The sequence below is a fragment of the Candidatus Allofournierella excrementavium genome (genome assembly GCF_048526665.1).
Classification (GTDB): Bacteria; Bacillota; Clostridia; order Oscillospirales; family Ruminococcaceae; genus Allofournierella_A; species Allofournierella_A excrementavium.
In genome coordinates this window covers 55,143-110,616 of record NZ_DBGFPE010000047.1, presented here as the reverse complement: position 1 = coordinate 110,616, position 55,474 = coordinate 55,143, and the positions used below count along the sequence as shown (strand labels likewise).

The window sequence follows — 55,474 nt, the reverse complement described above, 5'->3', positions numbered from 1 at the left end:
TTACACTCGTAAACCAGCAGAACAAATAGTAAGCCCATCCCTCCCGTTATCATGGCTGATAACAATTTGATAACAGCCCATCGTATAGGCTGGATAATATGGATATATCAAATAATCAAAAGAATAGGGTATCATATTTCTAAAGCAAAATCCGTTAGAATAGGATACCCAGCAACGAGGGGGAATGATTTCAGAATTCTGAAAAAGCCTGGTTTTACTATTTTTTGAGGGATCAAGGCCCGACCTGGCAACGCTTTGGCAGCATTTTGTCATAGCTTGCGGTAAATGAAAAAGCAGTTACAGGTCATCAAAGTATAAAACGTGCAGAGGGGACGCTTTTAGCAGCAAGCGGCTGCAAGCGTCCCCTCTCTTTTTATTTTTTCCAATGTTTCAACTGAGAAAGGTACAAATTAAACTGTCTGCGCCTTTCCCTATTTTGCAAACCGTCAGGGTTTGGCATATGTTCAACAAGATAATCCAGCAGCGCTTCTTTTGTCTGATACGCAAATCGACCGTCTGAATAGCACCACTTGCAATAATCCTCGTTCCATTCTCCATTTGGCTCTTTGCTCATCACAGAATCTTCAAGCGGCATTCCGCAGCATTGACAGACCAGTTTTCTCGGAGAACCCAGCAGGGTATTGATCGACACCGCAAACAAGCTTGACAACAATTTTAGGGTCTCCGTGCCGGGAAGGGTTTCACCGTTTTCCCAGCGGGAAACAGCTTGCCTGGTAACAAACACTTTTTCCGCCAGTTCATTTTGGGACAGTCCGCGTTTCATCCTTAACTCATAAATAACGTTTTTTGTTTCCATGCTCATCGCCTCCTGTTACAGACAGTATATCATCTCGAACGCCGCTGATAAAGCAACTGGCTGTTGCTGGCACCGGCAGGCCGGGGAAATCGTGCGGACCGAACTGCGCCGCCCGATGATGCTGCTGGTGCGGGCGCAGAAAAACTGACCGAAACACAAACGAGCCATCCCGGTTTTGGGATGGCTCGCTTTTTTGTTCTCAGTGCAGGGGCACGACCTCGCCCGAAACGGAGAGCGGCGTGAGCACGCCGTTTTCGATGATGTAGGACTCGCCGCAAATTTCTTCCCGGCCGGAGACAGTGTCCAGATAGATGTAGCTGCCGTCTATGATGGCATAGAACCTTCTGCCCATGCTGTCCGGGTAGGTGATGTCCTCCATCAGGCGCAGGCCGTCCACGATGTCGGTCTTCAAAATCTGATAGTGAGGGATGAGGATGGTCTTGGTCAGGCCCAGGCCGTTGTAGTACTTGGGATAATCGGGGTCCAGGGCCTCCCCTTTCAGCTCCGGCGGCGCATAGACCACCTCGGAGCAGTTCATGGACCCGGCGCTGACGCCCAAAATCACGCCGTCGAAGCCTTCCAGTGCATCCCGAAGATTGATTTGCTGGAAAAAGCGGTTCTGGGTGGGCACGTGGCCGCCGGCGAAAAACAGCAGGTCCGCCTTCTGCACCAGTGCCTTTGTGTCGTCCTGATTGCGGCGGTCCAGCACGGTGAAGCCGCTGAACGCAAAGCCCGCCGCCTCAAAGCTGGCCTTGGCCTGTTTTGCAAAGCGATCGGTGAGGGAGGGGCTGTTGGGCGCGGAGCAGACATAGACCGTCTCGCAGGGGTTGGGCAGGACCGCCCGCAGCCGCTCCACCAGACCGTTTTCGGGGTTCAGCTCGTTGGAGTTGGCCTTGTTGAAGTTGCCGGTGAGAAAGCATTTCATTCCGTTTTACCTCCCGGAAGGTATTTTATCTTTCCTTTTTATCGGCACGATGATTCCTTGCGCCGCGCGCCTTTGCGCGGTACACTGAAAGTGCGAAGCCGCTTTTTGAGAGAAAGGAGCCCGTTCATGGCTGCCGGTGTGTTCCGCTGTGGGCCCGCCGCCGGGGCACGGCCAAAAAAAGCCCCGGCCCCCGCGGGGCCGCGCCGGCTTTTGCACCGGCAGTATCGTGCCGGTTGACATGTCTCTATGATGCCGGCGCCCGCCTTTTCCGCTGCCGCTCTCCCCCCTCCTCCCGGTCCGCCCTGTACACACGCTGGACCATCGGGAGGGTCGTTATGGAAGTGAATCTGCGCAAGCTTTATCCCACGCTTTATTCCGCGGACGTGTTCGTGGAGGTATCCGACGAAGTGTTCGAGGCCATCCGGGCCTTCGAGCGGGCCGAGGCGGCCTGGCAGCGGCGGAAGTACCGCTATCGGGCCCAGTATTCCCTGGACTATGGGAACGGCATCGAAAACGACCTGCTTCTCTGGCCCGAGACGCCGGAAGAGGCCTTTGAGGCAAAGATGATGCGACGGGAGATTTTTGAGGCGCTGCACGCGCTGCCCGCCGCGCAGAAGCTGCGGGTCTACGCCCGGTATTTCCTGGAGGAAAAGCCCCGGCAGATCGCCCGTCGGGAGGGTGTGCATCCCAGCCGGGTCTACACAAGCCTGCAAAGCGGCCTGCGCACCCTGCGCAGAAAGCTGGCCCATCTGGCACGCCGCCCGCCTGTCAGTTCTACCCTACCATAACCGCGCCGCGGAAGCAATGCCTTTCGCCGGCGGCGGGATGGTATTTTCTTGCATCCGGCAAAAAAAGGAGCCGATGGGGGGCTTCCCATCGGCTCCTTTGTGTCATTCCATGCCGTACTCGTTCAGCACCAGAGCCAGCGCTTCGGGCGAGCCCGCCGCCAGCACGGTGCCGGGCTCGTTCAGAGGCAGCGGCGCGCCGTTCAGCGAGGCGATGGCTCCCCCCGCCTCCTGCAGAATGATGCGGGCGGCGTTGTGGTCCCAGGGGCAGGAGCGGGTGGCAACGCACAGGTCCGCCTCGCCGCAGGCGACGGCGCACAGTTCCAGCGCCACCGAGCCGATGCTGCGCACGGCGCGCACATCCTGCGCCAGCCGCAGCAGGTCCTGCCTGCCGGGGCCGGGCTGCAAAAAGGTGCGCAGCACGTCGGGGGTGAAGAGCAGCAGCTCCGAAATATTTTTCCGCCGTGAGGCCGCCAGCGGCGTTTTGCCGCACCATGCGCCCTGACCGGCGCGGGCATGGTAGAGCCGGTCCGCCTCCACGTCCAGCACAAGGCCGAACAGCGGTTCGTCCCCCTGCCAGCACCCCACCGACACCGCGTAGTTGCGGTGCTGGTTGATGAAGTTGGTGGTGCCGTCGATGGGGTCGATGTACCACACGGCTTCGGGCGCGGCGGTGCTCACTGTGGGGTATTCCTCGCCCACGATGGCGTCGGAGGGGAACTCGCTCAGGATGCCCTGGCGCAGAAACTGCTCCGTCCTGCGGTCCCAGACGGTGACCAGGTCCTGATGGCCGGTCTTGCAGCTCACCGCGTCCGCCTCCAGCCGGGCCTGCCGCAGCGCGGCGCCGGCCTTGCGCACCAGCGCCTCGGCCAGTTCAAACCGTTCCATATCTCACCGCCTTTTTCCAGTTTGCTTTTATATCATCAGACCACAGAGCCGGGCGGTTTGTCAAGCCCGGCTTCACCAGATCACCTGGAAACGGGCGTTTTCCAGAGGGCCAACCGGGCTGTGGTCCCGGATGTAGCGGGCCACCATGTCCGGCAGCTCCACGCTGCCCCGCCAGAGCACCGGGCAGTCCCGCAGCACTTCGTAGCCGCCGGTGCCGGTGGCACGATAGTTGCTGGTGCAAAGGCGCAGCGGCCCCGGCCCCAGCGGCGAGCCGTCCAGCCGGGCAAGGCGCACCACCCGCTGGCCCACCGGGCGGCGCAGGTCGAAGGCATAGTCCAGCCCGGCAAAGAAATCATAGTTATAGTGCTCCACCTTGGGCTGCAGGAACGCGGCGGACACCTTGGGCTTACCGTTTTCCAGCTCAAAATAGGCGGCGCACCGCTCCAGGCAGCGGCGGATGACCTCCTCGGTGACCTCCAGCGTTACCAGCGTGTTGGCAAAAAGGTAGGCCGCGGTCACGCCCCGCATGGTCACCGGCGAGGCAAGGCCCACCGGGTCGTTGCCCAGGCTGGTGCAGGAAACATCCGCGCCGGTGGCGTCCAGCTGCACCTGATTGAAGAGGGCGGCCACCCGGCTGCCGTGCAAAGCGGCGTCCAGCTTTTCTTCCGGCAGGATGGGGCTTTGCAGCGCGCCGATGGGCTCGTCCAGCCAGTTCTGTACCGCCTTTTCCAGCGTCAGCAGCGCCTCGCAGGGCTGGGCGGAATGGGTCTCGCCCGCCGGGATAAAGCGGGAGGCAAATCGGGTGTGCTCCCCTTCCCTGCGTCCTTCCACCAGCAGGCAGACCCCCGCGTTGGCGGGCGGCTGCACCGCCCAGGTGTTCGCCAGCCGCACCCCTTCCACCGCCATGTGCTGGTGGCCGGTGAGCAGCAGGTCGAAGCCCAGTTCCCGGGCGATGCGGCAGGCCACGTTCTCGCCGCTGTCGGAAAGCAGACGGCCGGTGGCCAGCTCTTCCTCGAAGCCGCCGTGGTAGATGCACACGCACACGTCGCACTCCGGGCGCAGCGCCTCCCGGGCGGCGCGGGCCGCCTCAAAGGCGTCGGTGATGCGCAGCTGCTCCAGGTTCTGGGGCTGCTCCCACACGTTCACATAGTCGGTGACGATGCCGGTGACGCCCACCCGCAGGCCGCTGGCCAGGGTGCGCACCGCCCAGGGCTTGAGGGGCAGACGGCCCCCCAGGTCCTGCACGTTGGCGCACAGGCACTGGCCGCGCATGGCGCCGAGGAACTCTTCCAGCGCCTCGTAGCCGAAGTTGAAGTCGTGGTTGCCCAGGGTGAAATAGTCCAGCCCCATGGCGTTGAAGGCCGCCGCCACCGGGTGGAGGGGCCAGTGGGCCCGGTGCTCCAGATAGTACTGCACCAGCGGGGTGCCCTGCAGCGAGTCGCCGCCGTCCAGCACCAGGGTGTCGCCGTCTTTTTCAATTTGCGCGGCCATATTCAGCAGGCCGGAGGCCTCGGGGCGGTTCGCGGCGTAGTTCACCGGGAAGATATGGCCGTGGGTGTCGGAGGTGAAGTAGATTTTGAAACGCTGTTCCATCTTTACCCCCTGGCCAGCTTGACGCGAATTTTGGTGGAGATCCACTCCACGATGAGCACCAGCACGATGAGGCCGGCCAGAATGGCACCGGCTTCCTCCCACCGGTAGGCGTTCATGGCGAAGATGAGCGGAGCGCCGATGCCGCCCGCGCCCACCAGGCCCAGCACGGTGGCGTCACGCAGGTTGATGTCGAAGCGGTAGATGGCGGTGGAGGCGAAGTTGGGCATCAGCTGGGGCAGGATGCCGTAGCGGATCTTCTGCCAGGTGGTGCAGCCCGCCGCGTCCAGCGATTCCAGCACACGCACGTCCAGGTCCTCGATGGCTTCGATGTACATCTTGCTCACCATGCCCACCGAGCACAGAGACATGGTGAGCAGGCCGGCGAAGGCGCCGGGGCCGGTGACGCGGATGAACATCAGGCCGTAGACGAAGGCGGGCACGGTGCGCACCGCCATGATGATGACCCGGCCCACAAAGGCCACCGGGCGCGGGGTGAGGTTGGAGGCCGACAGGAACGCCAGCGGGATGGAGATGATGGCGCCCACCACCGTGCCCAGAAAGGCGATGCAGATGGTCTCCAGCAGCAGGTAGGGCACGCCCTGGGTGGTGAGGTTGAAGAGCAGCCCGGTGTCCGGGTGGAAGATGCCGGAGAGGATGTTCAGGGCGATTTTCGCGCCGCTCTGGGTGGTGCCGGCGGTCTCCACGGCGGTGCCGCTCCAGACCAGCAGGGCCACCACCACCAGGGCGACGGCGGCCTCAAACAGCCAGCGCCGGGGGCGCTGCGCATAGGCTTCTTCGATTCGTTTTTCCATATGTGCGCGCCTCCTCTCACACCAGCCGCTTGCGGGCGGCGCGGCTGATGGTCTCAATGATGAACACGGTGACGAACAGCGCCAGCAGGATCATGCCCACACTGTCGTACTCGCGCCAGCCGATCTTCTCGTTGAGGATGAGGCCCAGGCCGCCGGCGCCCACGTAGCCCAGGATGGAGGCGTAGCGCACGTTGCCCTCGAAGCAGAACAGGCAGTTGGAGAGATAGGAGGGCAGCACCTGCGGCACGATGGCGCTGAGGAAGGCGCGGGTCTTGGTGGCGCCCATGGCCTCCATGGCCTCGAAGGGGCCCATGTCCACCGTCTCAATTTCCTCATAGAGAATTTTGCCGATGTAGGCGAAGGTGAAGACGGCAATAGCGGTGGTGCCCGCCAGGGTGCCCAGACCGAAGACGTAGGTGGCGATGAGGGCGCTCACCAGGGTGGGCAGGGTGCGGATGATGCTGAGCAGCAGGCGCATGGCCGCCACCACCGCCCGGTTGTGGATGATGTTGGTGGAGGCCAGCATGGCAAAGGGCACCACCAGCACAGAGCCGATGAAGGAGCCCAGCAGCGACATCTTGATGGTGTCGAACAGGGGGCCCCAGATCTGGGACATATACTCCCACTTGGGCGGTATCATCTGGCCCAGGATGACGAAGAACTCGCCGATGCGGCGCACCAGAACGCCCAGGTCAAAGCCGGTGACCTCCACCGACACCGCCGCCATGACCAGCAGCACCACCGCATAGAGCGGAGCCCGGGAACGGGGCTTTTTGATCTGCTTGCCGTTGGCCAGCGTGATGGTGCGGGGCGGGAACACCTTGTCAAACAGGTTCATTCCGCTTCCTCCTGTCCTCCCTGATAGATGGCGTCCAGCACGGCCTGGTCCACCTTGTCGGCGGGACCGTCGTAGACGATGGCGCCCTCGCGGATGCCGATCACACGGGTGGCGTACTGCAGCGCCAGCTCCACATGGTGGATGTTGATGAGCACGGTGATCTTCATGTCCCGGTTGATGCGCTGGAAGTCGTCCATCACCTGCTTGGCGGTGACCGGGTCAAGGGAGGCCACCGGCTCGTCCGCCAGGATGATCTGGGGGTTCTGAGCCAGGGTGCGGGCCAGGGCCACGCGCTGCTGCTGGCCGCCGGAGAGCTGGTCCGCCCGGACGAAGGCCTTTTCCAGGATGCCCACCTTGTCCAGCGCTTCCAGCGCCTGCATCTTCTCCTCCTTGGTGAAGATGCCGAAGGCCGCCCGCCACCAGGGCAGGTCGGGCACGAAGGCGGTGAGCACGTTCTTGATGACGGTGGTGCGGGTGATGAGGTTGAAGGACTGGAAGATCATGCCGATCTTCCGCCGGAAGCGTCGCAGGCTCTTGCCGTGCAGAGCCATCACGTCGGTGCCGTCCACGGTGAGGGTGCCGCCGGTGATGTCGTGCATGCGGTTGATGGTGCGGATGAGGGTGGACTTGCCCGCGCCGGACAGACCGATGATGGCCACGAACTCACCCTGGTCGATGGTCAGATTGATGTGCTTCAAAGCCTCGAAGCCGTTGGGGTAGCGCTTGTTTACGTCTTTGAATTCGATCATGTTTTCCTCTCCATTCCAAATGAGGGAGGAAAGCCCCAGGGCTTGCCTCCCTCATCCAGAAAACTATGTTTTTTCAGATCAGCCCGCGCTGTTGAGGGACTGGATCATCTCCTGGGCAGCCCGCTCGGAGTCGTAGTCGGAAGACTGGGCAGGCTGATAGCCGTTGTGGCTGTAGATGGCGATGACCTCTTTGCCTTCCTCGGTGTTGCCGATGTTGATGAAGGCCTCGGACAGGGCGGCCTTGAAGGCGTCGTCCATGATGGGAGAGGTCTTGCTGACGCTGATGGTGTCGTTGTAGATGGCGGGGGTCACGCCGATGACGGCGGTGTCGTCCCAGATGCTGTTGGTCATGCCGTACTCGCCGGTCCACTCGTCCTCATAGTCGCGGCGGGCGTCGGCGTAGGTGCACAGCACGTCCACCTGGCCGGAAGCCAGACGGGCGAAGGCGCTGCCGTAGGAGTCAGACTGCACGGCGTGGGGCAGCTCGGTGATGTTCTTGTCGAAGTTTTCCTGCAGCCACAGGGAGGGGTAGATGTAGCCGGCGGGAGAGGAGGAGTTGGCAACGCTCCAGTTCACACCGCTCACGTCTTCCCAGGTCAGAGCCTCGCCGGCGTTGACCTTTTCGGCCAGAGCCTTGCCCTTCTCAGAGGGGCCGGCGATCATCAGGGCACGGTAGCTGGTGACCTGCTCGGTGGTGGGCTCGGTGGGGGCGTTGTCGTTCCAGTCCTTGGCGTTGTCGGAGTCGATGGACAGGCCGTCGCGGGTGGCGGTGAGCAGCACGTCGCAGCCGTCGTCGTACAGCACGTAGGTGCCGCCGGGGATCAGGCCCACGTCGGCGGTGCCGGCGGACAGGGCTTCGCCCACAGCCTCGTAGCTGGTGCCGACGGTGATGTCCACTTCGCCCACGTCGTAGCCCAGCTTGGCCAGCTCATCGGTGAGCAGCTGCTTCAGGGGCTCGGTGGCGGTGATGATCTCGTCCGGCTCACGGGAGGGCACGAACGCGATGCGCAGGGTGTCGATGGTCTTGTTGGCCTCGGCGGCGCCGCTGGCGCCGGTGCCGGTGCTGGCGCCGGTGCTCGCGGTGCTGGAGGGAGCGGTCTGGCCGCAGCCGGCCAGCAGCCCGACGCTCAGAGCGCCTGCCAGCAGGAGAGAAAGAGCTTTTTTCATGTCGAATGCCTCCTAATTGTCTGCTTTGTGTTTTCTTCGACTTTTTTATATTGCAAAGAGGGGGTTCCCTCTCACAATCCTCACGTGGTGTCGCCGATCTTCAGGCGGGTGGGAACCATCACCGTGACCGCCTGGCTGCGCTTGCCGCTGATGCGCCCGAAAAGCAGTTCCAGGGCGTTCTCCCACACATAGTCGGGGTACATCTCCAGGCAGGTGCCGGTGGGCCATTTGCTCTCCAGGGTCTGCAGGTCCTGGTAGATGATGACCGCCACGTCCTTGGGGATGCGCACGCCCATCTCCCGGAAGGCGTCCATCGCGCCCTCGGCCACCTCGTCGCTGCCCAGCAGCATCGCCTCGGCCAGGGTGTGCTCTTTGATGGCCTTGCAGGCCAGTTCATAGCCGCTCTCGCGGCTTATCTCGCCGATGTGGAAGAGCCGTTCATCATAAAGGCCGCGCTTTTCCAGCAGGCGGCGCAGCGCCTGGGCGCGGGTCGCGCCGATGCGCCCGCCGGGGCCGTCGTAGATGCCGCCGATGTAGCCGATGCCGGTGTACTGCTTGCGGTCCAGCAGGTAGGAGACCATCTGTTCATAGCCCCGCTCAAAGTCCACCTGCACCTGGTCGAACTCATAGCTCTGCTGGCCGGAGTTCACGAACACGATGGCGAAGGAGAGCGAGCGGAGAAAATCCACCTCCGCCTCGGTGAACACGCCCAGGGCGATGACCCCGTCCACCTTCTGGGGCTGGCCGAAGGCGAGGCGCACAAAGCTCACCTCGTACTGGTCGGTCATCATCTGCACAAGGCAGGTCAGGCTGGAGAGGCGGACGTTGTGCCGGTCCGGGCGCAGGATGCGCCAGTCCGCCACGCCGATGGTCAGGTGGGTCTTGACCTCCGCCGCCTTGCGCTGCCGGGGCGAGACATACCCCAGGGCGTGGGCCGCCTGGAAGATGCGGGTGCGCACCTCGGGGCTGACGGAGATGTTCTCGTCCTTGTTCAGCACGCGGGACACCGCAGCCGCGGACACCTGCGCCGCCTGCGCCACATCCTTGATGGTGGCCATCGTCAGCCCCCCCTTTCGCCTTGTCTTTCTGTCTTCATTATACCGGGCAGGCGACACAAGTCAATGATTTTTACTAAAATTTTACTAAAAATTACCGGCTTTTCCGGGCAGAAATAAAAAAGCCGTCAGGGGTTGACAAATCCTCCCCGGGGTGGTATCGTGAACGTGTTCGGTAGGTAAGGCTACTGCAGGGATATGGGCTGTTGCCGCAAAACAGTGGAGACACTGTGCGCAGGTTTGAACAGGATGCGTCGAATGCAAGGCGCATCATAACACAGCTTCACCGCCCTGCAAAGTCAAAGCTCACACGGATGCGATCTGTTTTCACCGCTCCCGTATGTCCTGCCGGACATACGGGAGTTTTCTTTTCCCGGGAAAGGAGGCGGGCGCGCCATGGAACAAGGCCAATGTCACAGTAGACGCAATTTGCGGTGGTCTCAGGGCCGCTGCGGGCGCGCACGCCCGTAGCGCTGGTTTTCTGCGCCCTTTTTCCTGGAGCCGCCGCCTTTTCGGGGAGAGCTTTTCTCCCGAAGGCGGTATTTTTTTGCCCTTCGAGGGGCGGGCCGGGGACCACCGTTGCACAACAGCAAAGGGAGGTACGAAGCCATGAAAACTCTGTTCAACATGACCAAGGGGGCCGCTCTGCGCCCCGAAAACGAAAAGAACGAAGCCCTGCGCCGCCGGCTGCAGGAGGCCGCGGGCATGGAGGCGGACGTTCTGCTGGAGAGCCTGGGCACCACGGCGGGCGGGCTGGAGGAGGATGCGGTGCGCCTTTCCCGCGAGGAGCACGGCGCGAACGTTCTGCCCCACCGCAGGAAGGAGCCGCTGGCGCGGCGGCTGTTCGGCGCTTTCATCAACCCCTTCACGGTGGTGCTGCTGGCGCTGGCGGTCATCTCGGTGTTCACCGAGATCATCTTTGCCGCGCCCGGCGACGAGAGCTACGCCACGGTGCTCATCATCACCGCGATGGTGCTCATCTCGGGGGCGCTGCGCTTTGTGCAGGAGACCCGCAGCGGCAACGTGGCGGCGCGGCTGGGCAGCATGCTGCACACCACCGCCTGCGTGGAGCGGGCCTGCCGCCGGGAGGAGGTGCCGCTGGAAGACATCGTGGCGGGCGACGTGGTGCATCTTTGCGCCGGAGACATGATCCCCGCCGACGTGCGCATCCTGGCGGCGAAGGACCTGTTCGTCAGCCAGTCCGCCCTCACCGGCGAGAGCGAGCCGGTGGAAAAGTGCGGCGGCCCCGCGGCGGCGGGCGGCGCCCTCACCGACGCGCCGAACTTGGCTTTTCTTGGCAGCAACGTCATCAGCGGCTCGGCCACGGCGGTGGTGCTGGCGGTGGGCGGCGACACCATGCTGGGCGCGCTGGCCCGGCAGGTGGACGAAAAGCCGCCCAAGACCACCTTTGAAAAGGGCGTGAGCGCCGTTTCCTGGGTGCTCATCCGCTTCATGCTGGTGATGGTGCCGGTGGTGCTGTTCGTCAACGGGTTCACCAAGGGCGACTGGATGCAGGCGCTGCTGTTCGCCATCTCGGTGGCGGTGGGCCTGACCCCCGAGATGCTGCCCATGATCGTGACCACCTCGCTGGCCAAGGGGGCCATGGCCATGAGCCGCCGCAAGGTCATCGTGAAGAATCTCAACGTCATCCAGGATCTGGGCGGGATGGACATCCTCTGCACCGACAAGACCGGCACCCTCACCCGGGACGAGGTGGTGCTGGAATATCACCTGAACATGGACGGCGAAGAGGACGACCGGGTGCTGCGCCACGCCTTTTTGAACAGCTGGTTCCAGACCGGGCTGAAAAACCTCATCGACGCGGCGGTCATCCGCCGCCAGCAGGAGCTGGGGGCCGGCGACCTGACCCGCCGCTACGAGAAGGTGGACGAGATCCCCTTTGATTTTGAGCGCCGCCGGATGAGCGTGGTGGTGCGGGACGAAGGGGGCAAGACCCAGCTGGTGACCAAGGGCGCGGTGGAGGAGATGCTGGCCTGCTGCGCCTTTGCCGAGAGCGGCGGGCAGGTGCTGGCCCTCACCGACGAGGTGCGCCGCCGGGTGCTGGCCAAGGCGTCGGAGCTGAACGAAAAGGGCATGCGGGTCATCGCGGTGGCCCACAAGACCGGCCCCGCCCCGGTGGGCAGCTTTTCCACCGCGGACGAATCGGACATGGTGCTCATCGGTTTCCTTGCCTTCCTTGACCCGCCCAAGGAGACCGCCCGCAGCGCCATCGCCGCGCTGAACGGCCACGGCGTGGCGGTGAAGGTGCTCACCGGCGACAACGAAAAGGTGGCCCGGGCCATCTGCCGGCAGGTGGGGCTGGATGTGAAGCACGTTCTGCTGGGCGAGGACCTGGAGGGCATGGACGATGAGACCCTGACCCGCCGGGCCGAAAAGACGGCGGTGTTCGCAAAGCTCTCCCCCGCCCAGAAGGCGCGGGTGGTGCGCCTGCTGCGCCAGGCGGGCCACTGCGTGGGCTACATGGGCGACGGCATCAACGACGCGGCCGCCATGAAGGCCGCCGACGTGGGCGTTTCGGTGGACAGCGCCGTGGACATCGCCCGGGAGACCGCCTCGGTGGTGCTGCTGGAAAAGGACCTGATGGTGCTGGAGCAGGGCGTGCTGGAGGGCCGCCGGACCTACGCCAACATGATAAAGTACATCAAGATGACCGCTTCCTCCAACTTCGGCAACATGTTCTCGGTGCTGGCGGCCAGCGCGTTTTTGCCCTTTCTGCCCATGGAGTCCATCCATCTGCTGCTTTTGAACCTCATCTACGACGTGTCCTGCACCGCCATGTCCTGGGACAACGTGGACCCGGAGTTCCTCAAAGCGCCCCGCCGCTGGAGCGCCGACGGCATCAGCCGGTTCATGCTGTGGCTGGGGCCCACCAGCTCGGTGTTCGACATCGCCACCTACCTGCTTCTCTATTTTGTCATCTGCCCGCAGTTCACCGGCGGCGTGCTGTTCAGCCGGCTGACCGACCCTGCCGCCCGGGTGCTGTACATCTCGGTGTTCCAGACCGGCTGGTTCGTGGAATCCATGTGGACCCAGACGCTGGTCATCCACATGCTGCGCACCCCGAAGCTGCCCTTCGTGCAGAGCCGCGCCTCCGTCCCGGTGACGCTGCTCACCTTCGCGGGCATCGCGCTGGTGACCCTGCTCCCCTTCACCCCGCTGGGGGCCGCCCTGGACCTGGCCGTTCTGCCCGCCGTTTACTTTGCTTTCCTGGCGGCGCTGGTGGCGGGCTACATGGCGCTGGTCACCGCCGCAAAGCGGCTGTATGTGCGCCGCTGGGGCGAGCTGCTGTGAAAGCCGCTCCGGGCAGAAAAAGCCGCCCCCGCCTTGAAGGCGGGGGCGGCTTTCAGCCCGGAAGGGCTCAGTAGAAGGTGCAGGTGTTGGCGCTGCTGACCAGCGCCACGATGATTGCGTTGATGATGCCCGGCAGATAAGGGTTGCCGGAAGCTTTGTAGATCTTGCGGGAGACCAGCACCGACAGCGGCAGGATCGCCACCAGCGGGAACAGCCACACCACAAACAGGGCGGACTCGCCCACCGCAAAGAGCAGGTTGCCGGTCTGGTAGAAGTAGACGTACTGCATCAGGGTGATGATGAATGCCGGCGCGCCGGTAAACAGTGCCAGCACCAGCGTGTTGACCCACTCCTTGCCGCCCAGCTTGCAGTAGTTGAAGCAGTTGACGGAGATGGAGCTCATCACATAGAACACGCTGCCCATGATCATGAACGGGATGGCGATGAGCAGGAACACGGGATTGAAGCGCTTGAACGCCAGCACCCAGATGCGGAAATCCACATGGAAGAAGTAGTCCGCGATGAAGACCCAGACATAGCTGGCCGCCACAACGGTGAGCGCCAGGAGAATGGTCTTGAACAGGCGGGCGGGCGTGATGCGGACATTGGCGATGCACTCCGCCCAGGCATCCTTGTTGATGACCTTGGTCACCAGCAGCATGACCAGCGCCACGAGGCCGCAGGCCATGGCCCAGGTGCTCACGCCGCGAACGGCCGCCTGGTTCAGGAAAGTGCGCTCATAGGTGGCGGACTTGGTGGCCAACATGATGGGCAGGAAGATGACGGAGCCCACCACCGCGCTGATGACCAGGCTGGTCCAGAACCACCACTTTTTGCCCTTGAAAGCAGGGGCGGTGAGGGTCTGGTCCGCGCCGAGGCTGCTCACCGAGCGGAAGAAGGGAGTGGCCAGCAGGGCGATGGCGCAGTTGATGGCAAACATCACAAAGCCCACGATGCCCACAACGTTGAACACCGTCTTCCACTGCCAGACCTGGTTGGTGGCGGGGATGGGGTTCGGTGCGCCCAGCGCCTGTTCGAAGAACTCGATGGTGGACTTGGTGGAACGGGCAGAGAAGTGAGACCAGGGGTGGATGATGTTGCTGGTGTAGATGACGCGCATGGCCTCCTGGCCGTCCACTTCCTGGGTGTAAACGGTGTTGGCCTCCCGCTCGGGCTCGTCGCCCCGGTCGGTGCCGAAGTACAGGAAGGACTGGGCCTCGTCGCTGTGGATGTAATCGGGCTTGGGCTGCTTGACGCCGTTTTCATCAAAGATGTTGAAACCGAACTCGTCGTATTCGCCGGCCACAACGCCCACATCGCGGCTGCCGTAGACGTTGTCGAACATGCCGTCGCTGTCGCTGTCATAGGTGGGGTCCATGCTGTTCACCAGCACGGCGGAGATGAGGTTGGTGCCGGCGGCGTTGTCCATGGTGACGGCAAAGTTGCTGCTGAAACCGCCAAAGGAGTGGCCCGTCACGCCGATGCGTGTGGTGTCCACATAGCCGATGTCCGCCAAGAACAGCACGCCCTGCCACACACTGGGCATCATGTTTCCCACGCCGGGGGCGATCTGAGAGTCGCCGTGGCTGGCCATGTCGATGGCCAGCACCACATACCCGCGGCGGGCAAGCTCCACATAGTTCAGATCCTGCATTTCCTTGTTGTTCAAAAAGCCGTGGCTCGTCACGATGGCGGGCGCAGGCGTTTCAAGGGTGGCGTTTTCCGGCACCAGCAGCAGCGCGGTCTTGCGGATGCCGTCGGTGTCCACCCAATTGACCTCGTCCACCTTCACCCGGCCGCCGGACGTTTGGATGAGCGATGCGCCGATCATGCTGATCAGCATCAGAACAATGGCGATGCACACAAAAATTTGGGCGCGTTTTGTTTTGTCGGTCGAAAGCATTTACAGTTCCTCCTCTTTTTTCGTCTGTCTGCGGGCCTTCCGGACCCTCGGCGGGCGTTTTCACTCCCCTTTCCTAAAAAAGAGCGCAGCAGTTCGTTCCAACTGCTGCGCTCTTCTCTGTTCTCTCGCGCTTTGCATCCGCAGGTTCATTCACCTGAGTTTAATTTGTATTCATTGTAATGTTTTTTACATTTCTTTATCAACAATTTGCGCAAAAGTATATAATTTCACAAAGTCTTTCAAAAAAGATACTCCCCAACGAACGAAGCCCCGGCCTGCGGGCCGGGGCTTCGTGTTCTTCTGTTGTCAGCCCGCGTCGCCCACGGCGAAGCGGAACTCGGCACCGTAAACGCCGTTGCTGCCTTCCAGCGCGGCCTGCACCCGGTAGAGGGCGGGGCCGTCCGCCAGCGGCAGAAGACCGTCATCCGCCGGGGCGATGGTGAAGGGCGCGCCGCTCTCCGGCTCCGCCGTGATGGAATACTCCCGCACCGGCAGCGAGAAGGAAAAGCGCACCTGCCGCGCTTCCTCATAGCCGAAGATGCCGCTCACGTCCTCGGGGGAGCCGGTGCGGTCCTCCAGCACCGTGCCGCCCTGTTCCAGCCGCCAGAGGCTGGCGTTGATGTCCGCGAAGCGCTGGCCGTTTTCATCCTCAAACACGAGATAGAGGGCGGGCTGGGGTTCGAAGAAGGCTTCGAGCCGGGTCCAGTCCATTCCGCCGGGCACGGAATACCAGGTGGCCTCCATCTTCTCGGTGTAGAAGGGCACCACCTTGACGGCCTTTTCGTAGAACACGGTGGAGAGGGTGCCCCGGGGGGTGTCCCAGATGATGATGGTCTCCCGCGGGCCGTCGGTGAAGGAATAGTTGCCGGTGAGCTGCTCCATCGGGAGAGCGGCGAGGAAGCCGGCAAAGCCCTGTACGTCCAGGCAGAGCAGTTCTTGCTGGCTGTCGTCTTTCCAGTTGCGCGCGCTGGCGATGGTGCAGGCCGCCGGGTCCTGCCCGTCAAAGAGCACGTCGGCGCCCGTGCCCGCGTCAAAAGCCAGGGTGACGTAGCCGCTGGTCATGCAGAGCACAAAGAACACGGCCCCCACCAGCACCCCGCCGGTGAACTTTTTGGCTGGCTTCATCACACTTTTCAGCCGGTAGCGCATGGCCTTTGCCCCGGGGGAAAGGCAGGTGGTGAAGCCCCGTCCGTCCCCCGCGGTGGTGAGCAGCAGATCGGCGTACTGACGGCGGCGGGCGTCGCTCTCGTTTTGCAGCACCGCCTCGTCGCAGGAGAGTTCCAGGTCGTCGGCGCTTTTGCCCATGGCCAGCCACATCAGCGGGTCGAACCAGCACACGGCGGCGCAGAAGGCCAGAAAAAACTTGGACCAGGCATCCTGCCGGCCGATGTGCACCAGCTCGTGGCGGAAGATGAAGGCCAGTTCCTCCGGGCTGTACTGCTTTTCGGGCAGCACCACCCGGGTGGAGCGCTCAAAGAGACCGATGGAAAGGGGCGAGGCCACCACGGGCGAGCGCACCAGACGGAATTTCGGCTTTTGGAAGCGGGCGGCCGCCACCTCCGAATCCCAGACCGCAAGTACCGCCGGGTCCTCTTCCGGCCGGGCGGCGCGGAGCACATGACGGCGAAAGCGCAGGTGGGAAGCGATTTTGAAAAGCATCACCGCCGCCGCGCCCGTGGCCCACACCACCAGCAGCACCCCCGCCGTGCCCATGGGCAGGCGCAGCGTCAGCGCCGGGGCGGGCAGTTCCATGAAACTCTGCTGGGTGAGGTAGAGATAATTCGGGATGAGCCACAAAGCCGCGCAGGCGGTGGCGCTGAAGTGCCGGCGCAGAAAGGGCAGCAGCGCCAGCAGGATCAGATAGTAGACGCTGATGTGCAAAAACAGGCTGAAGAACATGGAGAGGATGGACTGCTCCACCCCCGCGGGGCGGACGATGAGCATCACCGCGGCGGTGCCAAGGACGAACACCGGCAGGATGACGCCCGAAACAAGGGGCAGATACCGCTGGTGCTTTCGCTCCGGGTCAAAGGTATCCTCCACGTTTTTGTTCCGATGGACCGCCCAGCAGAAGCACCCGCCCATGAGCAGGGCGAACAGCCCGCGCATAAACAGTTCCGTGCTCATAGCTCGTCCCTTTCCAGCAGACGGCGCAGCTCGGCCAGTTCCTCCCGGCTGAGGCCGCTGTCGCACAGAGCGGCGGCGAAGGCGGGCAGGCTGCCGCCGCAGAGCTTCTCCAGAAAGCGGCGGCTCTGCTGGGCCAGATACTCCTCCCGGCTGACCAGCGGGATGTAGCGGGCGCTGCGGCCCTGCTTTTCGATGCGCACAAAGCCCTTGTCCGCAAGGCGGGTGAGCACCGTGAGCAGGGTGGTCAGGGCCATGGGGTGGGTGTCTTTGAGCTTTGCGTCGATGTCCGCCCGGGCCACGGGCGCTTCGCAGGCCCACACGGCCTGCATCACCTCCAGCTCGGCGTCCGGCAGGCGGCGGATGGTCTTGTCCACAGAAAGCCCTCCTTTGCTCTACAAATGTAGTTCTATTTTTATTCTATATTTGTAGAGCAAGTTTGTCAACCCCTCAATACAGGCCGTTGAACCGGGGCAGCGGATAGTTCTGCTCAAAATCGCGGCAGTGCTCCAAAAAGGCTTTGGCCACCGCGGGCAGGTATTTGTCCTTGTGATAAATGATGCGAAACTGGCGGCAGAAATCCAGCCCCTCCACCTTCACCGAGACCACCAGCCCCCGCTCCACCGCACTCACGATGAGCCGCTGGGGCAGCACCGAGATGCCCAGCCCTTCGATCACGGCGTTCACCAGCGCCGTGGTGGACATGGCCTCCCAGGCGGGCGTGACCGAAAAACCCGCCTGCTCGATGGCGCGGTCGAATTCTTCCCGGGCGCCGCTGCCCTTCTCCCGCAGAAGAAAGCGCTGGGCGCGGAACTGCTCCACCGTGATGGTCTCGCCCTGGCGGAAAGGCCCGCCCGCCGGGCAGATCACCGCCAGATGGTCCTCCATGTAGTTCTCGCTCACCAGCGACGGGTCGCGGGGCACGCCCTCCACCAGCGCGAAATCCAGCTCGTTTTCCATGATCTTTTCGCTGAGGGCCTCGGTGGGGGCCACCTGCGCCCGTATTTCCAGCCCCGGATGCAGCGAGAGGAAGGTCTTGACGTAGCTGGGCAGAAAGCGGGAGCCCACCGTGATGCTGGCCCCCACCCGCAGCACACCCAGGTGCCCCCAGTCCCGCAGGGTCTGTTCCATGTCGTCGAACATGGTGGAGATGTGGCTGGCATACTCCCGGAAGCGCTTGCCCGCCTCGGTGATGCTCAGCCGCCGGCCGATGCGGTCGAACAGGGCCACGCCGTAATAGTCCTCCAACTCCCGGATGGCAAGGCTCACCGCCGGCTGGCTCATGTGCAGAAGCTCGGCGGCTTTGGTGGTGTTCTCCCCCGCTTCGCACACGGCGAGGAAGATGTTGATGTGCCGGATGGTCATGGCGTCCTCCTTATATATCGTTTTACTTATCGTTTATATTTAATTATAGTATTTTTCATATTATCGCGCAAGGCGTATACTGAGGTGCGAAGGAGGGATCTGCTTGAAATCCAAACTGAAGAAATACGCGACTTTGTTCCTTTCCACCTTTCAGCTCAGCGCCTTCACCTTTGGGGGCGGCTTCGTCATCATTCCGCTCATCCGCAAAAAATTCGTGGAGCAGCTGGGCTGGATCGGCGAGGAGGAGATGCTGGACCTGGCGGCCATCGCCCAGTCCTCGCCGGGGGCCATCGCCGAGATGACCCCCGGGCCCATCGCCATCAACTCGGCCACCTTTGTGGGCATCCGGGTGGCGGGCATCCCCGGCGCGCTGCTGACGATGGTGGGCACCGTCACGCCGCCACTCATCATCATCTCGGTCATCTCGCTGTTCTACGCCGCCTTCCGGGACAACGTGTTCGTGAACATGGCCATGTGCGGCATGCTGGCCGGGGTGGCCGCCGTCATTCTGGACGTGGTGCTGCGGCTGGCGAAGGACATCTTCCGCCAGAAACGGGTGCTGCCGGTGCTGATCCTGGCGGGCGCCTTCGTGGCCAACCGCTTTTTGAACGTGAACATCATCGTCATCATTCTGGCGTGCGCCACCTTCGGCGTGCTGGATCTTATGCGCCGTCAGCGCAGTGCAAAGGGGGCCGCGTGATGCTTTTCGCCCAGCTTTTCTGGAGCTTTTTCCAAATCGGACTGTTCAGCATCGGCGGCGGCTATGCCGCCATGCCGCTGATCCAGCAGCAGGTGGTGGACCAGCACGCCTGGCTGACCATGAACCAGTTCGCCGACATCATGACCATCGCTGAGATGACCCCCGGGCCCATCGCCATCAACTCGGCCACTTTTGTGGGCATCCGGGTGGCGGGGCTGCCCGGCGCCATCGTGGCCACGGCAGGGTGCGTGCTGCCCTCCTGCATCATCGTGCTGGCGCTGGCCTTCATCTACTATCATTTCTCCAAGCTGACGGCCGTGCAGGGAGTGCTGCAGGGGCTGCGGCCCGCCGTGGTGGCCATGATCGCCAGCGCGGGGCTGTCGCTGCTGGTGCTGGCGCTGTTCGGCGGGCGGGAGCTGAGCGTGGGCCCGCTGGGGCTGGACACCGTGGCCGCCCTCATCTTTGCCGCGGGCTTTCTGGTGCTGCGCCGCAAGAGCGTGAACCCCATCTGGATCATGATGGCCTCCGGCGTTGCGGGCGTGGCCCTTTATTCCATCGTGTGAGGAGGCAAAAACCGTGAAATGCAAGCTTTTGTCGGGAATTCTGTATGGCGCGAAGGACAGCGCGCCCCTGGCGAAGATCCGGGGCAGCGTGTGCGGCCCGGAGAAGGAGATCACCGGGGCGGACGGCGCGCCGCTGTACACCAGCGAGATAAAACTGCTGGACGCGCCCGCCGGGCACAGCGGCGAGGTGACCTACCACAAATACGCCCTGACCGCCGCCGACGGCAGCTGCATCGAGGCAAGCCCCGCCTACAACCCGGAGTTCGACCCCGCGGCGGACGGCTGGCCTCTCTGCCGCCTGCCCCGGGCGGACCGGGCCATGCTGGCGCTGGGCAGCGCGCTGTACACCCTCATCATGCAAAACGCCGCCGGTGCGGTGGTGGCGCGCATCGTGCACCGGGGCGTGACCGGCGGCTGGGACATCGACGCCCCTTCCACCATGTCCGCCGGGCTGGTGTGCGGGCTGTATGTGTTCAGCCGGTATCTGGAGCGGGAAAACGAATTTTTGACCGTGTGAAACAAAAAAGCCCCCGACCGCCGTCGGGGGCTTTTTCTCTGTTATCATTCCCGGACCACGCGCACCGTTTCGATGCCGTAATAGCGGAAGACCGCGGCGGCGTCCGGGCTTATCTCCTCGCCGCTCACCACCACCGGCACCGCCGGGGGGCAGCCCACCGTGGGGGCGGCGCAGACGCGGCCCGCCGCAGCCGCCACCGGCACTTCCTCGGCGGGGGCCAGCAGTGCGGCGCGAATGCCCATGGCCTGCCGGGGGCGGGCCATTTGGGGCGGCGTTTGCGGCGCTTCGCTCCCCTGCCCTGCCGCCGCCAGGGCGGCGCGCACCTTTTCCAGGTCCTCCGGGCTGTTCTGGGGGCTGACCATCAGCACCAGGTCGTCCGGGTCGGCGTATTCGCACTCCACGCCGTTTTTGCGCAGGAAGTCGGCCAGCGCGTCTCCCCGCCAGCCACGCTTTGAGGCATGGAGGGTCACCTTGAGGGGCTCGCTTTCCGCCACGGCCCAGCCCTGGGCCGCAAGGTCCGCTTTGAGCGCTTCCACCGCCCGGACGCAGGCGGCCAGCTTTCGCCGGGCCTCGTCGGCCAGATAGCGGTTGCAGGCATCCAGCGACTGCAAAATGAGATAGGACGGGCTGGTGGAGCCGAACAGCGACAATGCCGCCCGCACCTCCCCTGCCTCCGCCTTCAGAAGGCCATGGCCCAGGTGGAGGCAGGCTCCGCCGGTGAGCACCGGCAGGGTCTTGTGGGCGGAGTCACAGCAGAGGTCCGCCCCCTCGTCCAGCGGGTGGGCGGGCGCGGGCAGGAAGTGAAGGTAGGCCCCGTGGGCGTTGTCCACCAGAAGGGGCGCGCCGTGGGCGTGGCAGACCTTTGCCAGGGCCGCCACCGGCTGCACATTGCCCAGATAGTCCGGGCTGGTGATGTACACCGCCGCCGGCGCTTCGGGCAGGGCCGCCAGGGCGTTTTCCAGCCCTTCGGGGGTCACCGGGCAGGCCAGCAGCGAATAGGGCCGGGGCCAAAGCCAGCGCACATCCGCGTCCAGCAGGGCCGCCGCGTGCAGGAAGGACTTGTGGGCGTTGCGGGCGGCCAGCACCACCCGGCTTTTGCTCTTCTGCAGCGCGAGGCAGAGCATGGCCCCAATGCACTGGCTGGAGCCGCCGGCGGAGTAGAAGGTGGCCTTTGCCCCGAACAGGGCGGCGGCGTTCTGCTCGCTTTGGGCGATGACGCCGCCCGCCTCATAGAGGCTGTCGGCTCCCGCAATTTCGGTGATGTCCCGCCCTTCGCAGCCCAAGGGGCCTTTGCCCTTGTGGCCGGGCATGTGCAGGCGGGCGATGCCGCTCTGTTCATAGGCGGCGACGAAGTCGCAGACGGGGGTCTTCATCCCAGTTCGCCCAGGGCGATCTGGAGCATGATGGCGCACTCGATGCGCTTTTTGAACAGCTCGCAACCCTGCTTATAGACGCCGCCGATGCTGCCGGTGGCGTGGTAGGCGTTGGCGGCGCAGCCGCCGGAGCAGTAGAGGCGGGCCCAGCAGTCCCGGCACTCAGGGCGGGAGTAGGCGTTGCAGCCGCGGAACTCCTCACGCACGGCCTCGTTGGTCACGCCCTGCCAGATGTCGCCCAGCTTGTAGGCCTCCTCGCCCACGAACTGGTGGCAGGGGTAGAGGTCGCCCCAGGGGGTGACGGCCACGTATTCGGTGCCGCTGCCGCAGCCGGACAGGCGCTTGTAGATGCAGGGGCCGCCGGTGAGGTCCAGCATGTAGTGGTAGAACACAAAGGGCTTGCCCGCCTTTTTGCGCTCGATCATCTCGATGGCCAGCTTCTCGTACTCTTTCAGCACCACCTGGATGTCCTCGTCGGTGAGGGCGGCGGGGTCGTCCGGCGCGCAGACCACCGGCTCCATGCTCAGCCGGTCGAAGCCCAGGTCGGCCATGTGGAACACGTCCTTGGTGAAGTCGGGGTTGGCGTGGGTGAAGGTGCCCCGCATGTAATACTCTTTGTCGCCCCGGCGGCGCACGAACTCCTGGAACTTGGGCACGATGCGGTCATAGCTGCCGTTGCCGGCGTAGTCCACCCGCAGGCGGTCGTGAATTTCCTTGCGGCCGTCCAGGCTGAGGACCACATTGTTCATTTCCCGGTTGGCAAAGTCGATGACGTCGTCGTCGATGAGCACGCCGTTGGTGGTGAGGGTGAAGCGGAAGTTCTTGCCGCACTGCTTCTCCCGCTGGCGGGCGTAGGCCACCAGCTGCTTGACCACGTCCCAGTTCATCAGCGGCTCGCCGCCGAAGAAGTCCACCTCCAGGTTGTGCCGGGAGCCGGAGTTCTCGATGAGGAAGTCCAGCGCGCGCTTGCCCACGTCCAGGCTCATCAGCGCCCGCTCGCCGTGGTACTTGCCCTGGCTGGCAAAGCAGTAGGAGCAGTTGAGGTTGCAGGTGTGAGCCACATGCAGGCACATGGCCTTGATGACGTTCTCCCGCTTGCCCTTGAACTGGCCGGCAAGGTCGGCAAAGGTGTCCGGGCTGTAAAGCTTGCCCGCGGCCTCGAGGCCCTTCACGTCGTCGAGGCAGGCGCGCACTTCCGCCTCGGTGACGCCCTCGCGGTCCTTGTATTTTTCGCACACGCGGCGGATGAGCTCCTCTTCCGGCTCGTTTTTATAGCCGGCGATGAGGTCATAGGCCACCTCGTCCACCACGTGGATGGCGCCGGAGCAGGTGTCCAGCACGATGTTGTAGCCGTTGAGCTGGTATTGATGGATCATTGTATCCTCCGAATTTAAGCACAAAAAAGCCGCCTTATCGTTCGGCGGCTTTCCTGGAAGTTTAGAAGTTTACTTGTCAGCGTTCTCGCACTTCTGGTTCGCAACACCGCAGGAGGTCTTGCAAGCGGACTGGCAGGAGGTCTGGCACTCGCCGCAGCCGCCGTTCTTGGCGCTCTCGCAGAGGTTCCGGGTCTCGATGGTCTTGATTCTTTCCATAACGACATCTCCAGTTGTTCAGCATATTTTGCTGCCGGGCCGCGGCAGCGGCCAAAGCACACAATCGATACGCGCAAAGTATAGCATGAAGACGGCGGATTGTCAAGGAAGGGCGGCGCCCCGGCGGCGGCAAAAAGGCAGTTGACAGCGGCTTGCGGCGGTTTTATTCTGTAAGTAGCAAATTAGCGCGCAAAGGAGGCCTTCTGCCATGTTCACACCCAAGTTCATCGACCCGCTGGAATACGCCGGCACCATCGCCAAAGCGCTGGACCCCGGCGTGCTGCTGACCACCCGGGCAAAGGGCAGGACCAACACCATGACCATCGGTTGGGGCACCATCGGCGTGGAGTGGGGCCGCCCGGTGTTCGTGGCCTTTGTGCGCACCCACCGCTTCACCCACGAGCTGCTGGAAGAGAGCGGCGAGTTCACGGTGAACGTTCCCGTGGGCGTTTTTGACAAGCGCATCCTGGGCCTGTGCGGCGCCCGCACCGGGCGCAGCTGCGACAAGTTCGCTCTGGCGGGGCTGACCGCCGTGCCGGGCCAAAAGGTGGCCGCCCCCGCCATCGCCCAGCTGCCCCTGACGCTGGAGTGCAAGGTGATCTACCGCCAGCATCAGGAGGCCGCCGCCATCCCGCCCGCCATCCGGGAGAAATACCACCCCCAGGACGTGGAGCCGGATTTTCACGGGCGCAACCGGGATTTTCACACCGCCTATTACGGCGAGATCGTGAGCGCCTACATTCTGGAATAAAAAAAGGCCCGCAGCCGCGGGCCTTCGTTTTATTTTTCGTAGTAGAAGCAACCGATGCCCACCGCGCCGGGGCCGGTGTGGCAAGCGATGCTCAGAGAGAGGGGCGCCGAGTGCACCCGGCAGCGGGGCAGGCGGCTCTGGACGTACTTCTGCCACTTCTTGCCCAGTTCGGGGTCGCCGCTGTAAGCCGTGCCGATGTGCAGGTTCATGCCGTTGAAGCGGCCGGTGATGTCGTCGCAGATGGCGTCCAGCATCTTTTCCACCGCCTGATGCATGCCCCGCACCTTGGCGTAGGCGTCGATCTTCTCCCCTTGAATCTGCAGCACCGGCTTGATGTTCAGCACCGTGCCGATGGCGGCGGCCGCCGGGGTGATGCGCCCGCCCTTTTTCAGGTATTTGAGGTCGCTGCAGGTGATGTAGATGCTGGCGTCCAGGGCGTGCTGTTCCAGCTGGGCCTTCACCTGGGCGGCGGTGAGGCCGCGCTTGACCAGGCGCTTTGCGTCCAGCACCGACTGCAGCTGGGTGAGGGAGATGCGCTTGTTGTCCACCACCTGCACCCGGCCGTCGTAGTCTTCGGCCAGGGCCGCGGCCGCCGCGCAGGAGCCGCTGAGGCCGCTGGTCATGGGGATGTAGACCAGCTCGTCGTGGTCCGCCAGCAGCTTTTCCCACAGCTCCGTCACATCCGCCGGGCTGGGCATGCTGGTGGTGATGTCCGCGCCTGCCGCCTGGGCCTTGTAAAAATCCGGCGCGGTGAGTTGTACGCCTTCGTACAGCCACTCGCCGTTCACCGAAAAGGGCATCGGAACCACATGCACCCCCATCTTGCGGGCCTGGCGTTCAAAGATGCCGCTGTTGCTGTCCGTCACGATCGCAATCTTCATGCTCCTGCACCTTGTCCTGACAAATCTGTGTGGCCGGCCTGACGCCGGCGGGTCCGTACCATTATTGTTTAATGCTATCATCCGGGGGGCCGTTTGTCAAATCGGGCGGCCAAAAAGCTCTGGCACATCCCCGGGTTTTGTGCTATATTTATAATGAAGTTTTATGCGCTGAACGCAAAGGAGCAATTCCCGCATGACCTACCGCTTGAACGACAACGCCGGCGACTCCATCGCCGTGCCGCAGCTGGTGTTCCGCCATCTGGACCGGGCCGGCGGCGACCCGGTGCGGGTGGCCTTGTACATCATTGCCACCCGCTGCACCGACCCCAAGACCATCGCCCACGATCTGAAACTCAAGACGGTGGCCTCGGCCAGCAGCGCGCTGGAATTCTGGCACGGCGTGGGCCTGCTGGAAAAGGAGCAGAGCGGCCCGTCCGCGCCGCCTCCTGTCGAAAAGGCCCCGCCCCTCACCGCCGACCAGCTGCGGATGGCCGCCCTGCGGGACCCCACCGTGTCCATGCTGGCTAGCGAGGCCCAGACCTGCCTGGGCAAGGCGCTGGGCCAGAAGGACATCCAGCGGGTGGTGTCGCTGTATGTGAACGAGAGCATCCCCGCCGAGGTCATCCTGCTGTGCGCGGCTTACAACGCCGGGCGGGGCCGCCGCTCGGTGGCGCAGCTGGAGCGGGAACTGGACCGCTGGGCCCAGGAGGGCGTGGCCAGCGGCGAGGACGCCGAGCGCCATCTGCAGCTGCTGGAGGACCGGGCGCGGCATGAGCGCACCGTAGCCGAGCTGCTGGGCGTGCCCGCCGAGGACCTGACCATGGCGGACAAGAACTGCGTGCGCCGCTGGTACGAGGAATACCGCTTTGACGACGCGATGGTGGCCGAGGCGGTGCTGCACGCCGGGGCGGGCAAGGACGCGAAGTACGTCAACGGCATCTTGAAGAGCTGGCACGGAAAGGGCTGGCGCACCCTGGCGGACACCCGGGGCGCCGGCGGGCTGGAGGGCAGCAACATCCGGGTGGACCGGGCAGCCCCCAGCGGCAACGACATCCTGCGCCGGGCGCAAAACCGCCCGCTGCGGCTGAAACGGGAGGACTGAACCTATGCGCACGAAAACGGAACTGTTGAGAGAAGCGCAGCGCCAGACCGCCAGCGCCCGCCAGCGGGCCATGACCCTGGCGGCACGACGGCGGCAGGCCGCGGCGGCGGCCATCCCCGAACTGGAGCCGCTGGAGGACAAGGTGCGCTCGCTGGGCATCCGGCTGGTGCAGCTGGCCGCGGCGGGCGCGAAGGAAGAGGAGCAGAACGCCGCCCGCACCGAGCGCGCCGCCGCCCAAAAGCAGCTGGAAACGCTGCTGGCGGACCACGGCTACGGCCCCGCCAGCCTGGAGCCGGCCTTCGAGTGCCCGGTCTGCAAGGACACCGGCGTGGTGAACGGGCGGATGTGCGCCTGCGTTTCCCGCCGGGCCCGGCAGCTGCGGCGGGAGGAGATCGCCAAAGAGTCGCCCCTGTCCCTGTGCGGGTTCGACTCGATGGAACTGCGCTACTATCCGGACGAGCCGGACGAGGCCACCGGCGTGAGCATCCGCACCGAGATGGCCGAGACGCTGGCCGCCCTGCGGGACTACGCCGAGAGCTTTGACATGAAGAGCACCAGCCTGCTGCTTTGCGGCAACGCGGGCCTGGGCAAGACCCACGCGGCGCTGGCCATTGCCCAGACGGTGCTGGAAAAGGGCTTTGACGTGGTGTACATCAGCGCCCAGAGCCTGTTCGGCCAGCTGGAGCGGGACCGCTTTGCGGACGACTGCCCGCTGATGGAGGCAGTGCTGGAAGCGGACCTGCTGGTGCTGGACGATCTGGGCACCGAGTATGTGAGCCCCTATGTGCTCAGCTGCTTTTACAACCTTTTGAACACCCGCCTTTTGGAAAAGCGGCCCACCGTTTACACCACCAACATCGTGGACGGCAAGGCCTTTGAGGCCCGCTACACCGAAAAAATCGCCAGCCGCCTGGGCGGCAGCTGCGAGCCGGTGCTGTTTCTGGGGCAGGACATCCGCAAGCTGAAAAGCATGGAATAAACAAAAGCAAAGGACGTATCGCGAGGAATGAAAGAGAATATCATGGGCACAAAGCCCGTTGCGCCCCTTCTGCTGGGCATGGCCTTCCCCATCATGATCAGCATGCTGGTGCAGGCCCTTTACAACATTGTGGACAGCATCTTTGTGGCGCGGCTGTCCGACGCGGCGCTGGCCGCCGTGAGCTTTGCCTACCCGGTGCAGATGCTGACCATCGCCGTGGCGGTGGGCACCAGCGTGGGCGTGAACGCCCTTTTGAGCCGCCGGCTGGGCGAGGGCAACCGGGAGGCCGCCGACAAGGTGGCCCACAACGGCATGCTGCTGATGTTTTTCAGCTGGCTGGCCTTTGCGGTGTTCGGGCTCTTCTGCTCGGAGCTGTTCTTCAGCTTCTTCACCACCAATCCCGCCATCGCCGCCGACGGCGCGGCCTATCTGCGGGTGTGCCTGGTGTTCAGCCTGGGCATGTTCTTCCAGATCTGCCTCGAGCGGCTCATCCAGGTGACCGGGCGCACGGTGTTCCAGATGCTGAGCCAGATGTCCGGCGCCATCGTCAACATCATTCTGGACCCCATCCTCATCTTCGGCCTGCTGGGCGCGCCGAAGCTGGGGGTCTTAGGCGCGGCGGTGGCCACCGTCATCGGCCAGTGGTTCGGCTGCTGCGTGTGCTTCATCCTCAACCTCAAGTTCAACAACGAGGTGCGGCTGCACTGGAAAAAGCTCAGGTTCGACGGCCCCACCGTGGCGGGCATCTACGACGTGGGCCTGCCCAGCATCATCATGCAGAGCATCAGCAGCGTGATGAACTTTGGCATGAATAAAATTCTCATCGGCTTTTCCGAGACCGCCGTCTCGGTGCTGGGCGTTTACTTCAAGCTGCAGAGCTTCGTGTTCATGCCCGGTTTCGGCCTGACCAACGCGCTGGTGCCCATCGTGGGCTACAACTACGGCGCGCGCCGCAAGGAGCGCATCCTCTCCGCCATCAAGGTGTGCATGGTGGCCATGTTCTGCGTGATGGCGCTGGGCACCGTCATCTTCCAGCTGTTCCCCGGCCAGCTTCTGGCCATGTTCAGCGACGGCGGCGACCTGGGCCACATCGGCCAGCCGGCGCTGCGCATCATCAGCCTGAGCTTCCTGTTTGCCGGCGTGGACATCGTGTTCAGCAGCCTGTTCCAGGCCGTGGGCGAGGGGCTTCTGAGCCTTTTGATGAGCGCCTTCCGCCAGCTGGTGCTGCTTTTGCCGGTGGCCTGGCTGCTCAGCCTCACCGGCAACCTGGACGCGGTGTGGTACAGCTTCTTCATCGCGGAGGTGTGCGCGCTGGTGCTGGCCACCCTTTTCTTCCGCCGCACCTACAAGAACAAAATCCAGCGGCTGGAGACCATCGAATTCAAATAAACGCCAGACACAAAAGCCGCCCGCGCACGGAGCACCGTGCGCGGGCGGCTTTTCTTTTTGTTCTGATTCAGCTGCGCTTCAGCTTTTCCAGCGCCTCTTCCAGGGCCAGGGAGATCTGGTCCGGGCAGGAGGTGGAGCGGGGGCCGCAGGTGGTGCCCCGCATGCGGCGGATGGCGTCGGCGGCGTCCATGCCCACCAGCAGGCTGCTGACGCCCTTCAGGTTGCCGTTGCAGCCGCCCACCACTTCGATGCTGTGGATGGTGCCGTCGTCGTTCAGGGTGACAGTGGTGCTGCGGGAGCAGGTACCGCTGTTTTTGCGGGTGTGGGTGATCATTTTGGTTTCCTTCTCTCTTTTTATGCTTTCTTCGCTTTTGCCAGTTCGTTCAGCCGCAGCACTTCCTCGTCGGTGCAGCGGCAGAGGCCCAGCCGCCGGGGCTTGCCGGCGTGGATGCCGTGAAAGTCGGTGCCGCCGGTGGTGACGAGGCCGTACTTTGCGGCCAGCCGGCGCAGCTCCTCTTTATCCTCGGGGGTGTTGCGGGGGTGCTCTATCTCCACCCCGTCGATGCGCCCCGCGGCGGCCAGCTCGGCCACCAGCTCCATGCTGTTGTAGACGCTGGGGTGGGCGAACACCGCCACGCCCCGGGCGGCCTTGATGACCGCCAGGACGTTCTCCACCGGCTCATACTCCGGGTTGTGGAGCACCTTGCCGCCCTTGGCCCCGAAGAGGGTCTTGTAGTCCTGCTGGTAGATGCCGTCCACCAGACCGTACTCATAGAGCACCCGCATCAGGGTGCTTTTGAAGATGACGCCGCCGCCCGCGTCCGCCATGCGGCGGGCGTCCTCCAGTTTGAACTGGGGGTAAATCTCTTCCAGCTCTTTGGCGCTTTGGGTGCAGACGGCGTTGCGCCGGTCGGCCATCAGGCGGCAGTGGCCCGCCAGTTCGGGGCTGTCCTTATCCGGCCAGTAACACAAAATGTGCACCTGCCGTTTGCGCTCATAGTCGTAGGCGGTGAGCTCGGTGGCGGGGATGAGGTCCACCCCTTCCACCGTGGGGTTTTCATAGGCGTATTCCACCGGCAGCAGGGTGTCGTGGTCGGAAATGGCCAGCCACGCAAGGCCCGCCCGGGCCGCCAGCTTGGGCAGCACGGGAGCGGGCAGCGCCCCATCGGACCAGGTGGTGTGGGTATGCAGATCGCCGGCCATGGTGTCCACCTTCCTTTTGGTCTTCAGCCGTGCTTGTAGTAGTTGATGAGGCAGCCGTCCAGCAAGATCTGCCGCTCGTCCGCCGTGAGGGGGGCGATGGAGAGGCTGAAGGCCTTGGGGCCGTTTTCGCCCAGCACATAGGCGGGGATGCTCTCCAGCCGGTCCTCGGCCAGCAGCGCCCGCGCGCCGGGGATGAGGATGTAATCGCCCAGGCCGAAGGGGGTGGGGCCGTCCAGCTGGAAGGGCAGCATGCCCCAGTTGATGAGGTTGGAGCGGTAGCGCTTGGTGGCGTACTCCACCGCGATGTTGGCCCCCGCGCCCAGCACCCGCTGGCAGCTGGCGGCCTGCTCACGGGCGGAGCCGTCGCCGGGCTTCACCGCGTAGATGGTGCTGGCGATGGCCAGATCGTTCCAGGTGAGGGCCTCGCAGCCGGGCACGGCGCGCACCTTGGCCAGCAGCTCGTCGCTGCCCTTGCCGGCGGCGCGGTCAGCCTCCTCGGCCTGCACCGCCTTGGCGCGGCCCACATAGGCCGGGTCCTTGCGGCTCAGGGTGAACTCCGCCAGACCCAGGGGGTTGGAGCGGTAGCTGCTGGTCTCGCCGCTGGGGATGAGCTCATCGGTGGTGGTCACCGGGTCGGTGATGTAGCTGGTGACCTTCAGCAGCAGGTTGTCGGCCAGGGGCTGGATGGCGGGCCAATCCTTGATGTTGGGCCCCAGGCGCAGCAGGCTGTCGTAGTCGCCCTTGCCCCAGCCGTTGTAGACGCGGCTGCGGTAGCTGGAGTCGTCGAACTCGTACTCGGGGATGTGGGGCTCATAGTCGATGTCGGTGGCGGGGGTGAGGATGCCGCCCATGCGGGTGGTGGCGGCGATGGAACGGGCGTCCATCAGCGCCACACCGGCGATCTGGCCGTTGCCGGGCTTGGAGCCCTCGCGGCTGGGGAAGTTGCGGGTGGTGTGGCGGATGGACAGCGAACCGTTGGCCGGCACGTCGCCCGCGCCAAAGCAGGGCCCGCAGAAGGCGGTGCGCACGGTGGCGCCGCCGGCCATCAGGCTGGCCAGGGCGCCGTTCTTCATCAGCGCCATCATGGTGGGCTGGCTGGAGGGGTAGACGCTGAGGGCGTACTCCCCGTTGCCGCCGGTGTGGCCTTCCAGAATTTGAGCGGCCTCGCAGATGTTGGAGTAGGTGCCGCCGGCGCAACCGGCGATGACGCCCTGGTCCACCCGCAGGCGGCCGTTCTCGATCTTGCTCACAAGGTCCAGCTTGACCTTGCCGCCCACCAGCGCGGCGCAGTCCTCCTCGGTCTTGTGCAGGATGTCGGCAAGGTTTGCGTTCAGCTCCTCGATGGTGTAGACGTTGGAGGGGTGCATGGGCAGGGCGATCATGGGCCGGACTTTGTCCAGCGCCACTTCCACCACGCCGTCGTAGTAGGCAAGGTCCGCCGGGGCCAGAGGCTTATAGTCCCCTTCCCTGCCGTGGACGGCCAGATACTTCCGGGTGGCCTCGTCGGTGACCCAGATGCTGGACAGGCAGGTGGTCTCGGTGGTCATCACGTCGATGCCGCTGCGGTATTCCAGCGGCAGGCTGGCCACGCCGGGGCCCACGAACTCCATGACCTTGTTCTTCACATAGCCGTTGGCGAACACCGCGCCGATGATGGCCAGGGCCACGTCCTGGGGGCCCACGCCGGGCACGGGCGCGCCGGTGAGGTGCACCGCCACCACGCCGGGGCAGGCCACGTCGTAGGTGCGGTTCAAAAGCTGCTTTGCCAGCTCGCCGCCGCCCTCGCCGATGGCCATGGTGCCCAGCGCGCCGTAGCGGGTGTGGCTGTCGGAACCCAGGATCATCTTGCCGCAGCCGGCGTACATCTCCCGCATGTACTGATGGATGACCGCCAGATGGGGCGGCACGTACACGCCGCCGTACTTCTTGGCGGCGGACAGACCGAAGAGGTGGTCGTCCTCATTGATGGTGCCGCCCACCGCGCACAGGCTGTTGTGGCAGTTGGTGAGCACATAGGGCATGGGGAACTTGGTGAGGCCCGAGGCGCGGGCGGTCTGCACGATGCCCACGAAGGTGATGTCGTGGCTGGCCATCGCGTCGAATTTGAGTTTCAGGGCGTTTTCGTCGCCGCTGTGGTTATGGGCCTGCAGGATGCCCCAGGCGATGGTGCCTTTGCGGGCGTTCTGCCGCGCGGCCTCGTCAAAGCCCAGCGCCGCCAGGGCGGCGGGGACATTTTCATCGGCGGGGACCCACTGACCCCGGGCGTAGTACATTCCGGTCTTGGAGCAAGTGACCATGGGAAGCCTCCTTTATGCCCGGCGCGCCGGGCTGCTTTTTCTGTCGCTATCTGAATATTATACCATATTTGCCGCCTGTTTCAAAGCGTTCTCGTCATTCCACCAGAAGAAGGCCGAAACAGTTCTGCGGCTGGATCTTGTCGGCCAGCGTTTCCACCGCCATGCCGTTGGCCCGGGCGGTGGCGAACACGTCGATGCCGCAGGCCTCCATGGAGGGGATGGCCCGCCCCGGGTGGCGGCATTCGGCCACGTTGCAGCTCTCGCACAAAAGGCAGGGGCCGCTGCCCAGGGCCACGGCTTTGTAACGGCCGTCCAGAAACAGCTCTTTCGCGGCAGCCAGGGCCAGGGGATTCACCGCCTCCATGGCGGGGCAGCAGAACAGGATGGCGGTGCCAAAGCAGTCGATCATCGCCTGCGTCTCCCGCCAGGCGGGGGCGTGGGGCGGGCAGCAGAGGTTTTTGCCGTAATAGGGGCAGCCATACTGGCATTTGAACGCCACCCAGGGGGCGGTGACGATGGTTTTGGGGTCGATGACCGCCGCCCGGGCCGCGCCGCCCCGGCGCAGAAGGGAAAGATATTTTTCCATGGTGTTCTCCTGTGTGTTTTCGTCAGGGCTGCTCTCCGGGCGGGTGAAGCACGCCGTCCGCGTCGAACCAGCCGCTCTCGCTGATGGAGTTGAGATGGTCCAGGATGCGGGCCTTCTCCCCCTCGTCGGTGAGGACGGAGGTGCGCCCGCCGGTCTGGATGCAGGGGATGAGGCGGGCGGTGGCGTTCTCCGCCCCCGGGCCGGTGAGGGTGACGGTGAGCAGGGCGGTGTCCACCGTTTCCATGTTGAACCAGAAGTTGCCCAGGCTGTACAGCACGGGCACGTCTCCCCGCCAGCCGGCCCCCTGCAGGATGTGGGAGTGGCTGCCCACGATGAGGTCCGCCCCCGCCTCGGCGAAGAGGGTGGCAAGGTCGGTCTGGGCCTGTTCCAGTTGGGTGCTGTACTCGGTGCCCCAGTGGACGTAGACCACCAGATAGTCGCACTGGCTGCTGGCCTCCTCGATGACCTGCACCGCCAGTTCCGGGTCATAGCAGCGCAGCACGCCGGGGCTGTCCGCCCCTGCCTCGGGGGTGAGGACGTACTTTTCCGCCCGGGTGCAGGCCACATAGCCGATGGTCAGCCCGTCCACCGTGAAGTAGCGGGGCGTCATGGCCTCTTCCAGGTCCGCGCCCGCACCAACATAGGCGATGCCCGCGTCAGAAAGGGTGGTCAGGGTGTCGGCAAAGGCGTCGGCGCCGTAGTCAAAGCAGTGGTTGTTGGCAAGGCCGACGATGTCCACCCCCAGCTGCTGCCATAGTTCCACATTCTCCGGGCGGGAGCAGAAGGTGAACTGCTTGCCCGCCATGGGGGCGCCCCGGTCGGAGAAGGCGAACTCGTTGTTGGAGAGGAGCACGTCCGCGCCGCGCATCTCTTCCAGCAGCAGCGGGTCAAAGCAGTCCTCCACGCCGGCGGTTTTGGCGTAGTGGAGCATATTGTACCAATCGTCGGCGAAGTTCACGTCGCCGGTGAAGGCCAGCGTCACCTCCGGCGCAGGCGTGGGCGACGGGCTGGGCGCAGGGCTGGCGGCCGGCGTTGGCGCAGGCGTGGGCGACGGGGCGGCGGGCTGCCCGCCTGCGCCGGGCGCGAAGGCTGCCGCGGCAAAGGCCCCGGCAACGCACACGACCCCCAAGAATATTTTTACCGCATCCAACGGATTTTTCATCGGCTCACCCGCCTTTGACTGTTTTCTTTAGTATATTGTCTTTTCCGCCCCGGTGCAAGGGGCCGCCGGGGTGGAAAAAGGATTTGACAATTTGCGGCCCAGCGGGTATAATAATCAGGTATTCACCCGCGGGGTTAGTACATCGGTAGTGCGTCGGCTTCCCAAGCCGAACAGGCGGGTTCGACTCCCGTACCCCGCTCCACGTCGGAATGGACTGCGCTCCATTCAAAAAGCCCGGTCAAATGACCGGGCTTTTCTCATACCGCTCCGTCATTCCTCCTTCTCCCCGTGAAATTTTGCTCCGCAAATTTTCACAGGGGCCCCGGCCGCCCTGGCGGGCGGCAATATATACGCTTTGTATCGCTTGCGGCGACTTTTTTTGCAAAAATCATCGCGCGCTCACTTCGCTGCGGCTCCTTCTCCCCGTGAAATTTTGCTCCGCAAATTTTCACAGGGGCCCGGCCGCCCTGGCGGGCGGCAATGCGCAAGCGTCATATCGCTTGCGACGATTTTTTTGCAAGAATCATCGCGCGCTCATTCTGCTGCTCCTCACTTCCCCGCAAAACTTTGCTTGCGCAAATTTTCACGGGGGCCCCGGCCGCCCTGGCGGGCGGCAATGCGCAGTCGGCATATTGCTTACGGCGTTTATTCAAGCAAAAAGCCCCGGAAGAACCTTCTTCCGGGGCTTTTCTCATTCTTTTAAGGCGCGCTCCAAAAGGTCCAGCAGGCTCTCGCTCACGGTGCGGCGGCGTGCCGGCCGGCGGGGCAGGCGCTTGTCCCGCTCGGGGCGGGGCTGGGCTTTCGGCGGGGCGGGCGGCTCGGGCAGGGGCTTGGGGAAGCTGTCGGCCTGGGCGCCCAGGGTCACCAGATTCTGCTCGGTCTCGCCAAGGGCGGTGTAGATGGCGCCGGTGGCCTTTTGCAGCCGCTCGGCGGCCTCGGCGATCTGCCGGTCCACCTGTTCCAGCTGGCTGCGCAGCAGCAGCACCGTGTCCGCCATCTGCTGGGCGCTTTGGCGGGCGGATTCCTGCTGGGTGCGGCGGGTCTGGTCAAAGCGGGCTTTTTCCAGTTCCAGCTCGCGCTGGGCGGCTTCCCGCTGCTGTTCCATCTGGCGTTGAGCGTCCGCCTTCTCCTGTTCCATCCGGCACAGGTCGGCCTGCTTTTCCTCTTCGAAGGCGCTGCGCTGGCGCTCCAGCTCTTCCCTGCCCTGCCGGGCTTTTTCCTCGCCTTCGGCGCGGGCGGCTTCCAGGTCCGCCAGGGCCTGTTCCAGCTGCTTGTGCTGCTGCTCCAGCTGTTCGGTGAGGCGGGCATTGTCCGCCCGCAGGACCACCGTCTCCTGCTCCTTGGTGAACAGGCGGCTCTTGTAGCCGTTGGCGGTCTCTTCCATGTGCAGCAGCTGCTCGCTGATGGCACGGGCGCGGCTCTCGGCCTCGCCAGCGCGCTTTTCCTCGCTGGTGAGCCTGTCGCACACTTCCTTGGTCTTTTCCAGAAGGACGTCGTTGTCCGCCTTGGCGTTTTCCAGCTCCTTGCGCAGGGCCTCGGCGGCTTGCTCCTGCTGCTTCTGGCTTTCCAGCGCTTTGGCGCTCAGCTCGTCGATGTAGGCAAGCACCTGGGCTTTTTGAAAGCCCATCAGAGACGTTTTGAACTCGCCGGGGGTGGGCTTGTCCGCCATGGTGCCGCCTCCTTTCGGTCAGTGTTCGGGCCGCTTATCTGCGGTTGTTCAGCAGGCCCATGATCTGGTTGAAGTAATCCTCGTCGTCGTCCTCGCTCTTGGTGGCGGCGGCGGGGGCGCTGGAGGCCGCGGCGCCGGCATCGCCGCTGAACACCGGCTGAGGCACGGTGTGCACCGGGGAGGCCTCGGTGGCGCGGGGCGCGGCCTGGGCGGGCGCGTTCTCAAAGCCGGTGGCCACAACGGTGACCCGCAGCTCGTCCGACAGGTTCTCGTCGAAGGTGGTGCCCCAGATGATGTTCGCGTCGGGATGGGCGGACTGGGTGATGAGGCTGGAGGCCTGCTCCACCTCTTCCAGGCCGATGTCCGGCGAGGAGGTGATGTTGATGATGACGCCACGGGCCCCGGCGATGGAGGTCTCCAGCAGGGGGCTGGAGATGGCGGCCTTGGCGGCGTTCTCCGCCTTGCCCGCGCCCTTGGCGCTGCCCACGCCCATGTGGGCATAGCCCGCATCCTTCATGATGCTGCGCACGTCGGCGAAGTCCAGGTTGATGAAGGCGGGGATGTTGATGAGGCTGGAGATGCTCTCCACGCCCTGACGCAGCACGTTGTCGGCGGCCTCGAAGGCGTTCATCAGGGTGATCTTCTCCTGGCTGATGAGTTTCAGACGCTCGTTGGGGATGACGATGAGGCTGTCCACATGCATCAGCAGCGCGGCGATGCCCTGCTCGGCCAGGCTCATCTTGCGGCGGCCCTCAAAGGCGAAGGGCTTGGTGACGATGCCCACGGTGAGGATGCCCAGGTCGTGGGCCACCTCGGCCACCACGGGGGCCGCGCCGGTGCCGGTGCCGCCGCCCATGCCGGCGGTGATGAAGGCCATCTGCGCGCCCTTCAGCGCGTTGGCAATCTCGTCCTTGCTCTCTTCGGCGGCGCGCTGGCCGATCTCGGGGTCGGCGCCGGCGCCGCGGCCCTTGGTCAGCTTGGTGCCGATCTGCACCTTCTGGGTGGCCTTGCTGTTCAGCAGGGCCTGCTGATCGGTGTTCATGGCGATGAACTCCACGCCCTGCAGCCCGGCGGCCACCATGCGGTTCACGGCGTTGCCGCCGCCGCCGCCCACGCCGATCACCTTGATGTTCGTAATATTCATCATCTCTTCATCGAGAATGAAAGCCATCTTGCAACTTCCCCCTAAGCGTTTTTATGCCACATCCAGCTGCGGGGCAGACTGTGCCACCGTAGAATGTAAAACTAATAATAGCATAGCAGACAGGCGGCAGAAATTCAAGTGGGAGGGGGTGGTGAATTTGCGGTTTTTTGCCCGCAGTTTGCCGTTTTCCGCCTTGGCCGGCAGCGGGCAAAACACAGCGGAGCAGGACGGGCATTCTGCGCCCGTCCCGCCCGTTTTCACTGCCGCCGGCAGACCGCGTCCGCCCCCAGCGAGCGCAGGGTGCCGGCAAGGTCGCCGTAGCCCCGGCGGATGTGCTCCAGGCCGAACAGGCGGCTCTCCCCCTCGGCGGCCAGGGCCGCCACCGCCAGCGCCGCGCCGCCCCGCAGGTCCCGGGCGGTGAGGTCCGCGCCCGACAGGCGCTTCACGCCCTCTATCTCCAGCGCGCGGCCGCAGCGCACCGCTTTTCCGCCCAGGGCGGAAAAGCCCTCGGCGCAGGCGAAGCGGTTTTCGAACACCGTGTCCTCCACGGCGCTGCGCCCGGCGGCGGTGAGCAGCGCCGCCGCCACCATGGGAGCCGCGTCGGTGGAGAAGGCGGGATACACCCCGGTGTAGACCCGGCCCACCCCTTTGAGCGGCCCCTCCCGGCTCACCGTCACAGTGTTCCCGCCGTGCTCGGCGGTGCAGCCCGCCCGGCAGAGGATCTCCATGGTGGGAGCCAGCGGCTCCCAGGGGCAGCCCAGCAATTTGACCCGGCCCCCGGCGCTGGCCACGGCGGCCGCCAGGGTTGCGGCCACGATGCGGTCCGGGATGGGGGTGTGGAGCGTGCCGTGCAGCCCCTGTACGCCCCGGATGCGCACCAGCGGCGTGCCTGCGCCCTGGATGTCCGCCCCGCAGGCGCTCAAAAAGGCCGCCAGGTCCGCTATTTCCGGCTCCGCCGCCGCGCCCCGCAGCACCGTCTCCCCCTTGGCCAGCACCGCCGCCATCAGCAGCGTTTCGGTGGCGCCCACGCTGGGCAGGCGCAGGCTGTAATCCACCCCGGAAAGCCCCTGGGGCGCGGTGACGGTGAGGCTTTCGCCCTGCCACTGTACCTTCGCGCCCATCTTCACAAGGCCGTCCAGATGGATGTCGATGGGCCGCGGGCCCAGCTTGCAGCCGCCGGGCATGGGCATGCTCACCCGCCCGCACCGGTGCAGCGCCGGCGCGAGATAGAACACCGAACTGCGCATGGCCCGCACCGGGCCTTCGGGCAGCGCGCCGCTGCCTCCCGCCCCGACCGCGTCCACCACAAGGCCCCGCCCCCGCCACTGGCAGCGGCAGCCCAGCGCGGTCAGGATGGCCGTGCTCTGCTCCACGTCCGAAAGCCGCGGCACCTGGGAGAGGGTGCTCTCCCCTTCGCACAGCAGCGACGCCGCCAGAAGCGGCAGCACGCTGTTCTTCGCCGCCGGCAGCCGCACCGTTCCCGACAGCCTGCGCCCGCCCTGTATCAACATGTATTCCGTCAATCTCCTTCGCCCCCCTCAAGCCGTTCCGTTGTGTCATGGCCCACTGTATGTTCCGGGGGCGGTTTTGGTGAAAAAAGCCCGCCGGGGCGGCGGAAAATCCTTCCGCGCACGCCCGGCGGGCATTTGCTAATATTTCTGCTGGCCCGCCTGACGGCTGACCGAGAGCACGATGCCCATCTCGCCCAGCAGCATCATCAGGCTGGTGCCGCCGGAGGAGAAAAAGGGCAGGCTGATGCCGGTGTTGGGGATGGTGTTGGTGACCACCGCCATGTTCAGCACCGCCTGCATCACCACCTGCACCGTGAAGCCCACGGTGAGCAGCGCGCCGAATTTGTCCGGCGCGTTCACCGCGATGGTGATGCCCCGCAAGAGCAGCAGCACGAACAGCAGTATCACAAGGCAGGCCCCGATGAAGCCCAGTTCCTCGCAGACGATGGAGAAGATGAAGTCGTTCTGGGGCTCGGGCACATAGAGGTACTTCTGGCGGCTGTTGCCAAGGCCCAGCCCGGTGGCCCCGCCGGAGCCGATGGCGTAGAGGCTCTGGATGGTCTGGTGACCGTCGCCCAGAGGGTCGGCAAAGGGGTCCAGCCAGCTGTTCAGCCGGTCGGCGGCGTAGGGCACAAGGTCCGGCAGGAACACCAGCGCCGCCGCCACCGCCGCGATGCCTCCCCCCGCCGCCATGGCGAACCACCGCATGCCGGTGCCGCCCACGAACATGAGCACCGCGCCGATGCCGAAGAGCAGCAGCGTGCCGGACAGGTGCGGCTCCAGCAGCATGAGCACCGCCAGCACCCCCAGGATGACGGCGAAGGGCAGCACCCCTACCGAGAACCGCTTCATGCGGGTGTGGTTGAGGGAGATGATGTGGCTGAACACCAGAATGACGGCGAACTTGGCGATCTCGCTGGGCTGCAGGGTGCCCAACGGCAGCACGATCCACCGCTTGCAGCCGTTGTATTCCGGCATGAAGAGCACCACCACCAGCAGCACCACCGAGAGGCCCAGCACCGGCCAGGCCAGCTTGTGGTAGATGTGGTAATCCACCCGGCTGGCGATGTACATGGCCGCGAGGCCCGCCGCGGCAAAGAGCAGCTGGGGCCGGATGTAGGCATAGGGAGTGCCCCGGCGGTACATGGCCACCGCGTAGCTGGCGCTGAACAGCATCACCAGCCCGAAGGCCACCAGCGCCAGCACCAGGATGAGAAAGGGCAGATCCATGGAAGGCTGGCCCGCGCCCAGCAGCTTTTCCAGCCAGGGCGGCAGGGGCCGTTTTTCCCGCTTTGGCCGGGCGCGGCGGTGCGCCGGTTTTGCGGCGGCCGGGGCGCGGGGGGCCGGGCTTTTTGCCGGGGACGAATGGTTTGGAGCGAACAGGCTGACCGCCTCCTTGCGTTGAGCATTGCCCTAACAGTGTGCGCAGGCTCTGCCCGGTTTAGTCCATCTTCACGTCCTCGTCGGCGGGCACGGTGTAGTCGTAGAAGGTCACGGTGACAAGGCTGCCCTGGGGCAGCTGCTCCCCCGCCGGGCTGCTCTGGCTCACCGCCACCGCCCCTTCCATCTCCGCCGCCCCTTCCGCCTTGATGTTCAGCCCGGCGGCGTGGAGGGTCTCGGTGGCCTCATCCAGGGTCTGCCCCGCCGCGCTGGGCACGGTGGTGACCTGACGGACGGCGTTTTCCTCGGTGTAGAGCAGCACGGTGGAGCCCCGGGGCAGCGTCTGGCCCACCGCGGGGTACTGGGCCCGGACGGTGTCGCTTTCGCCCACCACTCGGGCGGCAAAACCCGCCTCCTGCAGTTTTGCCGCGGCGGCCTCCGCCGGGAGCTCCGTCACGGCGGGGACCTGGTTTTCCAGCCGCTGCTGTTCCTCGGGGGTGTACTGGGGCTGCACGCCGTAGTAGCGCAGGGTCTCCTCGATGACCTGCGCCGCCACCGGGGCCGCCAGCGCGCCGCCGCCGTTCGCAAACGTGTGGGGCTCATCCAGGGCGATGAGCACCGCTATTTTGGGGTCGTCCGCCGGGGCAATGCCCACAAAGCTGGCGATGCGGGCCTCTTCGTCCTCCGAGTCCAGCTTCTGGCTGGTGCCCGTCTTGCCGCCCACCCGGTAGCCCGCCACATAGGCGTTTTTGCCGCTGCCGCCGTCCACCACGCCCTCCATCATCTGGCACATCAGGGCGCTGGTCTCGGGGCGGATGACCTGACGGCGCACCGTGGGCTCGGTGGTGCTGACCACGTTGCCCGCCGCGTCGGTTATCTTTTCCACCACATAGGGCTGCATCAGGTTGCCCCCGTTCACCACCGCGCAGACGGCGGTGATCATCTGGATGGGGGTTATCTTGCTGGACTGACCGAAGGCGCAGCTGGCCAGCTCCACCGGGCCCATGCGGTCGGCGGTGTAATACTCCGACTTCTTCGGCTCGGCAGGCAGGTCGATACCGGTGGCGCCCTGCAGGCCGAAGGCCTCGAAATAATCGCAGAAGTCCTGCACCCCCAGCCGCTGGCCGATCTGGATGAAACTCTGGTTGCAGCTGTTGGCCAGCGCCTGGGCCACCGTCTGGTTGCCGTGGCTCTTGTGGTTGGCGCAGTGGAAGGCGATGCCCGCCACCTTGTAGGCCTTGCCGCAATAGAAGGTGCTGGAGGGGGTGACGGCTCCGGTGTCCAGCGCGGCGGCGCAGGTGATGAGCTTGAACACTGAGCCCGGCTCGTAGAGGTCGCTCACCGCCTTGTTGCGCCACTGGGTCTGCTGGGCCAGCTGCAAGGCGGCGTCCCGCTCCTCGCCGGAGAGGCTGTCCACCAGGGCGCGGGCCTCCTCGTCCGCCAGCACCCGGGGCTCGTTGGGGTCGTAGTCCGGCTTTGTGGCGATGGCCAGCACCCGGCCGGTGTCCACCTCCATCACGATGCCCACCGCCCGCTGGCTCACGTTGTAGGCCTTGACTGCGTAGCTGAGGTAGTTTTCGAGGTAGTGCTGCACGTTCACGTCGATGGTGAGCTGGAGGGTGTTGCCCTGCACCGGGGCGATGTAGGTATCGTAGTCGGTGGGCATGTCGTAGCCCCAGGCGTTTTTTGCGCTGAGCACCCGGCCGCTGGTGCCGGTGAGCTGCTGGTCATACTCCAGTTCCAGGCCCGCCATGCCGGCGTTGTCCACGTTGGTGAATCCCAGCAGGCTGGCGGCAAAGTCCCCTTCCGGGTACCAGCGCTTGGTGTCCTCCAAAAGCAGGATGCCCTCCCACCCGTTTTCGGTGCAAAGCTGCCGCACCGCGTCGGCGGTCTGGCGGTCCGCCCGGCGCAGCAGCAGCGCGTCGTTGCTGGACCGCTGGGACAATATCCCATACAGCTCCTCGTACTCCATGCCCACCAACGGGGCCAGCGCCCGGCTGGCGGGCTCCACGTCCTCGTCCGCCATCTCCCGGGGCGAAGCGCGGATGGTCCAGCAGGTGGCGTTCACCGCCAGCGGCACGCCGTTCGCGTCCACAATGTCGCCCCGGGGCGCGGGGACCACTGTGTCCCGCAATTGCTGGCCGCTGGCCCGCCCGGCATAGAAATCGTGGTCGGTGATCTGGATGTACCACAACCGGGCGACCAGCCCGCCGAAGCACACCAGCGCAAAGAAGCCCGCCACCAGCCTTGTGCGCAGCTTCATGCCCCGGTCCTGGGCGGCCTTGAGCATCGGTTCCAAAGCCATGAAAAAGCCCCCTCTCCCCTGGCATTCTATGCGGGGAGAGGGGGCGGGTATGTGTTTGTCACAGCCCATAGCGGGCGGCCAGTTTGTAGAACCGGCAGTTGCTGACGATGCAGCGGATGAAGGCCAGGGGCAGCACGCACCAGCTGAAGATGGCGCAGAAGGCCACGTCGTCGGTGATGGACGGCATCACGACGAAGGAGACGGGCACCCAGATCACGCTGAGCACGGCGCAGGCGGCGGTGAGGGCAAAGCGCGTCTGCTTTGACTGGCGGAAGTACCATTTGCGGCCGGGCAGGGCGGCGGCCACAAAGCAGGCCAGCAGGCTGACCGTGCTGGCCGGGCCCACATTGAAGAAAAAGAGGGCCAGGAAAAACAGCTGGAACGCCCGCAGCGCCAGGACCCGCGTGGCGGGCAGCCAGCCCCGGGCCTGCATGCGCTGCACCAGCAGCGCCGCCACCACTCCCGCCGCGCCGCCCAGAAGGGCCAGCGGCAGGCGCAGAGCGATGTGCTGCCCGTCCAGGGCAGCCAGCAGCATGATCACCACGATCATGCCGATGACAAGGGCGGCAATGTTGCCCGGGCGGGCGGCTTCCTGTTCATTTTTCTTTTCCAGCACCTTCCACCGGGCCTGCCAGATGGGGCGCAGCAGGGCGAAAAGTTCCTCATGGAAGGCGTCCGGCGCGGGGCCGGAGCCCTCACCCAGTTTGGGCAGGCCATAGGCGTAGGCCAGGTCCACCGCCAGTTTTTCCAGGCAGGCGGGTTCGGTTTTGAGGAACTTGACCAGCGTTTCCAAAAATTCGGGGGCATGCTGAAGGGCGCGGAACTCCTCGCTTTCCAGCAGTTCCCGGGCCTGCCAGCGCCCGGCGTCGGGGCCGCAGGCCGCCCGCAGCTGGTCCACCAACTCCTGGGCCTGCTGTCGGCGCTGGCGGCTGACCTGCTGGGGCAGGTGGTCGAAGTCGAACTGCGGCTGCAGTCCCGGCGGCGTTTGCGCCGCGGGAGGCTGTTCTTCCTCGTCGCCCGGCTCCCGGGGCCGCGCGGGGGCGCGGCGGGGCGCGGTCTCGGCGGCGGAGAAGTCGAAGGTGGTCTGCTCCCCCGCCTGACGGGCGGCGGAGCCGTTTTTCTTCATCCAGGCAAGATAGGCCGCCTGCTCGGCGGCAAGGCAGCTTTCCCGGGTGCCGGCCACCGCCGGAGCCGCGGGCGCGGCGGCGGGACGTTTTTCGGCCTGGGGCGCCGCCGGGGCCGCCCGGCGGGAGCGCCGGGCGTACTGCGTCGCCTCCTGAAAGGCGGTGTGCAGCTTGTCAAAGCCCTCCGGGTCTTCCTCCGGGTGGCAGGCGCGGGTCTTCTCGGCATAGGCGTGCCGGATGGCCGCCAGGTCGGTGGTGGGCGAAATGCCCAGTATCTCCCAGAAATTCATTCCTCGTCCTCGCCGCTTTCGTCGTCAAAAAAGTCGTCCCAGTTCTGCTCGTCCAGGCCGCTGCCGGCCTCCAGCCGGTCCAGCATCTCCTTGCAGCGGCTTCTGGCCCGCAGGATGCGGGCGGGCTCCTGGCTGGCCAGTTCCTCCTGGAAGGCCTCCATCACCCGGCCCACCTGCTCGCGCACTTCGCCCAGGGTCTCTTTCCACAGGCGCTCGCCCCGGGCCAGCAGCAGGCGGTTCTCCTCCCGGTCTCGGGGGTGTATCTTCAGCTTTTGCAGCTGCTCCAGCCGCTTTTTGGCCTCGGCTTCGGAGAGGCCGCTGCCCGGCCCCACCAGCACCGCGCTGATGGCCTTGCCGGTGGAGAGGCTTTCGGCCTCCACTTCCAGGATGCCGTTGATGTCGTAGGTAAAGCGCACCGCCGCGCCCTCCTGCCCCGCAGGGCCGGGCGGCACCGGCAGGTCCAGCTCGCCCAGCTTGCGGTTGTCGGCGCAGTACATCGCCTCGCCCTGAAAGATCTGGATGTGCAGCTTGGTCTGGCCGGCGCTGACGGTGTAGTACTTTTCCACCTTGCTGGTGGGCAGGGCGCTGTTGCGCTCGATGATGGGGCTCATGATGAGGTTGTCCTCATCCGCCGGGTTATGTACCCCCACGCCCAGAGTGAAGGGGCACAGGTCGGTGAGCACCATCTGGCGCAGCTCGGCCTTGCGCTCCTTCATGGCGGCGTAAAGCCCCGCGCCCTGAGCCACCACCGTGTCCGGGTGGCCGGCGTCCAGCAGAGGCCGGCCCAGCAGATGGGACAGGTACTGGCGCACCACCGGCATCTTGCAGCTGCCGCCCACCGGCACCACGCCGTGCAGTTCCCGGGGGGCAAGGCCGCTGTCCCGCAGGGCCTTTTGCAGCGGGGTGCGCATGCGCCCGAAGAGGGTGGCTGCGTTTTCGATGAGCTTCTGGCCGGTCAGGCTCATGGAGCCCACAAGGCCCGGCAGGTCCAGCACCATCACCGCCATGGGGGCGGTGGTGAGGGTCTGCTTGCACTGCTCGGCCTGGGCCAGCAGGATGGCCCGCAAGCTGGGGTCCAGCGCGTCGTAATCGATGTTGTTCTCCTGGCAGTACATGTGGGCGATGGCCGCGTCCAGGTCGTTGCCGCCCAGCTGGTTGTCGCCGCTGACGGCCAGGATGTTCACCACGTTTTCAAAGCAGTCCACCACCGAGACGTCCAGCGTGCCGCCGCCGAAGTCGTAGACCAGAAAGGCCGCGTCCCCCTGGTCGGGGTCGTAGCAGGCCAGGGCCGCGGCGCTGGGCTCGTTGATGAGGCGCTCCACCCGCAGGCCCGCCAGCTTGCCCGCCCGCTTGGTGGCGGCGCGCTGGGAGTCGGTGAAATAGGCGGGCACGCTGACCACGGCCTCCTCCACCGGCTGGCCGAGATAGGCCTCCGCGTCCTCTTTCAAACGGCGCAGCACCAGGGCGGAGAGCTCCTCGGGCAGGAATTCCCGCCCGGCGAGGGAAAAGGTCCTGCCGGTGCCCATGGCCCGCTTGAAGGCGGCGGCGGTGCGCTCGGGGTGGGTGATGAGCCGCTCCTTGGCGGCTTTGCCCACCAGCACCTCGCCGTCCTCGTCGATGCTGACGACGCTGGGGGTGAGATATTCGCCGAAGGCGTTGGGCACAAGGCGGCTGGCGCCGTCCTTGTACACCGCGGCCAGGCTGTTTGTGGTTCCAAGGTCAATACCGATGATGGGCATGTCGTTCGTTCGCTTCCTCGTGTTTCGTTGTGTTCGTTCTGTTCATTCCAGGCCGATCTGCTGCGCGTATTCCAGCAGCAGCTCCCGCTCCAGGAAGGGGGTCTTTTTGCCCTTGCGGTCGCGGTAGGTCTCGTGGCCCTTGCCGATGACGGCGATCATGTCGCCGTCCTGGGCGTGGTCCAGGGCGTAGTGCAGCGCGTCCAGGCGGTCGGGGATCTCCACACAGGGCACATCGGGGCGGCCCTGGGCGATGCCGATCTTGATGTCCGCCAGGATGGCTTCCACTTCCTCGAAGCGGTTGTTGTCCTCGGTGAGGATGAGGAAATCCGCCAGACGGCTGGCCACCTCGCCCATGCCGTAGCGGCGCAGGCGGCTGCGGTCGCCGCCGCAGCCGAAGAGCACCACCAGCCGTTTGGGCTGGTAGGCACGCAGGGTGGTGAGCAGATTCTCGGTGCCCGCCTCGTTGTGGGCAAAGTCGATGAGCACGGTGAACCGCTTGCTCACCGGCACCAGCTCCACGCGGCCCTTGACGCTGACCTGCTCCAGGCCCTTGCACACAGCCTCCATCTCAAGGCCCAGCACCTGGCCCACCGCCAGGGCGGCCAGGGAGTTGTAAACACTGAACTCGCCGGGCATGTTCACCCGCACGCGGGCGTTCCACACGCCGCTGAGCTGGTAGGAGATGCCCAGAAAGTTTTCGCCCCGCTCCAGCTCCAGGCCGCTGCCCACGAAGTCCGCGTCCTTGTGCATGGCGTAGCTGACCAGCCGGCAGGTGTGGCCCGCCAGCAGGGTGTTGCAGTTTTTGTCGTCCACGTTCACCACGCCCACGTCGCAGCGGCGGAACAGCTGGCCCTTCCAGGCGCGGTATTCCTCAAAGCTCTGGTGCTCGCCGGGGCCGCCGATGTGGTCGGGGTAGAGGTTGGTGAACACGCCCACATCGAAGTGGATGCCGTCCACGCGGCTCATCATCAACCCCTGGCTGGAGACTTCCATCACCACGCTGTCGCACCCGGCGGCGAGCATCTCGGAGAAGAGTTTTTGCAGCTCGTAGCTTTCGGGGGTGGTGTTGGCCAGGGCGTGGCGCTCGCCGGCGAAGGCGGTGCCGTTGGTGCCGATGATGCCGCAGGTTTTGCCGGCGGCGTTCAGCGCCGCCTGGATCATGTGGGCGGTGGTGGTCTTGCCCTTGGTGCCGGTGACGCCGATCATGGTCATCTTTTTGGCGGGGTTTCCGAAGAGGTTGCAGCTCATGATGGCCAGTGCGTGGCGGCTGTTCTCCACCTGCACCACGGTGACGCCGGCGGGCATCTCGTCCAGCTTGTGCTGGATGACCAGCACGCTGGCCCCGGCGGCGGCCACGTCTTCGGCGTAATCGTGGCTGTCACGGTTGGTGCCCACCACGCAGACAAAGGCAAAGCCGGGCTGCACCTTGCGGGAGTCATAGGCAACGTCCGCCACTTCGGTCTCGGCGTCGCCCTGCAGGACCAGATAGTCCAGCCCTTCCATCAACTGGGAAAGTTTCATAAAATCAGCCTCCCTTTATGAATTGCGTATGCTCAGCGCTTTACAAAATATTCGTCGTACCAAACAAGGAACATGAACACGCACCAGATCTGGCGCCAGTTGTCCCGCTTGCCGGAGACATGGTCGTCCAGCAGTTTTTTCAGTTCCTGCGTCTTGAAGAATTTGGCCGCGGCCTCGCTCTCAAAGGCCTTTCGCACCACGGCGGCGTACTGCTCGTCCCGCAGCCAGGCGCGCACCGGCACCGGGAAGCCCAGCTTCTTCTTGTCGGCGGTGCGCTCGGGGATGCTGCGGGCCGCCGCGCCGCGCATGGCAAGTTTTGTGCCTTCAGCGTTGGCGCGGTATTTCACCGGGATGTGCCGGGCCACCTCGAACACTTCTTTATCGAGGAAAGGCACCCGCAGCTCCAGGCTGTTGGCCATGCTCATCTTGTCCGCTTTCAGGAGGATGTCCCCAGCCAGCCACAGGTGCAGGTCGGTGAACTGCATGCGGGTGACCGGGTCCTGGCCTTTGGTCTTTTCAAAGAAGGGCCGGGAGAGGTCGGTGGGTTTGACGCGCCCCGTGTAGTGTTTGAGCAGCTTTTTCTTCTGGCGCTCGCCCATCAGGTTGGTGTTGCCGATGTAGCGCTCTTCCAGGGGCTTGGAGCGCCGCACCAGGAAGTTCACGCCGTGCACCGGCGGCAGCAGCTCGGCCACCGCGCCCACAGCGCGGCGCAGAGGCAGGGGCAGTTTATCATACCAGCTGACGGTGAAGGGCTCCTTGTAGATGTTGTAGCCGCCGAAGAACTCATCCGCGCCCTCGCCGGAAAGGCAGACCTTGACCTGTTTGGCGGCCTCCCGGTTTACGAAGTAGAGGGCGGCGCTGGCGGCGTCCGCCAAAGGCTCGTCCATGTGGTACTGGATGCGGCCCAGGTTGGCCCAGTACTCCTCCGGCTCGATGCGGTAGGCGAAGTTCTTCACGCCCAAAAATTTGCTGAACTCCGAGGCGTACTCGGTCTCGTCGTACTGCTTGTTGGCAAAGCCCACGGTGAAGGTCTTGTCCACCTTGGCAAGGCAGGCCATATAGCTGGAGTCCACGCCGGAGGAAAGGAAGGACCCCACCTCCACGTCGGCAATTTTGTGAGCGGCCACGCTCTCCTTCATGGCGGCTTCGATCTTGTCTTCCCAGCCGGTCATGTCGGGGCCGTTGTCCGCCTCGAACCTGGGCTGCCAGTAGCGGCCGGTGGACACTTCGCCCGCTTTCCAGCGCAGCCAGTGGGCGGGCAGCAGTTTTTTGACGCCCTTGAAAAAGGTGTCCTCCCCCGGGGAATACTGGTAGGTGAGGTAGAGCTCCAGCCGCTCCTCGTTCAGCTCCTTCACAAAGCCGGGATGGGGCAGAAAGCTTTTAATCTCACTGCCAAAGAGCAATTCGCCCTCGGCATTGGTGTAATAATAAAAGGGCTTGATGCCGAAGGGGTCCCGGGCGCAGAAGAGGCTTTGGTCCGCTTCGTCCCAGATGGCGAAGGCGAACATGCCCCGCAGCTTTTCCAGCATGCCCTCGCCCCACTCCTCGTAGCCGTGGAGCAGGACTTCGGTGTCGGAATGGTCGGAGGCGAAGGTGTGGCCTGCCGCCTGCAGCTGGGCGCGCAGCTCCATGAAGTTGTAAATTTCGCCGTTGAACACCACCGCCAGGCGCTTATCCTCGTTGAACATGGGCTGGCGGCCGCCCTCGATGTCGATGATGGAGAGCCGCCGGTGGCCCAGGGCAACGCCGTCGCCGAAATAGCTGCCCGCGCCGTCCGGCCCGCGGTGGGCGATGGCGTCCATCATGGCTTTCAATATCTCTTCCCGGTCGGCGCGCCGGCCGCAAAATCCCACGATCCCACACATACTGTTTTTGTTCCTTTCCCGTAAAAGGGCGTAACTGCCCAATATAGGGTTTATTATACTACAAACGGCGGCGGTTTAAAAGGGGGGCGGCAAATTGACAAGGGCCCCATAAAAGAAGTAGAATATACGCGACACTGAATTCTCAGAAAAGGTGATGGATATGAAAGACCTTCTCCCTGTGCTTTTGGGCAGCGACGCCAATGTGTACGGCATGGCCCGCAGCTTTTACATGGAATACGGCGTGACCAGCCTTGCCATCGGCAAGGGGGCGCTGGCCGCCACGGCAAACTCCAGGCTGGTGAAGATGGCGGTGGTGGAGCCGAATCTGGAAGACGACGCGGTGTTCGTGCGCACCCTGACCGATTTCGCCAAGGCCCACACCGGCAAGACGCTGGTGCTGGTGAGCTGCGGCGACAACTACACCGGCCTGATGGCCCGGGCCCGGGCGGCGCTGGAGCCCTATTACAAATTCGCCTGCCCCACCCCCGAACTGGTGGCGGAGCTGGACACCAAGGAATTCTTCTACCAGGCCTGCGAGCGGCACGGCCTTTCCTACCCCCGCACCTTCGGCTGCACCAACGAGAACTACAAGACGGTGGAGCTGCCCTTCCCCTTCCCCTGCATCATCAAGGCCAGCAACAGCGTGGCCTACTGGAACTGCAAGTTCCCCCACAAGAAGAAGGTGTTCGTGGCCTACAACAAGGAGGAGTTCGACGCCATCACCGCCGCCATCTACTCTTCCAGCTACCAGGACAATCTGGTACTGCAGGAGTACATCCCCGGCGACGACAACTGCATGCGGGTGCTGAACTGCTATTCCGGCCTTGACCACAAGGTGAAGCTGATGGCTCTGGGCCGGCCCCTTTTGGAGGAGCAGACCCCCGAGGGCATCGGCAACTACGCGGCCATCATGAACGTGCGGGACGACGAGCTGATGGAGAAGATGAAGGCCTTTTTGGAGGACGTGGGCTGGGAAGGCTTCTCCAACTTCGACATGAAGTACGACGCGCGGGACGGCAAATACAAGCTGTTTGAGATGAACCCCCGCCAGGGCCGCAGCAGCTTTTTCGTCACCGCCAGCGGCTACAATCTGGCCAAGTGGCTGGTGGAGGACGTGGTGGAGCACAAGGAGCAGGGCCTGACCATCGCCGACGCGCACCATCTGTGGATGATCGCCCCGGCGGGCATTATCAAGAAGTACCTGAAGGACGAGGCCCTGCTGGCCGAGGCCAAGGAGCTGATGCGCCAGGGCAAGGTGAGCCACCAGCTGTTCTGCAAGGAGGACGCGGGGTTAAAGCGCCGCATCTGGTACATCAAGAACCAGCTGAACAACTACCGCAAATACAAACGCTATTTCGGCAACAAGAGCCTGGTGGACTGACCCGGGCAAAAGGAGCAGCCAATGTGTGGAATTACCGGCTTTGTTTGCGCAAAGCACGAGCTTGAAGAAGCGAAAAAGACCTTGAAGGCCATGGCCGACCTCATCGCCCACCGCGGGCCGGACGGCGAGGGCTTTTATGTGGACGAGCAGGCGGCGCTGGGGCACCGGCGTCTGTCCATCATCGACCTGGAGGGCGGCAGCCAGCCCATGTTCAACGAGGACAAAAACCTCGTGACGGTGTTCAACGGCGAAATCTACAACTTCATGGAGCTGCGCGAGCAGCTCGCCGCGGCGGGCCACGTGTTCGCCACCCACTCGGACACCGAGGTGCTGCTGCACGGCTACGAGGAATGGGGCGAGGCGCTGCCCGAAAAGCTGCGGGGCATGTTCGCCTTCGTCATCTGGGATAAAGCGAACCGCACCCTCTTCGGCGCGCGGGACATCTTCGGCATCAAGCCCTTCTACTACTACCAGAACGAGGACCTTTTGCTGTTCGGCAGCGAGATCAAATCTTTTCTGCCCCATCCCGGCTTTGTGAAGGAACTGAACGAGGAGCGGCTGCCGGAGTATCTCTCCATCGAGTACATCCCCAACGCCGAGACCATGTTCAAGAACGTCTACAAGCTGCCGGGGGCCCACCGCTTCACCTTCAAAGACGGCAAGCTGACGGTGAGCCGCTATTACGACATCGCCTACCATGTGGACCACGGCAAGACCCTGGAGGACTGGAAAAAGGCCATTGCCGACACCTTTGCCGAGAGCGTGCGGGTGCATCAAATTGCCGACGTGGAGGTGGGGTGCTTCCTCTCCTCCGGCGTGGATTCCAGCTTTGTGGTGAACGAGGTGGCCAAGGGCACGCCCCACGTGAAGAGTTTCAGCGTGGGCTATGAGGAAGAAAAATACTCCGAGCTGCCCTACGCACAGGCCTTCAGCAAAGAAATTGGCGTGCCCAGCATCGCCAACAAGGTGAACGCCGACGAGTTCTTTGAGGCGAACCAGACCATCCAGTGGTATCTGGACGAGCCGATGCCCAACCCCAGCGAGGTGCCCCTCTACTTCCTCACCAAAAACGCCGCCCGCTATGTGAAGGTGGTGCTGAGCGGCGAGGGCGCGGATGAATTGTTCGGCGGCTATCCCCTCTACTGCGCGGCCCATCACTTTGAGGAGTACGGCAAAATCCCCCGGCCCCTGCGCAAGGGCGCGGGCGCGGTGGCAAAGGCGCTGCCGGAGTTCAAGGGCCGCCACTTCCTGATGCGGGGCGCGCAGGAGCCCTGGCAGCGGTGCATGCGGGCGAACTACGTGTTCGCCTCCCCCGCCGAGCGGGACAAATACCTGAAAAAGGACTACCACGCCAAGGCCCCCGAGGAGTATTTCAAGCCCTACTTCGACCATGTGAAGGACCTGGATGAGCCCACCCAGCTGCAGTGGGTGGACATCCACACCTGGATGCTCTACGACATCCTGCTGAAAGCGGACCGCATGAGCATGGCCAACAGCCTGGAACTGCGGGTGCCCTTCCTGGACCGGGAGATGCTGGAACTGGCCCTCTCCATCCCGGTGGAGTACCGCTCCTCCAAGAGCGAAACGAAAATTGCCCTGCGGGCGGCGGCGCTGGAGCAGCTGCCCGAGAGCGTGGCCAAGCGGCGCAAGTTGGGCTTCCCGGTGCCGCTGAACGACTGGCTGCGCCAGGACAAATACTACAACATGGTGCGGGAGAAGTTCGAGGGCCCGGTGGCCGAGAAGTTCTTCAACGTGCCCCGGCTTTTGAAGCTGCTGGACGCCCACAAGGCGGGCAAGAACGGCGGCATGACCCAGATCTGGAGTTTTTACAGCTTCATTCTGTGGTACGAGCTGTTTTTCGTGCGGCGGTGAGTGTTTTGCGAAAAGGAAAGGCCCGGGCGGCGTGCCCGGGCCTTTCCTTGTTTTTTAATACAGCATCAGCAGGAACAGCACCAGGGTGACCGCCCCCGCCAGGGCCAGCAGGCCGCCCAGAACGGCCAGCAGCAAAAACAGTGTCTGGCGGTTTTCTCCCCTCTTTTTTGCTCTGCTCCGAAGGATGAGGGAGACCACCAGCAGGATGAGGCCCACCACGCCCAGCCCCATCATGCCAAACATAGCCATGAGGAACAAATAGAGAAGCATGATGCCGATAAAAGCCATAGGCTCACCCCTTTTTTTCAGTATAGCACAAATCCCGCCGCAGAAAAGGCCGCCGCCCGATTTTATCGGGCGGCGGCCTTCTGTGTTTATTCTTCCGGCTGGGAAGCGCTTTGGGAGGCGCTGCCGGAGGCCGGCGCGGAAGAGGCCGGCACGGAATCGGAAGAGGGCTGCGAGGCGGACGCGGAACCGGACGCCGCGCCGGATGTCGCCTCAGAACCGGAAGCCGTGCTTCCGGAGGCGGAGCCAGCGCTGTCCGGCGGCGGAGGCTCGCTCTCCTCCTGCTCAAAGCTGCCGGGGGCGAAGGTGAAGCGGTGGACCGAATCGTCCAGCTGGCTGGAAACATCCAGCGTGCCCCGGTCGGTGGAGCTGAGGTACTCGCCGCTCTCGTTTTTCAGCAGCAGGGCGGCCACGCTCAGCTTGTAATCCAGATTGTTGAAGGTGCCCAGCAGCACCTTGATGCGCCCGTCGTAGACGAAGTAGGCGTCGGTGCCAAGGCCCATGTCGATGCGGGTGCAGCTGCCGGCCAGGTCCTGGGCGTAGAGCTGCTCCATCAGGTCGGCGATCTGCTCGCTCTGGGCCTCGGTGGTCAGGGAGAGGAAGCGCCCCGCGGTGGGAGCGTTGACCCCCAGGCCGGTGATAACCGGCAGGTCGGCGGGCTGGTCGGTCTGCACCTTCAAAACTTTCAGCCCGTCGCTGAGGATGGCCCAGCCCGCGTCGGTCTTGGCGCACCAGCTCTCGGTGGCGGGGGCCACCTGCACCACCACCGTGTCCGGCAGGCGGCGGCGCACCTTGATGGTCTCAAGATAGGGCAGCTGCAGCTCCATCTCCGCCTGCTTTTCGGCGGCGGAGAAACCGAAGAGGTTTTCCTCCAGCGGCACGGCCAGCGCGCCGAGGATGGCGTCCTCGGTGTAGATGCCGGTGTTGGCGGGGGTGGTCTTGTCCAGGTTTTCCACCACGATGTGCTTGACCTTGAACAGCACCGTGACCGAGAGGATGAACCCCACCGCCATCAGAAACACCACAAAGAAAAAGGCCAGCCAGCGCCGCCGTCTGCGGCGGCGGCGCATCTCGCCCCGGGTCATCTGCCGGCGGCGGGCGGGTCCGCTTTCGGGCCTTTTTCTGCCCCCGGCCTTTTTCCGCCGCCGGGGGGCGGGCTCCGGGGCGTTCAGCGGCTCCATGCCCACCGCGCCCAGGGGCAGCACCATCTGCTGCATCTCCCCCGTCTGGCGGCGGGGCTGCCTGGGGATGGGGGCGGTCTGCTGGTCAAAAAGCGGGGCCTGGGGCGCAGGCCGTTCGCCGGGGCGGCGCACCGTCCGTTTGTTCTTGTCGCTCACAGGCTGCGCCGCCTCCTTTTTTGCCGGGCGCTGCTCACTGTTCCATCAGTTCGGCCAGCTTTGCCCAAATTTTTTCAAGGCTTTCCGGCTCGGCCAGGGCGCGGGCCATCTTGCCCATCACCGCCAGCTTGCCGTTCTCCTGCACCAGCTGCTGCACCGTCTGCACCAGCACCCCGCCGGTGAGGTCCTTTTCCTCAATCACCACCGCCGCCCCGGCCTTTTGCAGTTCCAGGGCATTGTAATACTGGTGGTTTTCGGCCACGTTGGGGCTGGGGATGAGGATGGCCGCGCGGCCCACCGCTTCCAGCTCCGCCAGGGTCAGCGCGCCGGCGCGGCTGATGACCAGATCCGCGGCGGCCAGCAGCTCGGGCATGTTCTCGATGTATTCCTGCACCTGCAGGCGGCTGCCGGGCTGCACGCCCTTTTCCGCCAGCAGCCTGCGGAACAGCTCCACGCCCCGGCTGCCGGTGGCGTGGATGTGCAGGATGTTCCAGGGGCAGGTCTTTTCCCAGGCCACCAGCTCGGCCACCACCTCGTTGATGCGCCGCGCGCCCAGGCTGCCGCCGAAGCTGAGGATGACGATGCGCTGGCCGGCGTCCAGTTTGGCGCGGGCCAGGTCGCGGTTCTGCATGAAAATTTCGGGCCGCACGGGGTTGCCCACCACGCTGGTCTTTTCCGGCGCGCCCAGCTTTTCCACCGCGGCGGGCACCGCGGCGAAGATGACGTCCACGTCCTTGGCCAGCAGCTTGTTGGTCACGCCGGGGAAGGCGTTCTGCTCATGGATGGCGGTGCGGATGCCCATTTTGGCGGCGCAGCGCACCACCGGCCCGCTGACGTAGCCGCCGCAGCCGATGACCAGAGCGGGTTTCAGGGCCCGCAGCATCTTTTTGGTCCGGGGCCCGGAGAGAGCCAGATGATACACCGCCTGCAGGTTGCGGGCGACGTTCTTGGGGGTCAGCTTCCGCTGGATGCCGTTGACCTCGATGTGGTGGAAGGGATAGCCCGCCTGGGTGACCAGACGGTACTCCATGCCCTCTTTGCGGCCCGCAAAATGTATCTCGGCGTCCGGCCGGTGGGCCTTGATGGCCCCCGCGATGGCCAGTGCCGGATTGATGTGGCCGGCAGTGCCGCCGGCGGCGATGAGCACGCGCATATCGTTCTCTCCTTTGGAGTCAGGTTTTGTTTGCACGGAACACGTGGGTCTCCTGGCGGGCCTTTTCCTCGGCCTGCCGCGCCTTTCGCTCGGCTCTTGCCTTGTTGGCCGCCCGGCTGACGCTGAACACCACGCCCATCTCGCCCAGCAGCAGCAAAAGGCTGGTGCCGCCGGAGGAGAAGAAAGGCAGACTGATGCCGGTGTTGGGGATGGTGTTGGTGACCACCGCCACGTTGAAGAAGAACTGGAAGCCGATCTGGGCCATGACGCCCACCACCAGAAGGCAGCCCGCCCGGTCAGGGGCGTTCACGGCCACATAGATGCCCTGGGCGATGAGCAGGGCAAAAAGGGCGATGCAGAGCAGCGCCCCCACAAACCCCAGTTCCTCGCCCAGGATGGCGAAGATGAAGTCGTTCTGCGCCTCGGAAAGCCACAAATGCTTCTGGGTGGAGTTGCCCAGGCCCACCCCGAACCAGCCGCCGGAGCCGATGGTGTAGAGGCCCTGGGCGGTCTGCATGGTGGAGTCCAGCACGTCGGAGAAGGGGTCCAGCCAGCCGGCAAGGCGCTCCTGCACATAGCCCTTGCTGGTGATGAGCAGCAGGGCGATGCCGCCTGCCGCCGCGCCGCCGCCCACGCCGAACCACATCAGGTTGGTGCCGCCCACGAACATCATCGTGGCGGTGATGCAGCACATCAGGATCATGGCGCTGTTGTGGGGCTCCAGGCGCAGCAGCACCAGGATGGGCAGCAGCAGCACGCCTGGCAGCAGGATGCCCTGGCGGAAATTGCGCATGCGGCTGCGGTTCTGTTCAAACAGCGTTGCCAGCAGAAGCACGATGGAAAACTTGGCGATCTCGCCCACCTGCACAGTGGGCAGGCCCTTGATGTTGATCCAGCGGTGCACATCGTTGATGGGCGGCATGAACAGCACCGCCACCAGCAGCACCAGCGTGACCCAGTAGAGGGGCCAGGCGAAGCGCAGCAGCCAGCGGTAGTTCACCCGGCTGATGATCAGCATGGCCGCGAAGCCCACCACCGCATAGATGGCCTGACTGCGGATGTAGTGGTAACTGTCGCCGAATTTGTAGTAGGCGATGGCGTAGCTGGCGCTGAACAGCACGATGAGGCCGAACACCAGCAGCACCACAAGGTTTGCCAGCAGGCCGCCGCTCAAAGGGCCGGGATCCTTGGTGAACATGGCGGGCCAGGGCATTTTGCAGTGGGACGCGCCCACCGGGCGCATGCGGCCCGAGCGGCCGGCGGCAGGCCGGGGCGCGGGCATGGGCCGCGCAGGGGCGGGGCGGACGCTCCCGGACACAGGCGGGCGGCGCAGGGGCCGGCCGGACATATCTCTTGTGGACACGGCGGCACCGCCCCCTTTCTCAACATCCAGAAATCACAGGTAATAAACGTAGGCGAACAGCACGCCCAGCGCCGCGGCGCCGAAGGCGATGAAGCTGAACACGCAGT

The 55,474-nt window shown here is 64.6% G+C and carries 47 protein-coding genes, 1 tRNA gene and 1 riboswitch (1 of these 49 running past the window's edge); of the genes, 12 read left to right on the top strand and 36 right to left on the bottom strand.

Translation table 11 applies throughout. From position 1 onward, the window contains the following. Positions 1-373 precede the first annotated feature (373 nt). Together ACMI1Q_RS11255 and ACMI1Q_RS11250 are read right to left on the bottom strand one after the other, a co-directional pair. Complete coding sequence (locus tag ACMI1Q_RS11255; RefSeq protein WP_417025814.1) at positions 374-817, bottom strand: zinc ribbon domain-containing protein; 444 nt, start codon at positions 815-817, stop codon at positions 374-376. Positions 818-1,016: 199 nt separating this feature from the next. After that, positions 1,017-1,742 carry a Type 1 glutamine amidotransferase-like domain-containing protein gene (locus ACMI1Q_RS11250; RefSeq protein WP_419503811.1) on the bottom strand — a complete coding sequence of 242 codons (726 nt, stop codon included), beginning with the start codon at positions 1,740-1,742 and terminating at the stop codon, positions 1,017-1,019. 335 nt (positions 1,743-2,077) lie between these two features. On the opposite strand from ACMI1Q_RS11250, the gene ACMI1Q_RS11245 reads away from it, so the two are divergent. After that, positions 2,078-2,530, top strand: a complete 453-nt coding sequence (locus ACMI1Q_RS11245; RefSeq protein WP_419503810.1) for a sigma-70 family RNA polymerase sigma factor — start codon at positions 2,078-2,080, stop codon at positions 2,528-2,530. Positions 2,531-2,632: 102 nt separating this feature from the next. Here ACMI1Q_RS11245 and ACMI1Q_RS11240 read toward each other — a convergent pair whose 3' ends face one another. The 7 genes from ACMI1Q_RS11240 to ACMI1Q_RS11210 form a co-directional block, all read right to left on the bottom strand. Continuing rightward, complete coding sequence (locus tag ACMI1Q_RS11240; RefSeq protein WP_419503809.1) at positions 2,633-3,415, bottom strand: inositol monophosphatase family protein; 783 nt, start codon at positions 3,413-3,415, stop codon at positions 2,633-2,635. 72 nt (positions 3,416-3,487) lie between these two features. Beyond that, positions 3,488-5,008, bottom strand: coding sequence for a bifunctional metallophosphatase/5'-nucleotidase (locus tag ACMI1Q_RS11235; RefSeq protein WP_394981376.1), 1,521 nt, complete (start codon positions 5,006-5,008; stop codon positions 3,488-3,490). 2 nt (positions 5,009-5,010) lie between these two features. Further along, positions 5,011-5,820 (bottom strand): phosphonate ABC transporter, permease protein PhnE, encoded by an 810-nt coding sequence (gene phnE, locus ACMI1Q_RS11230; RefSeq protein ID WP_177522848.1) that lies wholly within the window; start codon positions 5,818-5,820, stop codon positions 5,011-5,013. A 16-nt stretch (positions 5,821-5,836) separates the two neighbouring features. Further along, on the bottom strand, positions 5,837-6,658 hold the full coding sequence (gene phnE, locus ACMI1Q_RS11225) for a phosphonate ABC transporter, permease protein PhnE (protein ID WP_330058717.1): 822 nt from the start codon (positions 6,656-6,658) through the stop codon (positions 5,837-5,839). Beyond that, complete coding sequence (phnC, locus tag ACMI1Q_RS11220) at positions 6,655-7,407, bottom strand: phosphonate ABC transporter ATP-binding protein (protein WP_419068363.1); 753 nt, start codon at positions 7,405-7,407, stop codon at positions 6,655-6,657. Before phnC ends, phnE (ACMI1Q_RS11225) begins: the two co-directional genes overlap by 4 nt. 78 nt (positions 7,408-7,485) lie before the next feature. Further along, positions 7,486-8,574 (bottom strand): phosphate/phosphite/phosphonate ABC transporter substrate-binding protein, encoded by a 1,089-nt coding sequence (locus ACMI1Q_RS11215; protein WP_419503808.1) that lies wholly within the window; start codon positions 8,572-8,574, stop codon positions 7,486-7,488. An 80-nt stretch (positions 8,575-8,654) separates the two neighbouring features. Further along, positions 8,655-9,632: a substrate-binding domain-containing protein gene (locus ACMI1Q_RS11210; protein ID WP_419503807.1), complete on the bottom strand. Its 978-nt coding sequence runs from the start codon at positions 9,630-9,632 to the stop codon at positions 8,655-8,657. 161 nt (positions 9,633-9,793) lie between these two features. Further along, a riboswitch (M-box (ykoK) riboswitch) is annotated at positions 9,794-9,955 on the top strand. Between the two features lie 301 nt (positions 9,956-10,256). Between ACMI1Q_RS11210 and mgtA the strand changes: the two genes are divergently transcribed. After that, positions 10,257-12,941, top strand: coding sequence for a magnesium-translocating P-type ATPase (gene mgtA, locus ACMI1Q_RS11205; RefSeq protein ID WP_419503821.1), 2,685 nt, complete (start codon positions 10,257-10,259; stop codon positions 12,939-12,941). A 67-nt stretch (positions 12,942-13,008) separates the two neighbouring features. Here mgtA and ACMI1Q_RS11200 read toward each other — a convergent pair whose 3' ends face one another. The 4 genes from ACMI1Q_RS11200 to ACMI1Q_RS11185 form a co-directional block, all read right to left on the bottom strand. Beyond that, the gene (locus ACMI1Q_RS11200) at positions 13,009-14,844 is read right to left on the bottom strand and encodes an alpha/beta hydrolase family protein (RefSeq protein ID WP_419503806.1); all 1,836 of its coding nucleotides are present in this window, start codon (positions 14,842-14,844) and stop codon (positions 13,009-13,011) included. 306 nt (positions 14,845-15,150) lie between these two features. Beyond that, positions 15,151-16,971 carry a M56 family metallopeptidase gene (locus ACMI1Q_RS11195; RefSeq protein WP_419503805.1) on the bottom strand — a complete coding sequence of 607 codons (1,821 nt, stop codon included), beginning with the start codon at positions 16,969-16,971 and terminating at the stop codon, positions 15,151-15,153. After that, the gene (locus ACMI1Q_RS11190) at positions 16,968-17,345 is read right to left on the bottom strand and encodes a BlaI/MecI/CopY family transcriptional regulator (protein ID WP_330056033.1); all 378 of its coding nucleotides are present in this window, start codon (positions 17,343-17,345) and stop codon (positions 16,968-16,970) included. Before ACMI1Q_RS11190 ends, ACMI1Q_RS11195 begins: the two co-directional genes overlap by 4 nt. 73 nt (positions 17,346-17,418) lie before the next feature. Continuing rightward, positions 17,419-18,333: a LysR family transcriptional regulator gene (locus ACMI1Q_RS11185; RefSeq protein ID WP_419503804.1), complete on the bottom strand. Its 915-nt coding sequence runs from the start codon at positions 18,331-18,333 to the stop codon at positions 17,419-17,421. A gap of 103 nt (positions 18,334-18,436) precedes the next feature. Here ACMI1Q_RS11185 and ACMI1Q_RS11180 point away from each other — a divergent pair, with 103 nt between their 5' ends. From ACMI1Q_RS11180 to ACMI1Q_RS11170, 3 genes are read left to right on the top strand one after another with little or no spacing between them, the layout of a single operon-like run. Further along, the gene (locus tag ACMI1Q_RS11180; protein WP_419503803.1) at positions 18,437-19,033 is read left to right on the top strand and encodes a chromate transporter; all 597 of its coding nucleotides are present in this window, start codon (positions 18,437-18,439) and stop codon (positions 19,031-19,033) included. Beyond that, the gene (locus tag ACMI1Q_RS11175; RefSeq protein ID WP_419503802.1) at positions 19,033-19,596 is read left to right on the top strand and encodes a chromate transporter; all 564 of its coding nucleotides are present in this window, start codon (positions 19,033-19,035) and stop codon (positions 19,594-19,596) included. Before ACMI1Q_RS11180 ends, ACMI1Q_RS11175 begins: the two co-directional genes overlap by 1 nt. A gap of 13 nt (positions 19,597-19,609) precedes the next feature. Continuing rightward, a complete protein-coding gene (locus ACMI1Q_RS11170) occupies positions 19,610-20,113 on the top strand; it encodes a hypothetical protein (protein ID WP_419503801.1) in 504 nt (167 codons plus the stop codon). Positions 20,114-20,157: 44 nt separating this feature from the next. Here the strand turns inward: ACMI1Q_RS11170 and ACMI1Q_RS11165 are convergent, their stop codons facing one another. The 3 genes from ACMI1Q_RS11165 to scfA all read right to left on the bottom strand — a co-directional run bounded on the left by ACMI1Q_RS11165 (position 20,158) and on the right by scfA (position 23,078). Beyond that, positions 20,158-21,486: an aminotransferase class V-fold PLP-dependent enzyme gene (locus ACMI1Q_RS11165; RefSeq protein ID WP_419503800.1), complete on the bottom strand. Its 1,329-nt coding sequence runs from the start codon at positions 21,484-21,486 to the stop codon at positions 20,158-20,160. Beyond that, positions 21,483-22,862 (bottom strand): thioether cross-link-forming SCIFF peptide maturase, encoded by a 1,380-nt coding sequence (gene scfB, locus ACMI1Q_RS11160; RefSeq protein ID WP_419503799.1) that lies wholly within the window; start codon positions 22,860-22,862, stop codon positions 21,483-21,485. Before scfB ends, ACMI1Q_RS11165 begins: the two co-directional genes overlap by 4 nt. A gap of 69 nt (positions 22,863-22,931) precedes the next feature. After that, entirely contained in the window at positions 22,932-23,078 is a 147-nt protein-coding gene (gene scfA / locus ACMI1Q_RS11155) for a six-cysteine ranthipeptide SCIFF (RefSeq protein ID WP_177521411.1), read from the bottom strand. 208 nt (positions 23,079-23,286) lie between these two features. On the opposite strand from scfA, the gene ACMI1Q_RS11150 reads away from it, so the two are divergent. After that, positions 23,287-23,829, top strand: a complete 543-nt coding sequence (locus ACMI1Q_RS11150; RefSeq protein WP_419503798.1) for a flavin reductase family protein — start codon at positions 23,287-23,289, stop codon at positions 23,827-23,829. A gap of 29 nt (positions 23,830-23,858) precedes the next feature. On the opposite strand, the gene ACMI1Q_RS11145 is transcribed toward ACMI1Q_RS11150, so the two are convergent. Continuing rightward, the gene (locus ACMI1Q_RS11145; RefSeq protein WP_177521413.1) at positions 23,859-24,710 is read right to left on the bottom strand and encodes a DegV family protein; all 852 of its coding nucleotides are present in this window, start codon (positions 24,708-24,710) and stop codon (positions 23,859-23,861) included. Positions 24,711-24,903: 193 nt separating this feature from the next. Between ACMI1Q_RS11145 and ACMI1Q_RS11140 the strand changes: the two genes are divergently transcribed. From ACMI1Q_RS11140 to ACMI1Q_RS11130, 3 genes are read left to right on the top strand one after another with little or no spacing between them, the layout of a single operon-like run. After that, positions 24,904-25,812 (top strand): DnaD domain protein, encoded by a 909-nt coding sequence (locus tag ACMI1Q_RS11140; RefSeq protein WP_330056016.1) that lies wholly within the window; start codon positions 24,904-24,906, stop codon positions 25,810-25,812. A 4-nt stretch (positions 25,813-25,816) separates the two neighbouring features. Then, complete coding sequence (locus ACMI1Q_RS11135; protein WP_394980506.1) at positions 25,817-26,791, top strand: ATP-binding protein; 975 nt, start codon at positions 25,817-25,819, stop codon at positions 26,789-26,791. Between the two features lie 27 nt (positions 26,792-26,818). Next, positions 26,819-28,180 carry an MATE family efflux transporter gene (locus ACMI1Q_RS11130; protein WP_394980508.1) on the top strand — a complete coding sequence of 454 codons (1,362 nt, stop codon included), beginning with the start codon at positions 26,819-26,821 and terminating at the stop codon, positions 28,178-28,180. Between the two features lie 67 nt (positions 28,181-28,247). Here the strand turns inward: ACMI1Q_RS11130 and ACMI1Q_RS11125 are convergent, their stop codons facing one another. The 5 genes from ACMI1Q_RS11125 to ACMI1Q_RS11105 form a co-directional block, all read right to left on the bottom strand. Further along, positions 28,248-28,514 carry a TIGR03905 family TSCPD domain-containing protein gene (locus tag ACMI1Q_RS11125; protein WP_330056010.1) on the bottom strand — a complete coding sequence of 89 codons (267 nt, stop codon included), beginning with the start codon at positions 28,512-28,514 and terminating at the stop codon, positions 28,248-28,250. A gap of 20 nt (positions 28,515-28,534) precedes the next feature. Next, positions 28,535-29,383 (bottom strand): PHP domain-containing protein, encoded by an 849-nt coding sequence (locus ACMI1Q_RS11120; RefSeq protein ID WP_419503797.1) that lies wholly within the window; start codon positions 29,381-29,383, stop codon positions 28,535-28,537. Between the two features lie 23 nt (positions 29,384-29,406). Beyond that, positions 29,407-31,680, bottom strand: a complete 2,274-nt coding sequence (locus tag ACMI1Q_RS11115) for a hydratase (protein ID WP_419503796.1) — start codon at positions 31,678-31,680, stop codon at positions 29,407-29,409. Between the two features lie 94 nt (positions 31,681-31,774). Beyond that, a complete protein-coding gene (locus ACMI1Q_RS11110) occupies positions 31,775-32,266 on the bottom strand; it encodes a DUF2284 domain-containing protein (protein WP_419503795.1) in 492 nt (163 codons plus the stop codon). 22 nt (positions 32,267-32,288) lie between these two features. After that, complete coding sequence (locus ACMI1Q_RS11105) at positions 32,289-33,428, bottom strand: CapA family protein (protein WP_419503794.1); 1,140 nt, start codon at positions 33,426-33,428, stop codon at positions 32,289-32,291. Positions 33,429-33,556: 128 nt separating this feature from the next. Here ACMI1Q_RS11105 and ACMI1Q_RS11100 point away from each other — a divergent pair. Beyond that, a tRNA-Gly gene (locus ACMI1Q_RS11100) sits at positions 33,557-33,630 on the top strand. 489 nt (positions 33,631-34,119) lie between these two features. Here ACMI1Q_RS11100 and ACMI1Q_RS11095 read toward each other — a convergent pair. The 9 genes from ACMI1Q_RS11095 to asnB (ACMI1Q_RS11055) all read right to left on the bottom strand — a co-directional run bounded on the left by ACMI1Q_RS11095 (position 34,120) and on the right by asnB (ACMI1Q_RS11055) (position 47,964). Further along, complete coding sequence (locus ACMI1Q_RS11095) at positions 34,120-35,097, bottom strand: hypothetical protein (protein ID WP_419503793.1); 978 nt, start codon at positions 35,095-35,097, stop codon at positions 34,120-34,122. Positions 35,098-35,131: 34 nt separating this feature from the next. Beyond that, positions 35,132-36,268 carry a cell division protein FtsZ gene (gene ftsZ / locus ACMI1Q_RS11090; RefSeq protein ID WP_394980520.1) on the bottom strand — a complete coding sequence of 379 codons (1,137 nt, stop codon included), beginning with the start codon at positions 36,266-36,268 and terminating at the stop codon, positions 35,132-35,134. A gap of 230 nt (positions 36,269-36,498) precedes the next feature. Then, the gene (locus ACMI1Q_RS11085; protein WP_419503792.1) at positions 36,499-37,752 is read right to left on the bottom strand and encodes a UDP-N-acetylglucosamine 1-carboxyvinyltransferase; all 1,254 of its coding nucleotides are present in this window, start codon (positions 37,750-37,752) and stop codon (positions 36,499-36,501) included. Between the two features lie 138 nt (positions 37,753-37,890). Then, positions 37,891-38,982, bottom strand: coding sequence for a putative lipid II flippase FtsW (gene ftsW / locus ACMI1Q_RS11080; RefSeq protein ID WP_419503791.1), 1,092 nt, complete (start codon positions 38,980-38,982; stop codon positions 37,891-37,893). A 211-nt stretch (positions 38,983-39,193) separates the two neighbouring features. Continuing rightward, positions 39,194-41,437, bottom strand: a complete 2,244-nt coding sequence (locus tag ACMI1Q_RS11075) for a penicillin-binding transpeptidase domain-containing protein (protein WP_419503790.1) — start codon at positions 41,435-41,437, stop codon at positions 39,194-39,196. A 58-nt stretch (positions 41,438-41,495) separates the two neighbouring features. Continuing rightward, positions 41,496-42,851, bottom strand: a complete 1,356-nt coding sequence (locus ACMI1Q_RS11070) for a J domain-containing protein (protein WP_419503789.1) — start codon at positions 42,849-42,851, stop codon at positions 41,496-41,498. Next, positions 42,848-44,590 (bottom strand): Hsp70 family protein, encoded by a 1,743-nt coding sequence (locus ACMI1Q_RS11065; protein ID WP_419503788.1) that lies wholly within the window; start codon positions 44,588-44,590, stop codon positions 42,848-42,850. Before ACMI1Q_RS11065 ends, ACMI1Q_RS11070 begins: the two co-directional genes overlap by 4 nt. A gap of 42 nt (positions 44,591-44,632) precedes the next feature. After that, the gene (locus ACMI1Q_RS11060) at positions 44,633-46,111 is read right to left on the bottom strand and encodes a UDP-N-acetylmuramoyl-L-alanyl-D-glutamate--2,6-diaminopimelate ligase (protein ID WP_394980149.1); all 1,479 of its coding nucleotides are present in this window, start codon (positions 46,109-46,111) and stop codon (positions 44,633-44,635) included. A 32-nt stretch (positions 46,112-46,143) separates the two neighbouring features. Beyond that, positions 46,144-47,964: an asparagine synthase (glutamine-hydrolyzing) gene (gene asnB / locus ACMI1Q_RS11055; RefSeq protein WP_419503787.1), complete on the bottom strand. Its 1,821-nt coding sequence runs from the start codon at positions 47,962-47,964 to the stop codon at positions 46,144-46,146. Between the two features lie 172 nt (positions 47,965-48,136). Here asnB (ACMI1Q_RS11055) and ACMI1Q_RS11050 point away from each other — a divergent pair, with 172 nt between their 5' ends. Further along, complete coding sequence (locus ACMI1Q_RS11050; RefSeq protein ID WP_330059017.1) at positions 48,137-49,357, top strand: ATP-grasp domain-containing protein; 1,221 nt, start codon at positions 48,137-48,139, stop codon at positions 49,355-49,357. A gap of 21 nt (positions 49,358-49,378) precedes the next feature. Then, a complete protein-coding gene (asnB, locus tag ACMI1Q_RS11045; RefSeq protein WP_419503786.1) occupies positions 49,379-51,229 on the top strand; it encodes an asparagine synthase (glutamine-hydrolyzing) in 1,851 nt (616 codons plus the stop codon). 54 nt (positions 51,230-51,283) lie between these two features. Here the strand turns inward: asnB (ACMI1Q_RS11045) and ACMI1Q_RS11040 are convergent, their stop codons facing one another. The 5 genes from ACMI1Q_RS11040 to mraY form a co-directional block, all read right to left on the bottom strand. Next, the gene (locus tag ACMI1Q_RS11040; RefSeq protein WP_419503785.1) at positions 51,284-51,499 is read right to left on the bottom strand and encodes a hypothetical protein; all 216 of its coding nucleotides are present in this window, start codon (positions 51,497-51,499) and stop codon (positions 51,284-51,286) included. Positions 51,500-51,603: 104 nt separating this feature from the next. Continuing rightward, on the bottom strand, positions 51,604-52,851 hold the full coding sequence (locus ACMI1Q_RS11035) for a cell division protein FtsQ/DivIB (RefSeq protein ID WP_419503784.1): 1,248 nt from the start codon (positions 52,849-52,851) through the stop codon (positions 51,604-51,606). A 34-nt stretch (positions 52,852-52,885) separates the two neighbouring features. Continuing rightward, positions 52,886-54,004, bottom strand: coding sequence for an undecaprenyldiphospho-muramoylpentapeptide beta-N-acetylglucosaminyltransferase (gene murG / locus ACMI1Q_RS11030; protein WP_419503783.1), 1,119 nt, complete (start codon positions 54,002-54,004; stop codon positions 52,886-52,888). A gap of 19 nt (positions 54,005-54,023) precedes the next feature. Then, complete coding sequence (locus ACMI1Q_RS11025; RefSeq protein WP_419503782.1) at positions 54,024-55,367, bottom strand: FtsW/RodA/SpoVE family cell cycle protein; 1,344 nt, start codon at positions 55,365-55,367, stop codon at positions 54,024-54,026. A 33-nt stretch (positions 55,368-55,400) separates the two neighbouring features. Beyond that, positions 55,401-55,474, bottom strand: partial view of a phospho-N-acetylmuramoyl-pentapeptide-transferase gene (gene mraY / locus ACMI1Q_RS11020; protein ID WP_419503781.1) — the 3' portion only. Its footprint extends 937 nt past the window's final position; the window shows 74 of its 1,011 coding nt (coding positions 938-1,011); the start codon falls outside the window, past its right edge — the gene reads right to left on this strand; it ends in the stop codon at positions 55,401-55,403.

Bases quoted from the DNA above. Each gene is read 5' to 3' on its own strand.
- ACMI1Q_RS11255 (WP_417025814.1), bottom strand. From the start codon at position 817: ATGGAAACAAAAAACGTTATTTATGAGTTAAGGATGAAACGCGGACTG.
- ACMI1Q_RS11250 (WP_419503811.1), bottom strand. From the start codon at position 1,742: ATGAAATGCTTTCTCACCGGCAACTTCAACAAGGCCAACTCCAACGAG.
- ACMI1Q_RS11245 (WP_419503810.1), top strand. From the start codon at position 2,078: ATGGAAGTGAATCTGCGCAAGCTTTATCCCACGCTTTATTCCGCGGAC.
- ACMI1Q_RS11240 (WP_419503809.1), bottom strand. From the start codon at position 3,415: ATGGAACGGTTTGAACTGGCCGAGGCGCTGGTGCGCAAGGCCGGCGCC.
- ACMI1Q_RS11235 (WP_394981376.1), bottom strand. From the start codon at position 5,008: ATGGAACAGCGTTTCAAAATCTACTTCACCTCCGACACCCACGGCCAT.
- phnE (WP_177522848.1), bottom strand. From the start codon at position 5,820: ATGGAAAAACGAATCGAAGAAGCCTATGCGCAGCGCCCCCGGCGCTGG.
- phnE (WP_330058717.1), bottom strand. From the start codon at position 6,658: ATGAACCTGTTTGACAAGGTGTTCCCGCCCCGCACCATCACGCTGGCC.
- phnC (WP_419068363.1), bottom strand. From the start codon at position 7,407: ATGATCGAATTCAAAGACGTAAACAAGCGCTACCCCAACGGCTTCGAG.
- ACMI1Q_RS11215 (WP_419503808.1), bottom strand. From the start codon at position 8,574: ATGAAAAAAGCTCTTTCTCTCCTGCTGGCAGGCGCTCTGAGCGTCGGG.
- ACMI1Q_RS11210 (WP_419503807.1), bottom strand. From the start codon at position 9,632: ATGGCCACCATCAAGGATGTGGCGCAGGCGGCGCAGGTGTCCGCGGCT.
- mgtA (WP_419503821.1), top strand. From the start codon at position 10,257: ATGACCAAGGGGGCCGCTCTGCGCCCCGAAAACGAAAAGAACGAAGCC.
- ACMI1Q_RS11200 (WP_419503806.1), bottom strand. From the start codon at position 14,844: ATGCTTTCGACCGACAAAACAAAACGCGCCCAAATTTTTGTGTGCATC.
- ACMI1Q_RS11195 (WP_419503805.1), bottom strand. From the start codon at position 16,971: ATGAGCACGGAACTGTTTATGCGCGGGCTGTTCGCCCTGCTCATGGGC.
- ACMI1Q_RS11185 (WP_419503804.1), bottom strand. From the start codon at position 18,333: ATGACCATCCGGCACATCAACATCTTCCTCGCCGTGTGCGAAGCGGGG.
- ACMI1Q_RS11175 (WP_419503802.1), top strand. From the start codon at position 19,033: ATGCTTTTCGCCCAGCTTTTCTGGAGCTTTTTCCAAATCGGACTGTTC.
- ACMI1Q_RS11165 (WP_419503800.1), bottom strand. From the start codon at position 21,486: ATGAAGACCCCCGTCTGCGACTTCGTCGCCGCCTATGAACAGAGCGGC.
- scfB (WP_419503799.1), bottom strand. From the start codon at position 22,862: ATGATCCATCAATACCAGCTCAACGGCTACAACATCGTGCTGGACACC.
- scfA (WP_177521411.1), bottom strand. From the start codon at position 23,078: ATGGAAAGAATCAAGACCATCGAGACCCGGAACCTCTGCGAGAGCGCC.
- ACMI1Q_RS11150 (WP_419503798.1), top strand. From the start codon at position 23,287: ATGTTCACACCCAAGTTCATCGACCCGCTGGAATACGCCGGCACCATC.
- ACMI1Q_RS11145 (WP_177521413.1), bottom strand. From the start codon at position 24,710: ATGAAGATTGCGATCGTGACGGACAGCAACAGCGGCATCTTTGAACGC.
- ACMI1Q_RS11140 (WP_330056016.1), top strand. From the start codon at position 24,904: ATGACCTACCGCTTGAACGACAACGCCGGCGACTCCATCGCCGTGCCG.
- ACMI1Q_RS11135 (WP_394980506.1), top strand. From the start codon at position 25,817: ATGCGCACGAAAACGGAACTGTTGAGAGAAGCGCAGCGCCAGACCGCC.
- ACMI1Q_RS11130 (WP_394980508.1), top strand. From the start codon at position 26,819: ATGAAAGAGAATATCATGGGCACAAAGCCCGTTGCGCCCCTTCTGCTG.
- ACMI1Q_RS11125 (WP_330056010.1), bottom strand. From the start codon at position 28,514: ATGATCACCCACACCCGCAAAAACAGCGGTACCTGCTCCCGCAGCACC.
- ACMI1Q_RS11120 (WP_419503797.1), bottom strand. From the start codon at position 29,383: ATGGCCGGCGATCTGCATACCCACACCACCTGGTCCGATGGGGCGCTG.
- ACMI1Q_RS11115 (WP_419503796.1), bottom strand. From the start codon at position 31,680: ATGGTCACTTGCTCCAAGACCGGAATGTACTACGCCCGGGGTCAGTGG.
- ACMI1Q_RS11110 (WP_419503795.1), bottom strand. From the start codon at position 32,266: ATGGAAAAATATCTTTCCCTTCTGCGCCGGGGCGGCGCGGCCCGGGCG.
- ACMI1Q_RS11105 (WP_419503794.1), bottom strand. From the start codon at position 33,428: ATGAAAAATCCGTTGGATGCGGTAAAAATATTCTTGGGGGTCGTGTGC.
- ACMI1Q_RS11095 (WP_419503793.1), bottom strand. From the start codon at position 35,097: ATGGCGGACAAGCCCACCCCCGGCGAGTTCAAAACGTCTCTGATGGGC.
- ftsZ (WP_394980520.1), bottom strand. From the start codon at position 36,268: ATGGCTTTCATTCTCGATGAAGAGATGATGAATATTACGAACATCAAG.
- ACMI1Q_RS11085 (WP_419503792.1), bottom strand. From the start codon at position 37,752: ATGTTGATACAGGGCGGGCGCAGGCTGTCGGGAACGGTGCGGCTGCCG.
- ftsW (WP_419503791.1), bottom strand. From the start codon at position 38,982: ATGGATCTGCCCTTTCTCATCCTGGTGCTGGCGCTGGTGGCCTTCGGG.
- ACMI1Q_RS11075 (WP_419503790.1), bottom strand. From the start codon at position 41,437: ATGGCTTTGGAACCGATGCTCAAGGCCGCCCAGGACCGGGGCATGAAG.
- ACMI1Q_RS11070 (WP_419503789.1), bottom strand. From the start codon at position 42,851: ATGAATTTCTGGGAGATACTGGGCATTTCGCCCACCACCGACCTGGCG.
- ACMI1Q_RS11065 (WP_419503788.1), bottom strand. From the start codon at position 44,590: ATGCCCATCATCGGTATTGACCTTGGAACCACAAACAGCCTGGCCGCG.
- ACMI1Q_RS11060 (WP_394980149.1), bottom strand. From the start codon at position 46,111: ATGAAACTTTCCCAGTTGATGGAAGGGCTGGACTATCTGGTCCTGCAG.
- ACMI1Q_RS11050 (WP_330059017.1), top strand. From the start codon at position 48,137: ATGAAAGACCTTCTCCCTGTGCTTTTGGGCAGCGACGCCAATGTGTAC.
- asnB (WP_419503786.1), top strand. From the start codon at position 49,379: ATGTGTGGAATTACCGGCTTTGTTTGCGCAAAGCACGAGCTTGAAGAA.
- ACMI1Q_RS11040 (WP_419503785.1), bottom strand. From the start codon at position 51,499: ATGCTTCTCTATTTGTTCCTCATGGCTATGTTTGGCATGATGGGGCTG.
- murG (WP_419503783.1), bottom strand. From the start codon at position 54,004: ATGCGCGTGCTCATCGCCGCCGGCGGCACTGCCGGCCACATCAATCCG.